Genomic DNA, 56,289 nt, shown 5'->3' with positions numbered 1-56,289 from the left:
AAAGCTGCGATTTGGCTGGACTGTTTGCGCCATATTCTGTCGCTCTCGATCATGCCGCTGCTTTGTGCAGCCTCGCCGAAAAATCGCAAGCGTCTGATATGTCTCATGTTCCGCACGCGATCAAAGCGGAGCCGCAAATTTTGCAGAAAAACTGCAAGGAATACTACGGTGCTCTCGCGCGGCGCGCCAGAGCGTCTCGATTTGAAGCAAAAGCGGCGCTGTTGGACAGTAATAAGTAATACGGTAAGTTCAGCTTGCCAGCAGTGCAGAAGATCTTGCCGCGGCACGCCGCTTCAAGCGGCTGCTTCCGCCTCCTGGCGCCTTCTCGCCAGTTCCGGAACAAGCTCGACCGCCAGCATCGCGACGAAGATGACGGCACAGCCGACGTAACCGATCGGCGTGATGACTTCGTCAAGCAGCAGTACGCCGAAAAGGGCGGCGAACAGGGCTTCGCTCGACAGGAAGATCGCCGCCTGTGGCGCCGTCGTGTAGCGTTGGCCGACAACCTGGCAGATGAAGGCAACGCCGCTCGAAAAAACTCCGGCGTAAAGGATCTGGGGCAGGGCGTTCCTGATCACATCGAGGCTGAGGGGTTCGGAGAAGGCTGCGAACAGGCAACCGAGTGCGGCGCAGACGGCGAATTGCACCATCGACAGCAGCATCGGCCGACCGGTATGGGAGGCGAAGATGCCGACGAGCAGCATCTGGATCGCCCAGAAGACGGCGCAGACGATTGTCAGAAGGTCTCCGCCGGTCAGGCTCGACAGAGCTCCGCCGCTCAACAGGTAGATGCCGAAGCTCGCAAGCAAGGCACCCGGCCAGATGACCCAGTGCGGCTTGCGGCGCAGGAACACGACGGTCAGTATCGGCACGAAGACGACGTAGAGGCCCGTCAGAAAGCCGGAGTTGGTGACGCTGGTGGTCAGCAGCCCGAACTGCTGCGTCACCGCGCCGCCGAAGAGCGCCAGGCCGATGAAAACGAAGTTGCGGATCGACTTTCGCGGAAGCGGAGCCGTGGAGAGCCTCGTTTCGACCAGCGCCAGCGGCAGCGCGACGATCGTCGCGATCGCGAAGCGAAGGCCGATGAACCAGAGCGGACCGATTGCCTCCATCGCCGTCGACTGGGCGACGAAACCGGCGCCCCAGATCGCGCCGGAAAACAGCAGGAAGAGATTGGCCTGGAGGCGAGTCACGGCTGTGCTCCCGGAGCATAACGGTTTTGGATCGAAGCAATCCAAAGCCATGCCGCTCCGGTAATTGCCTTGCCGCTCTATCAGTTGCGTTTTTGCCGGGCAAGCCTCATCCTCGCGCTTTCGTTGTGGCTAAAAAACCGGCGACGCTACGATGACGCTCGACAAATCTGGGCCTGCAGCCACGAAGGAAACGGCAATGAGCCGCGCTGGCTATTCCGGAATGCCGCTGGCAAAAAAGCTCGGCCTGCGCGACGGGCAGGCCGCGCTCCTTCTCGCCGTTCCGGCCGAACTTCCCGAGATCGCAGCCTTCCCCGGTCTTGCCCTCGTCGAGACGTCGCTCATGGATCTCTCGATCGACCGCGTCGCCTCGCGCCGCTATGACTACATCCATGTCTTCGAAACCGAGCGTACCGCGCTCGAAGCCCGGGCCGTGCCGCTCGCAGCGCGGCTGAAGGCCGATGGAATGTTCTGGGTTTCTTGGCCGAAGAGGGCCTCAGGTGTTGCGACGACCCTGACCGAGAATGCCTTGCGCGAGATATTTCTGCCGCTCGATCTCGTCGACGTGAAGGTCTGTGCCGTCGATTCGACCTGGTCGGGGCTCAAGTTCATGTTTCGCAAGGAAGTGCGGGCGTCGCTTCGAACATGATCCGATGCTTCGAACTTCGAAATTCCGGACTGAAAACAACCCCAGTTTCTGGAATTGCTCCAGACGCTGTTATTGCGTCGGGGCCTTGGAGACCCGGAGTACGGCGCCATTCTCTTCGTCGGTCACCATCAGAAGCGCACCGTCCGGCGCGACGATCACGTCCCGAATGCGGCCGAATTCGCCATCGAACAGCCGCTCCTCGGAGGTGATTGCGCCATTTTCGTCCCGCTCCAGGCGGGCGAGCAGCTTGTATTTCAGCGCGGCGATCAGCAGGTCGCCGTCCCATTCCGGAAACATGCTGCCGCGGTAAACCGCAAGCGCTCCCGGGGCGATCGACGGATCCCAATAGTAGAGCGGCTGTTCATAGCCCTCCTTGGCCGTGCCTTCGCCGATCTCCGCGCCGGAGTAATCCTTGCCGTAGGTGACCACGGGCCAGCCGTAGTTCTTGCCCGGCTGTGGATTGTTCACTTCATCGCCGCCGCGCGCGCCATGCTCGACCGTCAAAAGCCTGCCGTCGCCCTGGTCGAAAGTGATGCCTTGCGGATTGCGGTGCCCCTTCGACCAGATCTCCGCCCGACCCTCGGTGCCACCGCGATAGGGGTTGGATGCCGGAATGCTGCCGTCGGGGTTGATGTGCAGAATGGCGCCGGCATGATCCCGCGGGTCCTGGGCTCGGTCCCGCTGACCCCGATCGCCGATACCGAAGAACAGGCTGCCGTCCTTGTCGATGGCGATGCGCGCGCCGAAATGCTGGCCCCTGCCGGTGAACTTGCTCATCCGGAATAGTTCCTTCATATCGGTCAAGCTGCGCTGGTCGTCGGAGAGTTCCGCTCGGACGAGGACCGTACCGTAGCCGCCGTCGCCGCGCGCGGAATAGGTCAGATAAAGTACGCGGTTGGTGGCGAACTTTGGATCCAGGGCGACATCGAGCAATCCGCCCTGGCCGCGTGCGGCCACGTCGGGCACACCCTCGATCGGAGGCGACAGCTTGCCGCCCTGCAGAATTCGCAATCGTCCCGGGCGCTCGGTGACGATGAGCCCGCCGTCCGGCATCACCTCGACTGCCCAGGGATGGCTGAGCCCGGTTGCGAGTGTCTCGACGAGCACGGTGCCGGACTGGGTCGAAAATTCCTGCGCCCGCTGCGCGAAGGCTGGCTGCGGGGCAGCGAGGCAGAGAAACCCGGAAAGCAGAGCGGCCGTGGACCGCGCAAAGCCGGCCTGAATATTGGTCAAACCTGCTCTCAAGAGCCAGCGCTGCATGGCATTCTCCGGATTGCGTTTTCGGCCTCGTATGTGCCCTTAAATCGCAGCCGATTTAAGGGCACATGCGCGCGTCCGATGAGACGCGCGACGCTGTAGCGTAAGCTGGGACGCAGCGGCGTGCCTTTCAAGTCAAATCGGATCAAAACGGCTTTATCGGGCGATCGAGCCGGTGGTGAGCGGAACAGCGCGCTCTTCGCCGGCGAGCTCGGCCTTGGCCTTCATGTAGAAACCCTTGCCGATCAGCAGCAGACCGGCAAGGGCAACGAGAGCGATGATCGCCACGACGATCGTTTCGATTGCCGACAGTCGGGCGAGGAAGCCGGCGCGCTGTTCGGGCAGATCGTCGTCAGCCATGATGGTGAACCTTTGCGACAACGAAGGCCGCGATCTGCTGCCGCCAGAGGGCGAAGGTCGTGCCGGACATCAGCGCCATGGCAAGCAACATCAAGCCGATCAGGATCTGCCGGTCGGCCGCAGTTGCCATCTGCGGCAGGTTCACCTGGCTGATCGCCTCGGCGATCAGGCTTGCGGCATGCGCCGTCGGCGCGTCCGCGATGTGGTCCGCGACCACCATGGCGCGTTCGCTGCGATTCCCGACTGCCGCTTCAAACATGTTCGGTGGCTGTTGCTCGAGAAACGTGACCAGCCGCTGCGGTTCGGCCTCGGCCGTTTGCGCCGAAGCCTGTGCCATCAGACCGAGTATCATCACGATGCAGGCTGCAAGTGCTGCGAGCGCCAGGTAGAAGCCCCAGCGCGCCTCGTTGCGCCGCGTGCGCGCGGCGGCGATTTCGTCATCGAGAAACATTGCATACCCCCACGATGTCAATGCATTCGCGTCAGGGTAGAAAAGACCCGGAAATCGGCTGTTGCTGGACTAAATTGCGGCGCTCTGCGACAGTTGTTGTGACCAAATTAAGGCGTTGCGGAAAAGGGCGAAACGCGCTGATTTTTTTGAGAAAATCCGGACCTAGGGCGGCATCGCCTGGTGCTCTCATTTTCACGATCGTGCGGACCGCCTGGCTGTTTTGAAAACCGGTCTCGTCAGAAGCTGTGGGTGTCGAAGGCGTGGCCTGGCGATCGATCGCCTCGATGGCATTCATGAAACTTTGTCATGGTGACGCATTTTGAGCCGCCTTGGCGGCGTTTTTCCCGCTCGAGTGCTTGCAAGACCGGGCTTCTTTCGACATAGACCTAACCGCTATGGAGCCTGACTTCCCGTTCCGTAGCGCTTCACGCTGTTTCGAAACGATCAGGACCTCACACCATGGCCTTCCTTGCCGATGCCCTTTCCCGTGTAAAGCCTTCCGCCACCATCGCCGTTTCGCAGAAAGCCCGTGAGCTGAAAGCGAAAGGCCGTGACGTCATCGGCCTCGGTGCAGGGGAGCCGGATTTCGATACGCCGGACAACATCAAGAAGGCCGCGATCGATGCGATCAACCGCGGCGAGACGAAGTACACGCCCGTTTCCGGCATCCCGGAACTGCGCGAGGCCATCGCGAAGAAGTTCAAGCGTGAGAACAATCTCGATTACACAGCGGCGCAGACGATCGTCGGCACCGGTGGAAAGCAGATTCTTTTCAACGCCTTCATGGCTACGCTCAACCCGGGAGATGAAGTCGTGATCCCGGCGCCTTACTGGGTCTCCTATCCGGAGATGGTGGCGCTTTGCGGCGGCACCCCGGTCTTTGTCTCGACGGAGCAGGAAAACAATTTCAAGCTTAAGGCCGAGGACCTTGAAAAGGCGATCACGCCGAAGACCAAGTGGTTCGTGTTCAACTCGCCGTCTAACCCTTCGGGCGCTGCCTATTCGCACGACGAACTGAAGGCGCTGACGGACGTGCTGATGAAGCATCCGCATGTCTGGGTTCTGACGGACGACATGTACGAGCACCTGACCTATGGTGACTTCAAGTTCGCAACGCCGGTCGAGGTCGAGCCCGGCCTCTACGACCGTACGCTGACGATGAACGGCGTCTCCAAGGCCTATGCCATGACCGGCTGGCGCATCGGCTATGCCGCAGGCCCGCTGCAGCTCATCAAGGCGATGGACATGATCCAGGGTCAGCAGACCTCGGGCGCGACCTCGATCGCACAGTGGGCCGCTGTCGAGGCGCTGAACGGTCAGCAGGATTTCATCCCGCGCAACAAGGAGATTTTCCAGGGCCGGCGCGATCTTGTCGTCTCGATGTTGAACCAGGCCAAGGGCATTTCCTGCCCGACGCCGGAAGGTGCCTTCTACGTCTATCCGTCTTGCGCCGGCCTCATCGGCAAGACCGCGCCGTCCGGCAAGGTCATCGAGACGGATGAGGACTTCGTGTCGGAGCTTCTGGAGGCGGAAGGCGTGGCGGTTGTCCATGGTTCGGCCTTCGGTCTCGGTCCGAACTTCCGCATCTCCTACGCGACGTCCGAGGCGCTCCTCGAAGAGGCTTGCCGGCGCATTCAGCGCTTCTGCGCCGCCTGCAGGTAACAGCAACGATCCTCGACGACGGAAAGGCCCGCCAGCACTGGCGGGCTTTGTTGTTCAGAAGTCGATTCAACGGCCTGAGAATTCGATTCACGCAAGGGACCTATCGCGTTGAAAGCGGATTCACTTTTGCTTCCGGATCAATTCGACGACGCCAGAGATATCGTCGCCGCCATGACCTCGATCGACCCGAGCGGCGGCGAGTTGTCGCATGGGTTCGATGAAGTCGGGCGAAATGTGCCTCTCCTGGCTCGCTCTGACGATGTTCTCAAGAGCGATCGTCTGCATGGCGAGATTGGAGACGACATTGCGGCTATGCAGGCCGCTGTCGATCTTCTCGGCAAGGTCGGGAAGGGTGCCGCTCATCGCTTCGAGCCAAGGCAGGAGAAGCGACAGGAAATCAGCCACCTTGCCGCCGCTGCTTGCCACCAGCGCGCCGGCATGCAGGAAGCCTGAGAAGAGACCGTACATTGCTGAAAGCAGCGCGAGGTCATAGAGCGCCGCAAGGGCTGGGTCCTCGCCGAGCAGACGGCAGGTAGCGAGCGCGCCGAGCGCTGCCTTATGTTTTTCGAGAAGGGCGCCCGAGCCACTGTAGAGGATCAAGGCGCCGGCCTCGCCGATCATCGGCGGGATCGCCATGATGCCGCCGTCGAGGTAACGCGCGCCCTTTGCCTCCACCCATGCGGCGAGACTCTTCGCATCGTCGGGCGTGCCATTGGTGAGATTGACAACATCGCGGCCACGGAGCGCATCTCCCGCCGGCGCCAGAACCGCACGGGCGGCGGCGTAGTCGAGGACGCACACGATCGCAAGCTCGCTGGCTGCGACTGCCTCGGCGGGGCCAGCCGCAACAGTCGCACCGATGGCGGCAAGCGCCTCGGTCCGTGACAATGTCCGGTTCCAGATCGTGACCTCGTGGCCCTTTCGAATGAGCGTTGCCGCCAGCGCCGAACCCATCGCGCCAAGGCCGAGAATGGAAATCCTGCTCATGATCTTCCTCCGGGCGTCAGGCTGGCGTGGACAGCTTCTGGCCAAGGCCACCGTCGACGGCGAGCTTTGCGCCCGTGGTGAAGGTGGCGTCGAAGGCCAGGAACAGCACGGCGCGCGCCACTTCGTCGGCGGTGCCGTTGCGTTTCATCGGTGTGACCGCGTCGCCGAGCGCCTTGAATTCGGCGCGTTCAGCATCCGTAAGGCCGGCGGCACCCTTGGTCGGTGTGTCGATGAAACCTGGGCTGACCGTATTGACGCGGATGCCGCGCGGCAGAAGCTCAGCAGCGAGTACGGAGGCGATGGAAACGAGCGCCGCCTTGGTGGCGCTGTAGACGCTCATGCCCTGATACCCGCCTTCGTCGGCAACCGATGAGGTGAAGACGATGGAACCGCCGTCGCGGATCAGCGACGCCAGCCGCTGGACAGTGAAGAACGCGCCTTTGGTGTTGATGGCGAACTGACGATCGTAGGAGGCCTCGCTTACCTTGTCGAACGCCTCAAGTTCCGAAATGCCGGCGTTGATGTGGAGAAGGTCGATCGCGCCGAGCTTCTGACCAACAGCCGCACCGAGGACCGCGATGTCGTTGAGATCTGCGATGTCAGAGCGCAGGGCGTGGACGCGCGCACCAAACATCTCTCTGATCGTTGCGATATTGCCTTCGTTGCGTCCGGTCAGCAGCACGTCCGCGCCGCCATCGACCAACCGTGCGACCGTCGCCAGTCCCATGCCGTGGGTGCCGCCGATCACGACGGCCTTCTTTCCTTGATAGATGGTCACGATGTCTTCCTCTTGTTTCGAATGAACGCTGAGGAAGAGATGCATTTGTGGACGAACTTGTGCTAGATGGGCAAGTGTGGACTTATCATCTGTGAATGTGGACGATCTATCGGGCCTATGGCGAACCTCAACGACTTCATGCTTTTCGTCCACGTCGTGGATCACGGGGGCTTCGCTCCGGCGGCTCGCGCGCTCAACGTACCGAAATCGACGCTTAGCAAGCGTGTGGCGGAACTTGAAAAAGCCCTAGGCGTTCGGCTCATCAACCGCACGTCGCGCCGTTTCTCGGTGACCGAAACGGGAGAGGATTTCTATCGTCACGCGGCGGCAATGATCATCGAAGCGGAAGCGGCCGAAAGCGTGGTCAAGGGCAGGCTTGCGGAGCCAAGCGGCACGGTCAGGATCACGGCATCCGTCCCGACGACACAGCTCTCGCTCGCGCCGCTGCTGCCGCAACTAGCGGTCGCCTATCCGAAGATCCGCGTCGTGATGCATGCGACGGACCGGTTCGTCGACCTCATCCATGAAGGGTTCGACATCGCTGTACGCGACCATTTCGCGCCACTTCCGGATTCCGGCCTTGTGCAGCGCCGTGTCGCTTCTGAAACCATTTGGCTGGTGGCGTCGCCGGCCTATCTCGATCGGCGCAGCGCACCCGAAAATCCTGAAGATCTCGAGCATCACGACGGCTTGCTGACATCGCTGGCATCGGCGGGCTGGGTGTTGGAGCATGCGGATGGAAGAATTGTCGGCGTGTCGCCGAAGCCGCGCTTCGTGGCGGATGAATCGCATGTTCTGCGCGAGGCGGCGGTGGTGGGGCTCGGCATTACCGCATCGCCCGGCAAGCTTTGCCGCAACGAGATCGCCAGCGGTGCGCTCGTACGCATGCTGCCCGAGTGGATTGCGGGTCGTGTGACAACGACGATCCTGATGCCGCACCGGCGCGGGCAGTTGCCGTCCGTGCGTGCCGCCGTCGATTTCATCGCGGCGCGGCTCGGCGACATTTGATGCTGCGGCAGACGTCGAAAAAATAAAGGCCCGCGGGAGCGAGCCTTTTAAGAAGCGGATTGTGTTTCTCAGCGTTCGGCAAGCGCCGGTTCGCCCTTCTTCTCGCGCACGAGGTTGAGGAAGCGGCGGAAGAGATAGTGGCTGTCCTGCGGACCCGGCGAGGCTTCCGGATGGTGCTGGACCGAGAAGACGGGCTTGCCGGTCACGCGCAGGCCGCAGTTGCTGCCATCGAAAAGCGAAATGTGAGTCTCTTCAACACCTTTCGGCAGGGACTTCGAATCGACTGCGAAGCCGTGGTTCATCGAGACGATCTCGACCTTGCCGGTGGTGTGATCCTTGACCGGATGGTTGGCGCCGTGGTGCCCCTGATGCATCTTCTCGGTCTTGGCGCCGAGCGCCAGCGCCAGCATCTGGTGACCGAGGCAGATGCCGAAGACCGGAATATCGGTCTTCAGCAGGTCCTGGATCACCGGTACGGCGTATTCGCCGGTCGCGGCCGGGTCGCCTGGGCCGTTCGAGAGGAAGATGCCGTCCGGATTGAGGGCGAGCACTTCCTCGGCGCTTGACTGAGCCGGCAGAACCGTGATCCGGCAGTTGAGGCCGGCAAAGAGCCGGAGGATGTTGCGCTTGACGCCATAGTCGAGGGCCACGACATGATAGGCGGCGTCGGTCTCGCTGAGCGTCGAATAGCCCTCGTTCCAGACCCAGGGCTTTTCGTTCCAGCGGTAGGACTGACCGGAGGTCGCGACCTTGGCGAGGTCGAGGCCTTCAAGGCCGCTCCAGGCCTTGGCCTCGGCCTTCAACGCATCGACGTCGAAGACGCCGGCGGGGTCGTGGGCGATGACTGCGTTCGGCATGCCGTTTTCGCGGATCCAGGCGGTCAGAGCGCGCGTGTCGATGCCGCAGAGGCCGATGATGCCGCGCGCCTTCAGCCAGGCGTCGAGGTGCTTGGCGGCACGGTAGTTCGACGGTTCGGTGATGTCGGCCTTGAAGATGACGCCGACGGCTCCGTGGCGGGCGGCGGGCGTCAGGTCTTCGATATCCTCGTCATTGGTGCCGATGTTGCCGATATGCGGGAAAGTGAAGGTGACGATCTGGCCGAGATAGGAAGGGTCCGTCAGGATCTCCTGGTATCCGGTCAGCGCCGTGTTGAAACAGACCTCGGCCTGAACCTTGCCGGTCGCGCCGATGCCCTTGCCTTCAATCACGGTACCATCGGCCAGAACGAGAAGGGCGGTGGGTTTTTGAGTTGTCCATGCGGGTGTCGCGGTCATCGTTCCTATCCCGTTGCGGCGGAAGGCGCGGCTTGAAAGCCGGTCGGTTCATCGCCATTTCAAGTGCATGCGGCATGGCGCGCGGGAACCCCGCGAAAAAGGTTTCATGCCGATGTCGTGCAGGTGCCGGAAAATAGCCAAAGGCGTCGATCGGGTCAACCGGCCGCCTTGAATTGTGAGGAAATAAAATTCCTTATAATTCAATTGGTTGCGTAATCCGTTTGATTGTACCTGCCGCACTGGTTTAAGACGACGACAACAACGACGTAATCGAGCCGGTTCCGGGCACAAGCACCGCGGGCCGGTTTCGACATGGAGTAAAGACATGCGCGACCAACTCGCGAACGCATTGAAAGACGCACTCAAAGCCAAGGACACGCGGCGCACATCGACCGTCCGGTTGATCCAGGCGGCGATCAAGGATCGTGACATTGCCAATCGCGGCCAGGGCAAGGACCCGGTCGGCGATGACGAGATCATGCAGATCCTCGCCAAGATGATCAAACAGCGCGAAGAGTCCGCCCGCATCTATGACGAGGGCGGACGCCCCGAGCTCGCGGAGCAGGAACGCCAGGAAATTGCTGTCATCAATCAGTTCCTGCCCGAACAGCTTTCCGAGGACAAGGTGAAGCAGGCCTGCGCCGCCGTCGTCCAGGAGACGGGCGCCCACGGCCTTCGGGACATGGGCAAGTGCATGAACGCGCTGAAGGAGCGCTATCCCGGCCAGATGGATTTCGCCAAGGCGTCCGGCCTCGTGAAGGACCTGCTGAAGTAAGCTTTTGCGCCCGCTCGTCGCGGGCGCAACTACCCCTTCCGATCTGTGTCGGAAATCTTGCGACGCCTCAATTGAATGGCGCGCTCTCCCAAAAAGACCAACTGTGCCTTCAGCCTGGAATTCGTGCCTGTGAATTGCGGGCACGGAGCAGGGCGGCTGTGGCTTCTGCGCGCCATGCCGCTTATATGGAAGGTTGATCAGAGGTATTCATGCGCTTTTCACCGTCCTTCCTTGACGAGATACGCGATCGCGTTCCGATTTCGGACGTGATCGGCAAGCGCGTCACCTGGGATCGGCGCAAGACCAACGTCCCGCGCGGCGACTACTGGGCCTGCTGCCCATTCCATGGCGAAAAGTCGCCGAGCTTCCACTGCGAGGACCGCAAGGGCCGGTATCATTGTTTCGGCTGCGGTGTTTCCGGCGACCACTTCCGCTTCCTGACCGACCTCGAAGGATTGAGCTTCCCTGAAGCCGTGCAGCAGATCGCCGACATGGCCGGCGTCGCGATGCCTCAGCCCGACCCGCAGGCCGAGCGGCGCGAGAAGGAACGGACGAGCCTGCTCGACGTCATGGAAATGGCGACACAGTTCTTCCAGGACCAGCTCCAGACGGCGAATGGTGCCAAGGCGCGGGCCTATCTGCGTGAGCGGGGGCTGACCGGCCGTACGATCGAGACGTTTCGATTGGGCTTCGCGCCCGACAGCCGCAATGCGCTGAAAGAGTTTTTGGCCGGCAAGGGCATCGGCAAGGAGCAGATCGAGGCCTGTGGTCTCGTCGTGCATGGGTCGGACGTGCCGGTCTCCTACGACCGCTTCCGCGACCGCATCATGTTTCCCATCCTTTCCTCGCGCGAAAAGGTGATCGCCTTCGGCGGTCGCGCCATGTCGCCTGACGCGCCGGCCAAGTACCTGAACTCGAACGAGACGGAACTCTTCCACAAGGGCAATGTGCTGTTCAATTTCGCGCGGGCCCGGCGGGCTTCGCAGGGTGCGGACGGGGCGGGAACGATCATCGCGGTCGAGGGCTATATGGACGTGATCGCTCTCCATCAGGCAGGCATCGAGAATGCCGTGGCGCCGCTCGGAACCGCACTCACCGAAAACCAGCTCGATCTTCTGTGGAAGATGACACCGCAGCCGGTGCTCTGCTTCGATGGCGACGGCGCCGGCATTCGTGCCGCCAACCGTGCCGTCGATCTGGCGCTCCCCCATCTCAAACCCGGACGATCAGTCCGCTTTGCCATGCTGCCCGACGGCAAGGACCCGGACGACCTCGTCCGCCATGACGGACGCGAACCTTTCGACAAGGTGCTCGCCAATGCCCGCTCGCTCGCCGAAATGGTGTGGCTGCGCGAAGTTCAGGGCGGCGCATTCGACACGCCGGAAAAACGCGCCGAACTCGAAGCGCGGCTGCGGCAGGTGACGTCCGTCATTGCCGACGAAAGCGTGCGTCGCCACTATGGCCAGGACATGCGCGACCGCCTCAATGCCTTTCTGCAGGGCAGTGCGCCGTTCAGGAACGAGCGGCGGCCGTTCGAGCGGGGCGGGCGCCAGAGTGGCGGCCAGAGAGGCGCCGGTGGTGGGCGCACCGCAGCCGGTCCGACGGCCGTTTCCGAGCGGCTCGCGCGCTCCTCCATCGTCAGCGGCCAGCAGGCGGTGCCGCTCCTGCGCGAAAGCGTGCTGGCGCTCACCATCGTCAACCATCCGCAATTGCTCTTCGATGAATATGACGAGATCTCGACCATCGAGTTCGATAACCGCGATCTGCAGCGCTGCTGGGCGGCGGTGCTGAATGCCGCGGCGGAAAACGGGCCGCGGCTGACGCGGGAAGCCCTCATCGAGCAACTGGAGGCGGAGGGTTTCGGCGCACTGATCGGTGCGCTCGATCAGCAGGTCCGCTATGCGCGCCTTTGGACCGCGACGACCGCGGCGGCGCCGGAAGATGCGCGCGAGGGCTATCTCCAGGCGCTTGCGCTGCACAGGCGCAGCAAAGCCCTTCATTGGCAGCGGCGCGAGCTGGAACGTGAACTGGCCCATGCCACAGAGGAGGGGGACCTCGAGGTCGTGCCACAGCTGCTGCGGACGCTCCAGGAGGTCCAGCTCGAAGTGACGCGGCTTGAGAACCAGGAAGCCATCATCGAAGGCTTCGGCGTGCTTTCGGGGAGGGTGAAGGGGCCGGCTGCGCGGTAGCGTCGCTGCGTGGGCTGCCCCTCATCCGCCTGCCGGCACCTTCTCCCCGCCGGCGGGGAGAAGGGAGATTGCAGTGTCGGCCCAATCCGCCGCGCCGTAGCCCTCGCGGTTAGGGTTGGCGATTGAGGTACAGCGCAGGCCGCGAACGTGACCCACCCTCGCCCCGCTTGCGGGGAGAGGGCAGGGTGAGGGGCATTGGTTGCCGATTGAGGCGATCCTTCCCTTGCAAGTCTTCAAGCGGTTTACATCCCACCTACCAAAACCTCATACTCAGCGCCCCGACGAAAGCGATTCCATGCCCCACAACGACAATGCTTCCGCCGCACGCCTCTTCGAAACCGAAGGCGCCGCCAATCCTCTCGACGTTCTGAAACGCGTCTACGGCTACTCCGCTTTCCGGGGAAAGCAGCAGGACGTCGTCGAGCACGTGGCGGCGGGCGGCGACGCAGTGGTGCTCTTTCCGACGGGCGCGGGCAAATCGCTCTGCTTCCAGATCCCGGCACTCTGCCGCCGCGGTGTGGGCATTGTCGTTTCTCCCTTGATCGCCTTGATGCGTGACCAGGTCGAGGCGCTGAAGCAGCTCGGCATTCGCGCCGCGGCGCTCAATTCCGCTCTGACCCGCGACGAGGCAATCGCGGTGCGGCGTGCCGTCTCGGCGGGCGCGCTCGACCTGCTTTACGTTACGCCGGAGCGCGCCGTTACCGATGGCTTCGCCGAAATGATCGGCGACATGGAGATCGCCCTGTTCGCGATCGATGAGGCCCATTGCGTCTCGCAATGGGGACATGACTTCCGGCCGGAATACCGCGGTCTCGACTGCCTCGCCTCGCGCTTTCCCGGCGTACCGCGCATCGCGCTCACGGCCACGGCGGATCCGCATACGCGCGACGACATCATCGAGCGGCTGGCGCTCACCGGAGCGAAGGTCTTCACGACGAGCTTCGACCGGCCGAACATTGCCTACGAGATCGTCGAGCGCGACCAGCCGCGCCAGCAGCTTCTGCGCTTTCTCTCCCGCTTCAAGGGATCGAGCGGCATCGTCTATTGCCTGTCGCGCGCCAAGGTCGACGACACGGCCGAATGGCTGAACGCACAAGGCGTGCGAGCGCTTCCCTATCATGCCGGCATGGACCGCACCCTGCGCGACGCCCATCAGGATGCATTCCTGAAGGAGGAGGATCTCTGCCTTGTGGCGACGGTCGCCTTCGGCATGGGCATCGACAAGCCGGATGTCCGCTATGTCGCCCATCTCGATCTGCCGGGGTCGGTCGAGGCCTATTACCAGGAGACCGGCCGCGCGGGGCGCGATGGGCTGCCCTCGGAGGTCTGGATGGCCTACGGCATGGCCGACGTCATCCAGCGCCGGCGGATGATCGACGAGGGAGCCGCCGCAGAAGAAATCAAGCGCATCGAGCGCGCGAAGCTCAACGCGTTGCTCGCAATCTGCGAGACGGCGGGTTGCCGGCGGCAGGCGATCCTTGCGCATTTCGGCGAGGCCTATCCGGGCCGCTGCGGCCATTGCGACACCTGCCTGAAGCCGGTCGAGACCTGGGACGGCACCGAAGCCGCGATCAAGGCGCTCGCCGCAGTCTATCGGACGGGCGAGCGCTTCGGCGCCGGCCACGTGATCGATGTGCTTATGGGCACGGTCAACGAGAAAACCGAACGCTTTGGCCATGTCGATATGCCGGTCTTTGGTGCCGGCAAGGATCTGCCGGCTCGAACGTGGCAATCGGTGTTCCGGCAGTTGCTCGCCGCTGGCCTCGTCCGGGTTGATCATTCCGCCTTCGGAGCGCTCCAGCTCGAGCCGGAGGCACGCGCCGTTTTCAAACGTGAGCGCCAGGTGTTCTTCCGCAAGGACAGGCCAACCTCGGGCAAGGCCGCCCGAGCGGCGAAGTCCGGTGCGCAGCGCGAGAGAGCCGATCTCGCCGGCTCCGATCTCGAGCTTTTCGAACGCCTGCGCGCCGAGCGGTTCTCGATCGCCAAGGAATTGAACGTGCCGCCCTATGTCGTCTTCCCGGACACGACCTTGATCGCGCTCGCCAAGCAGCGTCCGCGCGACTTCGACGATCTCCTCGATATTCCCGGCATCGGCGAGAGCAAGCGCGAACGCTACGGCGAGGCATTCCTGGCCGTCATCGACGGCTATCTCGACGGATAGGCAGCCTCGGACGATGCCGCCCGCACTGCATGTTGCGAATGAAAATGTCGCCTGAAGCGCCCCTGGGGACAGAAAGTATCCGCAGGCGGCGCATTGCGTGAAAGCCCCTGTCGTTTTCGCCGGTCCGTGCATTCCGGACCTTCGAGGGCGCTGGAAATTGCTGCACGAGGCGTGTTGTCGTGGTAGTCGTCTAACGCTCCACCGAAGTTCGAAAATCGAGTTTCGCAGGGCCTATGCGCAGATCCAAGATGCCAGGGTGTCCGCAGCGTGTGCGAACGGCGCGGTGCCCTGGTTCGAAACATCCTTCTTACAGCGAGAGCGGCCAGCCATGACCCAAGCCTTTCTGTCCCATCTTCGTTCTGAGTTGGAGGGCCTGAAGACCGCCGGTCTCTACAAGTCCGAACGTGTCATCACCTCGAAGCAGGCGGGTGAAATCGAGGTGGCGTCCGGCGACCGGGTGCTGAACTTCTGCGCCAACAACTATCTCGGCCTCGCCGACAACGAAGAGCTTGCCACGGCCGGCAAGCAGGCGCTCGATCGCTACGGCTACGGCATGGCCTCGGTGCGCTTCATCTGCGGCACACAGGAAGAGCACAAGCAACTCGAGGCCCGCATCTCCTCCTTCCTTCGAATGGAGGATACGATCCTTTATTCCTCCTGCTTCGATGCCAATGGCGGCCTGTTCGAGACATTGCTTGGCGAGGAAGACGCGATCATCTCAGATGCGCTGAACCATGCCTCGATCATCGACGGCGTACGCCTCTCCAAGGCGAAGCGCTTTCGTTACGCCAACAACGACATGGCGGCGCTCGAGGAGGAGTTGAAGAAGGCTGAAGGCAGTCGCTTCAAGCTGATCGCCACCGATGGTGTCTTCTCGATGGACGGCATCATCGCCAATCTTCAGGGTGTGTGCGATCTCGCCGAGAAATACGACGCGATGGTCATGGTCGATGACAGCCATGCGGTCGGTTTCGTCGGCAAGCATGGACGCGGCTCCGCCGAGCATTGCGGCGTCGAGGGCAGGATCGACGTCATCACCGGCACGCTCGGCAAGGCGCTCGGCGGTGCCTCGGGCGGCTACACCTCGGCCAAGGCCGAAATCGTCGATTGGCTGCGGCAGCGCTCGCGTCCCTATCTTTTCTCCAACACGCTGGCCCCCGTCATCGCCGCCGCCTCGCTCAAGGTCTTCGATCTGATCGAGAACGGCGATAAGCTGCGCGAGAGGCTTTATGCGAACGCGGCACTTTTCCGCGCGGAAATGTCGAAGCTCGGCTTCACGCTTGCCGGCGAAGGGCATCCGATCATTCCCGTCATGCTGGGTGACGCCACGCTTGCCCAGGAGATGGCCGCCCGGATGCTTCAGAAGGGCGTTTATGTCATCGGCTTCTCCTTCCCGGTGGTGCCGCGGGGCCAGGCGCGGATCCGGACCCAGATGTCGGCCGCCCACAGCGAGCAGGATGTCCGGCGTGCGATCGCCGTCTTCGAAGAGGTCGGTCGCGATCTCGAAGTGATTTGACGAGTTAGGGTGAGGGGCGGAGGATCTTGCGATGACGAACATGATGAAGGCGCTGGTCAAGACGAAGCCGGAAGTCGGGCTCTGGATGGAGCGGGTGCCGGTGCCGGAAGTGGGCCCCAACGATGTGTTGATCCGGGTGAAGAAGTCGGCGATCTGCGGCACCGACGTTCATATCTGGAACTGGGATCAATGGGCGCAGAAGACGATTCCCGTGCCGATGGTCGTCGGCCATGAGTTCATGGGCGAAATCGCGGAGGTCGGCTCCGCCGTCACCAAGCATCATGTGGGCGAACGCGTATCGGGCGAAGGCCACATCGTTTGCGGCAAGTGCCGCAACTGCCGGGCGGGCAGGGGCCATCTCTGCCGCAATACGCTTGGAGTCGGCGTCAATCGTCCGGGCTCGTTCGGCGAGTTCGTCTGCATCCCTGAATATAATGTCGTCTCGATCCCGGACGACGTGCCGGACGAGATCGCCGCGATCTTCGATCCCTTCGGCAATGCCGTGCACACGGCGCTTTCCTTCGATCTCGTCGGCGAGGACGTGCTCGTCACCGGAGCGGGGCCGATCGGCATCATGGGTGCCATGGTTGCCAAGCGGTCTGGCGCACGCAAGGTGGTGATCACCGACATCAACCCGACGCGCCTCGAGCTCGCCCGCAAAGTCGGCATCGACCATGTCGTCGATGCCTCCAAGGAAAACCTCGCCGACGTGATGCGATCGATCGGCATGACCGAGGGTTTCGATGTCGGTCTTGAAATGTCGGGCGCGGCGCCGGCGTTCCGCGACATGATCGACAAGATGAACAACGGCGGCAAGATCGCCATCCTCGGCATCGCACCGGCCGGATTCGAGATCGACTGGAACAAGGTCATCTTCAAGATGCTCAACTTGAAGGGCATCTACGGCCGCGAGATGTTTGAGACCTGGTACAAGATGATCGCCTTCGTCCAAGGCGGGCTGGATCTCTCGCCGGTCATCACCCACCGGATCGGCATCGACGATTTTCGCGAGGGGTTCGAGGCGATGCGCTCCGGAAATTCCGGCAAGGTGGTGATGGACTGGTAGAGAACGCGAACGAGGATTGGTGCGGCGGCTGGTCAGCCTGCTAGCCCGAACTGGGATCTCAATCTCCCGGTAAAGGGGCGCCGTGACCCGTCCAGCGGTAATGGTCTCGCGACTCTCGGAGGAGAATTATGCCGTGACATCGATCTCCTTGACCAGCGAAGCGCCGCGACCCTTGTCTTTTTAAAGGCCGCTCCTACATGTTGAGCGAAAGCTGATAAACAGCGCAGAAACCCGCGAAGAAGCGTTTTTTGCCGATTTACGCGGTTTTTCACCGGAAATGCTTGACGGGATCAAAAATTCTGGGAATCACCATTTCAGCAGAAATGGCGACACGGTACGGCGGATAGGAAAATCATGCCTGAGACGTTTCAGTGGCAGGGCTGTCGAAGCTTGCCGCTCAACCGCGATCGCTGTCGTGGTTAATCAGGAATTAAACATCATCCCGTTACGTCAGGGGAAATGATTCGGTGGCGGGTGCGCGGCGCCCGAACCACGAAGCGGCATTGGCACCAGGCGCACGCTGGTTGCGACAAGGAAAGTGACGAATAAATGGCAACTAAAGTCAAAGAAAACGAAGAAGCAGACGTTGAACGCGAAGGCGCTCCGGACGGCCCGCTTCTCGACCTTTCCGACGACGCTGTCAAGAAGATGATCAAGGCCGCCAAGAAGCGCGGCTACGTGACGATGGACGAACTGAATTCGGTCCTGCCGTCCGAGGAAGTCACCTCCGAGCAGATCGAAGACACGATGGCCATGCTCTCCGACATGGGCATCAATGTCATCGAGGATGAGGAAGCCGAGGAAGCTGCCGGTGGCGGCGACGACGAAGACGGCGGTGACGACGGCGACAGCGAAGGCGGTGAACTGACCACCTCCACCGGTACCGCGCTTGCGACCGGCAAGAAGAAAGAACCCACCGATCGCACCGACGATCCGGTGCGCATGTACCTGCGCGAGATGGGCTCGGTCGAACTTCTCTCCCGTGAAGGCGAAATTGCGATCGCCAAGCGCATCGAGGCCGGTCGCGAAACGATGATCGCGGGTCTCTGTGAGAGCCCGCTTACCTTCCAGGCGCTCATCATCTGGCGCGATGAACTGAACGAAGGCCAGACGCTTCTGCGCGAGATCATCGATCTCGAGACCACCTATTCCGGTCCGGAAGCGAAGGCTGCCCCGCAGTTCCAGAGCCCGGAAAAGATCGAGGCTGACCGCAAGGCGGCCGAAGAGAAGGAAAAGGTGCGCAAGACGCGCGCAGCCGCAGCCAATGACGACGACATCACCAATGTCGGCGGCGATGGCCAGCCACCGGAGGAAGAAGAAGAGGACGATGATGAATCGAACCTCTCGCTCGCCGCGATGGAAGCGGAACTGCGCCCGCAGGTGATGGAAACGCTCGACATCATCGCCGAGACCTACAAGAAGCTCCGCAAGCTGCAGGACCAGCAGGTCGAGGCGCGCCTTGCCGCCACCGGCACCCTGTCGCCGGCGCAGGAGCGCCGCTACAAGGAACTGAAGGACGAGCTGATCAAGGCGGTGAAGTCGCTGTCGCTCAACCAGAACCGCATTGATGCGCTGGTCGAGCAGCTCTACGACATTTCCAAGCGCCTGATGCAGAACGAAGGCCGGCTGCTGCGCCTCGCCGAATCCTACGGTGTCAAGCGCGACTCCTTCCTGGAACAGTATTCGGGCGCCGAGCTCGATCCGAACTGGATGAAGTCGATCAGCAATCTCGCCGGCAAGGGCTGGAAGGAGTTTGCAAGGGCCGAGAACCAGACGATCCGGGATATCCGCCAGGAGATCCAGAATCTTGCGACCGAAACCGGCATTTCCATCGCCGAGTTCCGCCGCATCGTTTCCATGGTCCAGAAGGGCGAGCGCGAAGCGCGCATCGCCAAGAAGGAGATGGTCGAGGCCAACCTGCGTCTCGTCATTTCGATCGCCAAGAAGTACACGAACCGCGGCCTGCAGTTCCTGGATCTCATTCAGGAAGGCAATATCGGCCTGATGAAGGCGGTCGACAAGTTCGAGTACCGCCGCGGATACAAGTTCTCGACCTATGCCACCTGGTGGATCCGGCAGGCGATCACCCGCTCGATCGCCGACCAGGCCCGCACGATCCGCATTCCGGTGCACATGATCGAAACGATCAACAAGATCGTTCGTACCTCGCGCCAGATGCTGCACGAAATCGGCCGCGAGCCGACGCCGGAGGAACTGGCCGAAAAGCTCGCCATGCCGCTCGAGAAGGTGCGCAAGGTGCTGAAGATCGCCAAGGAGCCGATCTCGCTCGAAACACCGGTCGGTGACGAGGAAGATTCACATCTCGGCGATTTCATCGAGGACAAGAACGCGCTGTTGCCGATCGACGCCGCCATCCAGGCGAACCTGCGTGAAACGACGACCCGCGTTCTCGCTTCGCTGACGCCGCGCGAAGAGCGTGTGCTGCGCATGCGCTTCGGCATCGGCATGAACACGGACCACACGCTCGAAGAAGTCGGTCAGCAGTTCTCGGTCACCCGCGAACGTATCCGCCAGATCGAGGCGAAGGCGCTGAGGAAACTCAAGCATCCGAGCCGTTCGCGCAAGCTGCGGTCGTTCCTCGATAGCTAAGCGCTACAGAGACGACAAAAAAGCCGGGCCTCGTGCCCGGCTTTTTTGTGCCGTCTGCTTTTCCAATTTGCCCGAACCCTGCGCCGCCTGCCGCGCTTGTTCGCCCATGACCGCGGGATTATACTTCATGGTTTGCGGCGAGCCCGCGCCGCAGCGACACCGCACCTTGGGCGAATCGAGAGTGCCGCGCGATAAACGCAGAGGCACTCCAGAGCGTTTCACGTTCGTCGATACAGTGAAACGCCCAATTTTTTGAAATGACGCAATTCCGGACGGAAGGCGTTACACACTTTTCCTGGAATTGCTCAAGTCCTCGAATCCAGAGCATTTATCCGCTTTCATCCGAAAGCGGGATGCTCTGCGGGAGGTGTGAGATGACCACTTATGTCGTGCTTCTCAATTGGACCGAGCAGGGTATCAAGAACGTACGTGAGTCCCCGAAGCGGCTGGATGCCGCCAGGAATGTGCTCACCGAAATGGGCGGATCCTTCAAGGACTTCTACCTGACGATGGGTGAATACGACATGGTCGCAATCTGCGAAGCACCCGATGACGCGGTCGCTGCGCGGTTTGCTTTAACGCTCGGCATGAACGGCAATGTGCGCACCCGCACATTGAAGGCATTTCCGGAAGCGGCCTATCGGGAACTCATCGCTACGCTCGGCTAAAGCATGGCCGGTCGACGGCCCGGTGATTTCCATCGCTGAGACTGACTGGCACGCCACCGGCGCGAAGGCTTGGTCTGCGTCAAGGCTCGCCGTTACCTGACAGAACCTGCGCCGTCCCGCGGATCGCATTGCGAAAGGCGTCGTCGAAGCTGACCCCGCGGACCTGCCACCGGTGTGTCTTCCCGGCGCTCGCGAGTTGCCAGTCGGCTATCCAGCCGAGCGCCTTGTCGCTCCAGGAAATCGTGCCCACGAGCTCGACATCGCCGCCGATCTTCTTTGCGAGCCGTTCCAGTTGCGCAGCTTCTTCGGCCGACAGGACGTCGAGGCCGAGCTTTTCCGCGGCAAGCGTTTTGCGGGCCGGCAGCCTTGCTTCAAGTGCGAGAGGCACGGTCGCCGCGGCGAGCGACTCGGCCATATAAGGGCTTTCGTCGCCATCGCTCGTCAACATGAAGCTGCGTTTCTGATCATGGACGGCGAGGAAGACGGCAATCCGTGGCCGCGGCTGAAGCCAGGGCCCTGATCCGAGCGTATCGAGCAGGTGGTCGATCGTTGCCGGCTCGTATCGGCAGGTCAGGTCGTGCGGCCGGTCGTGCGTGCCCTGTTCGTCGTGGATCGGGATACCCTCGAGCCGATCCCGGTAGGCAAAGGATGCAACGAAGCTGCCGGCGCGTTCGATGAGCGGCGAGAGCGCGGGCGAGGCGAGTACACGCTGGTCGCCGGAGACCTTGACGAGGACTTCGCCAAGGCATTCGCGGAAACCGATTTGCCGATTTTGCTCGCCTGTGCCGGTGACGATCGCGTCGCTCGTATAGAGATCCCGCGTGTTGCCGGCCCACGCTCGCTCCGGAGAGAGCACGCCGGTAAGCATGACGAGAAACGGCAGGACGGCTGTCATTCTGGCGGTCATTCAACTTCGCCTCAAAACCGATCCTTAACATTTACGCTTTATCAATCTCTCGCAAACGAGAGGTTCCACGATGCGTTGCGTTTTTGTCGTCGTCCTCCTGTTGCTGGCCGGCTGCGGAACGGTGCCGAGGGACACCCGGAACGCCTGTGCGGTTTTCGAGCAGCGAGATGGTCTTTTCAACAGTTGGCGTCGGGCCGCCTATGCGGCGGAACGCGAATATGGCGTGCCCGTGCCCGTGCTGATGGCGACGATCTACACGGAGTCCGGTTTCCGACACAATGCAAGGCCGCCGCGCACCAAGCTCTTCGGCTTCATTCCCTGGACGCGCGTCTCGACCGCCTATGGATATTCGCAGGCGCTCGATGGCACCTGGGCCCGCTACCAGGCCGAAACCGGGCGCTGGATGGCGCGCCGGACGGATTTCGCCGACGCGATCCGCTTCATCGCCTGGTACCACAATCAAAGCCATCAGAGGAACGGCATCGCGCTCAACGATCCCTACCGGCTCTACATTGCCTACTATCACGGTCACGGCGGTTACACTCGAGGCAACTGGAGCGCAACGGCGCAGGCAGGCGCGAAGCGCGCGGCCAGTGTGGCGGCGATCTATGCGGGGCAACTGCGCGGCTGTGGTTCGTGACCGCAGCACCGCGCGTCTTTTCAGACACAAACCGCTACGCTGGACGAATGGAAGTGGGCGTTCCGAGAACGCAATCGACGCATGCTCTGTTCGCCGATGGACCCAGCGAAAGCGGGCTCGCCTCCCGACGAAGATCACGAAAAATCATCACCCCCTGTCGGAACCTTTCCCCTTCGATCGTCCTTTGCCTGTCCAGCCAAAACAGGAGGAGATACAAATGCCTTATGTCGATGGTTTTCTCATCGCCGTGCCGAAGGCGAAGGTCGAGGAATATAAGGCGCTCGCGCGCCGGGCGGGCGACGTCTGGAAGGAACACGGGGCGCTCAGCTACGTCGAGTGCCTGGCGGACGACGTACCCTATGGCGAATTGACGTCCTTTCCGCGGGCGGTGCAGGCGAAGGACGACGAGACGGTGGTCTTCTCCTGGGTCCTTTACGGGTCGCGCCAGGATCGCGATGCAATCGTCGCCAAGGTTATGGCCGATCCGCGGCTTCAAGGTGACGAGTGGAAGTCCATCTTCGATGGCAAGCGCATGATTTATGGAGGCTTCCAACCGTTTCTGCAGCTATAGCGGGGAGGGGGCCTGCCGTCCGTCTGTGCCGGCGAGGCCTGCCCCCTGACACTCTGCTCGTTCCTCAATGGCGGCGGCGAATTTTGAATTGTCGGATATTCTTCCTAAATTGATTCCTTCAAGGACGTGTTCCTTCGTCGCCGCCAGTGAACGAGAAGAGCCGCAATGCCGCAGACAGCCATCACCATCGCCACCCGTGGCCAGGGACTATACGAGTTCACCGATGCGGCGGCCGATTTCGTGCGGAAGTCAGGCGTCGCGGAGGGACTTCTCACCGTGTTCGTCCGTCATACGTCCGCGTCCCTGCTCATCCAGGAGAATGCCGATCCGGATGTGAAACGCGACCTCGATGAATTCTTCCGCCGTCTGGTGCCGCCGTCCTCCGATCCCTCCATGCGCTGGATCGTCCACACCCAGGAGGGACCTGACGACATGCCGGCGCACATCAAGGCGGCGCTCACACAGGTCTCGATCGTTATCCCGGTAACCGACGCGCGCATGGTGCTCGGCACCTGGCAGGGGCTGTACCTCTTCGAGCATCGTGACCGCCCGCACCAGCGTGAAGTCGTCCTGCATCTTGGCGCGTGAATCTCTGCTCCGGACGGAAATTCAGCGGTACAGTGAGTGACCATTAAGCTTCAGGGGGAGATGATGACAGACGCCCAGACCATCGCCAGCCGTTTCATCGAGGCCGTCAACGATCGCGATTTCGATGCGCTTTCGCGCCTCGTCGATGAGGACATCGCGCTCGATTCGCTTACCGGTCAGCGGACCCTCGGCGTCGATCCGCTAAGGGCCTGGATCATGAATTATCTGCGCCACTTCGACGAAACGTTCAACGACGTCGTGCTGATGCATGATGCCTTTGGGCAGCGGGTCGCCGCCGACATGACCGCCCGCGGCACCTATCGCGAGACCATGTCGGGCTTCCCCGAGGCCTCGGGCCAGAGCTATGCCATTCCGAGCGTTTTCATCTTCGAAATCGAGGATGGCGCCATCACCCGCCTCAGCCACTACCGGAATCTCCGCATCTTCGAACGGGAACTGGCGGGCTGAGCGGTTCTCCGCGCGTAACCTTTTGAACCTCTATGGTAATTTTCTCCGGCATCGGGGCGGCGCGCCAGGAAATGCGAGGGGGCGAAGGCAGCGAATCGTCTTGCTTCTTCGTTTCTCCCACGCGCGATCCATGAACCTGAACAGCACATGAACGGAGGGTTCCGGTACCGTTCAGTTTATCCAGTCTATGGTTGGCTCAATGGTCGAGAGCGGTAATCGCCAATTTCGAACCCTTCGCCACACCGGAGAAAAGCTATGAAAAAGTTCCTCGTCAAAGCCGCCGTTGCCGCCGTCATCGGGTTGACCGGTCTTGTGGGTGCCGCCACCACGGCTTCCGCTGAATCGCTGATATTCGAGTTTGGCTCGCCACGCGGCGTCGATGTCCAGTACCGCGACTACGATCGCGACGACTGGCGCCGGGATCGCCCCCGCTGGGGCCGTGAGCGCCGCGGCCGTTGTGACCCGTGGCTTGCCGTCGAAAAGGCACGTGATCGCGGTCTGCGCCGGGCCCATGTCGCCAATGTTGCGCGGCGCCAGGTCGTCGTCGAGGGTCGCCGCCATGGTTACCGCCAGGCAATCATCTTCGCCAATGTGCGCGGATGCCCGGTAATCGGCCGCTGGTAAACTGCCGGATTTCCGTCTCGTCTCCCCCGGCCGGCGGAAACAAGCCCCTTACGGTCTTCGTGAGGGGCTTCTGATTCGATAAAGCCCCGCGCGAAGCGACTCGCCCGGGGCTTTCAGTTGTCTTCGCGCGAAAGCCCTTTGAAACTACAGCCCCGCACGTTTTGCCAGATGCGCAAAGGACGCTGTAAGATTCTGAATTGCCCTGGCGCTTTCAATCTCGGGCGAACGGGGCCGGCGAGGATTCCTTAGTCCGCGCCGAGCCGGGGTTGCATCACTGATCGATAGCGAAGGTCACGTTGACCGTGACGTTGTAGGTGTTTTCACCGGTCGCAATCGGAACGGCATCGGCGGCGAATTCCTTGGCCATGCTGCGCACCATCGGAACCGGTTCCGGGCGCGAGGCCTGTTCCGAAATCTCGATCAGGCGGCCGAGCGAGACGCCGGCGGCTTCGGCCAGCACCTTCGCCTTCACGATGGCATCGGCCACGGCAGCCTTGCGGGCCTCGGTGATGACATCGTCGGGCTTGTCCCTGGTGAACTCGATGCCACCGCCCTGGTTGACGCCGAGCGTCACGGATTTGTCGAGGACCTCGCCGAGTTCGCTCAGCTCACGCACGCGGACTGTCACACCGTTGACGACCTGATAACCGATCAGTTCCGGCGGGCGGTTGCTGCCATCGTTGTTCTGCGGATAGTGGTACTGCGGGTTGATCGAGAAGCCGCTGGTCTGCAGGTCGCGCTCGGCAATGCCGCCTTGCTTCAGCGCCGCAAGCACCTCCGCCATCGCCTTGTTGTTGGCGTCGAGCGCCTCGCGCGCGGTCTTGGCATCCTTGACGACGCTCAGTTGCACGATCGCCATGTCGGGCGCTGCGGTTGCGCGGCCCTCACCGGAGACCTTGATCAGCGCCTGCCGGCCCCGCACGCCGTCCGGACGCCCATTGCCGCCCCCCTTGTTGCCGTTGCTGTCATCCGCGAGAGCGGTAGCCGCAAAGGCGCCGGCAAGGGCAGCGGCCATGGCAGCGACATGAGCCGTGCGGGCGATGCGTGTAGAAAGCATGGTTATTTCTCTCCGGTTGTTTTATGCCGAACTCTTGCTTATCGATTGTGTAGGCATTGCGGCAATGGGTTGTCGTCAAAAAGGTTTTCCGCTAGAGCCATTGCGACCCGCGAATTACCATTGGTTCGCGGTCACCGGCGGATGACCGGCACGGGCCTGTAGCTCAATGGTTAGAGCCGGCGGCTCATAACCGCTTGGTTGGGGGTTCGAGTCCCTCCGGGCCCACCATTCTCTCTTAAAATCAACGATTCGTTCGGGTGAGCCGATTGGCTCGCCACTCGGGCCCTTTGCCGCGAGCGTGTTCCTCTGGCGCGCCGTGGCATTTCGAGTCGCTGCTGTTCGGCCTCTCGTAACCAAACCCATTCGTCACAAGAAGGAACCTTCACGGGTGCCATGGGTTGAGACCTCGAAAGAAAGGATTTGGAAGATGAGCGATCCCAAATACGATGACCTCACCGACCAGCCGATGCCGTCTCCGACGTGGAAGCCTGACGCCAAGGAGATGCACGTGGATCCCCAACCGCTTCCCGACCAGGCCGCAGAATCCGGCACGGAAGATGCTGATCAGCCACCGGCAAGGAGTGGCCAGACGGAGCGGCGCGAGAAGCCCACGGAAGGAGCCGGAAAAGACAATCCGGTCCACCATACCGGTCGGGTCCCGCCGAAGGTCACCAAAGATCAGATTTGACGTCTCGGCAATTTCGGTTTGCCGCTGGTCGTCGATAATGTGGCCTGTGGCGAACGACGACGAGGGGATGCCGCAGCGCTTGGCGTGCAACGCACGTCGGCATGGATCGTTGAGGCCGACGAGTTCGAGCTTCTGATCTTCGATGTGGATGCGAAAGGGCAGCAGTTTGTGTCTTCGCACGCTGCTGTTTTGGCGAAACGTCTTCCCCAAATGTGTCGGCCCTTTCCTTGTGCTCATGTCGCCGACTGGAGCGAACGACTCCGCATCGTCGCTGCATGAGATCCGTACGGGCTTGACCGACCGTGGCTGTAAGTCGACTTGTTGGAGAGAAAACGCCATTGCGTGCTCGGCACCGCGGGCGATAGCATTGCGGCGGCCATGGATTTGGGAGGAGACCATTAATCTCAGGCAGCTTCGTTATTTCGTGAAGGTGGTCGAGACCGGGAATATTACCCGGGCGTCGGAGAGCATGAATGTCGCACAGACGGCGCTCGGCCAGCAGATCAGGCACCTGGAAGAATCGCTCGGCGTCCGGCTTCTCGTGCGCCATTCGCGTGGCATCTCGCTGACGGAGCCAGGTGAGGTTCTGCACCGGCACGCGCTTGCGATCCTCGGTTCCGTCGAAGAGGCACGTCGGGACGTGATGGCGCGTGGGGCGGCGAGGCGAGAGGTGGTCAATCTCGGCGTCACGCCCAGCACTCAGGCGCTGATCGGGCCGGAGCTCCTTCTTGCCGCCCGTGAGGAGATCCCGGGAATTTCCTTCCGCGTCGTCGAGGAGCTAAGCTTCATCCTGATCGACGCGCTGCTGCGTGGTGAACTCGACATCGCGTTCGCCTACGAATTCCAGAACCGTCCGGGGCTTGCGGCGACCGCGCTCATCGAGGAGGAACTGCTTTTCGTCGCCGGCGCCGGTTCCCGTGTGCTCGGAGATTCGATCCCGTTCGAGGAGGCGATCCGCACCGACCTGGCGCTCGTCAGCGACCGCGATATCGTGTGGCGGCTGATCCACGACGCGGCGGGCCGGCAAGGGCTTCCTGTAAACGTCGCCTTCGAGGTGCAGTCGATGCCGGCGATCAAGACGCTGGTCGCGCGGGGAGCGGCCACCAGCGTCGTGCCCTACGGGGTGGTGGCGGAGGAAATCCAGCAGGGGCTGATCGTCGCCTGTCCGATCCGCCAGCCGTCCCTCAGGCGGACACTCTTCCTGAACCGCATGTCGGATGCGCCGTCTTTCATTCACGAAGCGGCGTTGCTGGCCCTTCTCGACAGGATGATTGGCCGACTTGCCGAGAGGATGGGGCCTTACGGCAACGTGATCGGCAGGGTGCTGCCGCGTCGACGTGAGGAGGCTCAGCCATAAACCTTCGGCAGCTGCGCTATTTCGCGATGGTGGTCAAAACCGGCGGCATCTCGCACGCCGCGTCCCGGCTGAAGCTTGCCCAGACGGCGATCAGCATTCAGATTCGCGACCTCGAAAGCGAGATCGGCGTTAGCCTTTTCGAGCGGCATTCGCGCGGGGTTGTGCCGACGAAGGCGGGCGAGGTGCTCTACGAACGCTACAACGAACTTGAGCGGTTCCTGGAGCGCACGCTTGAGGACGTGCGGTCTGCCGCCGGCAACCCGGCACCGCGGCCTTTCGTCATCGGCTTGACGCCAAGCCACATGCGCCTTGTCGGCGCCGACGTGCTGATCGCGGCGGGTACAAAGCTGCCTGCGACATCGCTGAAACTGGTGGAGGAGCTGAGCTTCGCGCTGATCGCTGCGCTTGAGCGCAAGGAGATCGACCTTGCTTTTGCCTATGACGTCGACGGGCGTCCGGGACTGGTGCGGGAGGCGGTGATCGAGGACGAACTGCTGTTCGTGACCGCGCGCGCCAACGCTGTAGATGACAGCCCGATCAGCTTTGCCGATGCCCTTCAAGAGGAGCTCTTCTTTGCCGGTGAACGTGGCATCGTCACGCTTGTCCGCCGCATGGCCCAGCGCCTGTCGCTCGAACCGCGCATCGTTTCCGACATGCAGTCAGTGCCAGCGATCCGCGCGCGCATCGCCGAGGGTGGCGCCAGCCTTCTGCCCTATGGCAGCGTCGCCGACGGCGTGAGCCGCGGCATCTTCGCCATCCGCAGGATAGAGCGTCCCGTGCCGAGCCGCACGCTTTACATGGTGAGCCGGCGCGAGGAGCGCTCGCTTCTGGAAGACGAAATCATCGGACCGTTCCTCAAGGACGTGGTTCGTTACATTTGCCGCGCCTCGGCGCCTTACGCGATCATCGTCGATCCGCGTTTCGACAGCGCCGGAACGTCTTCCTGACACCCTGCGGCCTCATTCAGCCATAGCGAAAAACTTATAGCTCGCCGCTTTCAACGGTCTTGGACAGGCCGTCTACGCGCCACTAGGCTTGTCCTATATCAAATCCGGCGCGGTCAGGAGAGAGCGCCGGGCGGCCTGGATACCAGGCCGCATGGAGCGCATCAGGGAGGCACCGCATGGGAGGCTATCGCGTGACCGTCGACACCGGCGGGACGTTTTCGGACTTTGTCTATCTCGACGAAACAACGGGAGAGACGTCTATTTCCAAGGTTCCATCGACGCCGGACGACCCGTCGCGGGCAATCCTTTCCGGGATCGATATTCTCCTCGGGCGCGGCGTGCGTCCGGACGAAGTGAGCTATTTCTGCCATGGTACGACGGTCGGGACGAACGCGCTCCTGGAGGGTAAAGGAGCGAAGACCGGACTTCTGGTGACCAAAGGTTTTCGCGGTATCTACGAAGTCGGCGAACAGGCGCGTCCGCATGGGCCGGCGATCTTCGATATCCTCTATGAAAAGCCTGAGCCGATCGTGCTGCCGTCGCTGACCGGCGAAGTCCTGGAGCGGGTGGTCCACGACGGCAGCGTCCTTGCCGAACTCGACGAAGCCGCGCTTCGCGAGACGCTTGCCGAACTCCGCGGTCGGGGCGTCGAATCCGTCGCCGTCTGCCTGCTCTTCTCCTTCCTCTACCCGCGCCACGAGGAGCGGATTCGCGAGATCGTCTGCGAGGAGCTGCCGGACTGCGAGGTATCGCTTTCGTCGGAAATCGTGCCGCAGATCCGCGAATATCACCGCCTGAGCACGACGGTGATCAATGCCTACCTGCAGCCGGTGCTTGCCCGCTACATCGCCCGGCTCGCCGAGCGGCTGGAAGCGGCGGGCGTGAAGACGCCGCAGAAATACATCATGCAGTCGAACGGCGGCATGGCGACATTCGAGGCAACGGCGAAGAAAGGCGTCACCACCGTGCTTTCCGGTCCCGCTGGTGGCGTGACCGCGAGCGTCGCGATGGCACGCTCGACCGGTTACCACGACATCGTCACCTTCGACATGGGCGGCACATCCTGCGACGTGGCGCTGATCAAGAACGGCGCCCCGGTGATCGCCAACCGCGGCAAGGTCGAGGGCCGCGACATCGCAATGCCAATGATGGACATCAATACGGTCAGCGCCGGCGGCGGTACAATCGCCGAAGTCGACCGCTTCAGCGTCCTCCAGGTCGGGCCGGAAAGTGCCGGCGCTATTCCAGGCCCCGCGTGCTACAGCCTCGGCGGCACCAAACCAACGATCACCGACTGCAACCTGCTGCTCGGCTATCTTTCGGAAGAAAACTTCCTCGGCGGCAAGATGCGCCTCGATGCGCAGAAAGCGCGCCTTGCCGTGGAAACCCATGTGGCCGGCCCGCTCGGCATGGATGTGCTGGAAGCGGCCGAGGGCATTGTCCGGATCATCAACGTCAAGATGGAGGAGGCGATCAAGGCCATCTCGACGATGCGCGGCCACGACCTGCGCGATTTCATGCTATTGCCCTTCGGCGGCGCCGGCCCGCTCCATGCCGCCCGCATCGCCCGCGAGCTCGGCATGGCCGGTCTCGTCGTGCCGCTGCATGCCGGCGTCTTCTCGGCCATGGGCCTGGTGATGTCGGATGTCACGCATGACTATGTGCGCTCACGGCTGACACCGCTCGACGGCGCCTCGGCTAGCGAACTCAACGCAATTTTCGCCGGCATGGAAGGGCAGGCGCTTGCCGATCTGGCAGAGGAAGGCTTCCCGGCGGACCGCATCCGCATCGAGCGGGCTCTCGATCTCCGATATGCCGGGCAGGGGTATGAACTGACCGTTCCGATCGGTGCGCTGGCCGATGCCACGGATGTCGATGCCGTGCGCAGCGCCTTCGATGCCGCGCATGAAGTGATGTTCGGCCACAAGGCGTCGGGCGAATTCGTGGAGATCGTCTCCTACCGGGTCAAGGCCGTCGGCCTCGTGCCGCCGGTCGACGCCAAGCGCTACCGCCCAAGCGGCGGAACGCTTGCCGACGCCTTTCTCGGCCGCCGTCCGGTCCGCTTCGACGGCGAGAATCTCGATTGCGCCGTCTACCAGCGCGAGCGTCTCGACGTCGGACTCGTCTTCGCCGGGCCGGCCGTCGTGGAACAGTTCGATTGCACGACCGTCATCCTGCCGGGCCAGCAGGTTCGGGTCGACGAATTCAAGAATCTCATCGTAACGGAGGTCGCGTGATGCTGCAGCGTAGCGCTTCGCTTGGCAGGCCCACTGCCGTCGAACTTGAAGTGATCCGCGCGAGCCTCGGCGGCATCGTGCAGGAAATGCAGAACTCGCTGTTCCGCACCGGCTTTTCAACCATCATCCGGGAATCGCAGGATGCTTCCTGCGCATTGCTCGACGCCAATGCGGCGGTCATCGCCCAGCATGTGGTCCTGCCGCTGCATATCGGTGCTTTCCCGGCGTGCACGCAAGCCGTGCTGCACGCCTTTGCCGGCGACATCGCGCCCGGCGACGCGTTCTTAATCAACGACCCCTACGAGGGCGGCAGCCCGCATGCGCCGGACATGGCGGTGATCACGCCGCTCTTCTTCGAGGACACGTTGGTCGCCTTCTGCGCCAGCATCGCGCACAAGGGCGACATCGGTGGACCGGTGCCAGGCAGTTGCTCCGGCCAGGCGCGTGAAGTCTTCAACGAAGGCCTGCAGCTGCCGCCGGTGCGCTATCAGCGCAATTTCCTGCCCTTCGGCGACGTCGAGCGGATCATTGCCGCCAACAGCCGCACGCCGGAATTGGTGCTCGGCGATATTCGCGGCCAGTTGGGCTCCGCGCGGCTTGGCGAGCGCCGGCTTGCCGCCCTTCTGGAAAAGTTCGGCTTGGCCAAATGCGTTGCGGCCTTCGATGAATTGGGCAGCATCGCCGAGCGGCGGATGAGGGCGATCATCAAGACGTGGAAGGACGGCGTCTTCGAGGCGGAGCGCTATGTCGACGACGACGGCGTCGAGCTGTCGAAGCCGGTGCGTATCCATGTCCGGGTGGAAAAAACAGGCGACGCCATCCGCTTCGACTTCACCGGCTCGGCCGATCAGACGCGAGGGCCGGCGAACATCCGCCCGCCGCTCGTCCAGGCGGCCTGCGCCTATGCGCTGATCTCGCTGGTCGATCCGAATATCTTCATCACCAGCGGCATCTTGCGCGCCTTTACAGTCGAGACGCGGTCGTCAAGTGTGCTGAACCCGCGTTATCCGGCGCCGGTGAACACCTACAATCCGACGGTGCACGCGGTCGTCGACGCGATCTTCGCGGCGCTCGGGCAACTGGTGCCGGAACGTTCACGAGCCGATGGCTGCGGCAGCCGCTCGATCATCCTCGGCGGCCGCGGCACCAACACCGGCAGCAGCTACGTGCAGTACGAGATCGTCGGTGGCGGAGCGGGCGCGCGCTCGACACGCGATGGGGCCTCGGGAACGACGGTCAACCAGAGCAATGCCAAGATCGCGCCGGTGGAGATCATCGAGAGCGAGTTCCCGACCCGGCTGCTTGCCTTTGAATTGATCCGCGACTCGGGTGGAGCGGGCAAGTTTCGCGGCGGCCTCGGTATCCGGCGCAAATATCTGAATCTCGCTGATGCGCGTTTTTCCATCCGCTCGACCAAGCACGTCATTCCCGCCGAAGGCTATGCCGACGGCCTGCCGGGCCGGACCGGCGATATCAGGATCAATCCGGATGAGGATAGCTGGAAGCGCCTGCCTTCGCGCTACGCCGACTATCCGCTTAAGGCCGGTGACGTGTTCGAACTCGAAACGCCGGGCGGTGGCGGTTACGGCGATCCGCTGACGCGCGATCCGGCATCGGTGCTTGCCGACGTCAGGGAAGGGTATGTCTCGGTCGAGGCGGCGGGGCGCGACTATGGCGTGGTGTTGGTGGCGGGGCCGAAGGGTCCGCGCCTCGACGGGGAGGCGACACAGCGACTGCGAGCGGCGCGGTCGAAGGCCGGGGCGGCTTGAAGCGAGATCAGGAGGAAGACAATGGATGGAATTGTAAACACAAAACCGACCGCTGGCGTAATCGGCCTCGGCGCCATGGGCCACCAGATGGCCCGACACCTGAAGGAGAAGGGCTTCAGCGTTGCCGGCTATGACATCTCGGTCGAAGCGACGGCCAAGTCGCAGGCGATCGGCATTCCGACCAGGGCGGATATCGCCGAGGTCGGCAGCGGCGCCGACGTCGTCGTCGTCATGGTCCAGACCGACAAACAAGTCGTCGACGTGATCGGCGAGGGCGGACTTCTCGCATCTCTGGCACCGGGATCGGTCATCTGTATTGCGAGTTCGATCGCGCCAGACACCTGCCGGCAGCTCGAGCGGGAGGCGGCCGAGAAGGGTATCGGCGTTCTCGACACGCCGGTGGTGCTTGGCCAAGAAGCGGCCGACAACGGCACGCTGACGGTCTTCGTCGGCGGCAAGGCGAAATGGCTCGAGAAGGCGCGCCCCGTGCTCTCTGCCTTCGGCGGCAACATCCTGCATATCGGACCGAGCGGCACCGGCCAGATCGCCAAGACAGCCAACAACATGCTGTTGTGGGCGTGCATCTGCGCGAACTTCGAGGCGCTCAGCCTCGCGAAGCAACTCGGTGCCGATGTGCCGACGCTGGTCTCCGCGCTGACGCACTCTTCCGGTGCCAACTGGTCGCTGTCGCGCTGGGGCAAGAGCACCGGCAAATGGGCGGAGAAGGACATGGACGTCGCCCTCGACCTCGCTCAGAGCGTCAAACTGCCCTTGCCGCTTAACGGCCTCGTCGACCAGCTCATGAAGTCGATGAACAGGGAACGAATGCAGAGCCTGCTTAGCTAAGACTGCCGCGTGTTTCGAAACATGCGGTGATTCAAACTGTTGCCCTCAACCCGAAGCTTGGAGGAGAGCCGGGTGAGGGCGAGCCAACTGTGGAGGAGAGCATGAGAAATCTATTGAAAGTTGTTTGTGCAGCGGGGTTGAGCCTGCTTGCCGGCGTCATCTCGCCGGCAGCGGCGGAAGAAACCCTTACAAAGGTGAACGTCGCCTATGACGGCTTCACCATGACGAGCGCGCCGATCCAGTACACGCTTGCCAAGGGCCTCTTCAAGAAGCATGGGCTGGACGTCAACCTCGTTTATGTCGAGGGCGGGTCCGTGCTTACCCAGGCGCTCGTCGGCGGTTCGATCGATATCGCCCAGAACGGCTACACCCCGTCGATTGCCGCCGCCGTTGCCGGTGCCGACGTCGTCATCATCGGCAGCATGGCCAACAAACTGCCGTTCCAGCTCGTCGTCGATGCCTCAATTCAGAATGCCGACCAGCTGCGTGGCAAGAGTATCGCTATCAGCAAGCTCGGTTCGTCGACGGATACCGCCGTCAAGTTCGCGCTGAAATCGCTCGGACTCGAGCCGTCGGACGTCAATATTCTGCAGCTTGGCGGCGAGGGCACGCGGGCGGCTGCCTTTGAAACCCGCCAGGTGCAGGGGTTGATGTCACAATATCCGCGCACGCAGGAGATGGTCGATGCCGGCTCGAAGATGCTCGTGGACGTGACCGAGATCGTCAAGGACTATCCGAACACTGCCTATGTGACCTCACGGAACTACCTTTCCGAGCACCCCGACGTCCTCAAACGTTTCTTCATGGCGATGGGCGAGGGCCTCCACGGCTTCCGCGCCAACCCGCAGGACGCGATGGAGGTGACGGCATCTTTCCTGAAGCTAGAGAAGGGGCCGTCGGTAGAGCAGGCGTTCCGCTTCTATTCGGAGAAGGTGTTCCCGCAGGACCTGCGTCCGTCGATGCCGGGCGTGGCTGCCGTTCTGGCCGAGCTTTCAAAAACGCTGCCGGCTGCCGCCTCCGTGAAGCCGGAAGCGATCGTCGACACAAGCACGCTCGATGCGCTCGACAGCGAAGGCTTCTTCAAAGCGCTCGATTGAAACTGCGAACAAGGCGGGAGGAGAACCCATGTTGCAGGCAACGCCGGTCAAGCTGAAGGCCGACAGCGTCAGGCTGAACTATTATAACGATCGCACCAAGCGCGATCTGAGTGTACTCGACGGCATCGACTTCAGCGTCAACGAGGGTGAACTCGTCAGCATCGTCGGCCCGAGCGGCTGCGGGAAATCGACCTTTCTCGCCGCCGTCGACGGCCTCGTCTCGATCGATGGCGGCAGAATCCTGATCGACGAACGGGAGGTGACGAAACCGGGGCCGGATCGCGGCCTCGTCTTCCAGCAGGATTCGCTCTTTCCCTGGCGTACGGTCCAGCGCAACGTCGCCTACGGCCTGGAGATCCAGAAGATTTTCGGCAAGGAGGAGATTGCCGCACGGGCGCGCAAGTTCGTCGAGCTTGTCGGGCTCGCCGGCTTCGAGGACAGCTATCCGAGCGAACTCTCGGGCGGCATGCGCCAGCGCGTCAACATTGCAAGGGCGCTGGCCGTCGATCCGGAGTTGCTGCTGCTGGACGAGCCCTTCGCGGCGCTCGACGCGCAGACGCGCGAGTTCATGCAGTTCGAATTGCTGCGCATTCTCGACCGGGCCCAGAAAACCGGCGTGTTCATTACCCACCAGATCGACGAGGCGATCTTCCTCTCCAACCGTGTCGTCGTGTTTTCGGCGCGCCCGGCGAAGGTGAAGGAAATCGTCGAGATCGACCTGCCGAAGGAGCGCACGCTCGATCTGAAGCATACGCCGCGCTTCATGGAGATCTTTCGCCATATCTGGCGGCTGATCGAAGAGGAAAGTGCCCGCATGGGCCTTCTGCGCGTTCATTGAGGGAGCGAGAGATGACGTCCGTTACCGAAGAACAAGAAATCCCAAGGCAGCGCAAGTCGGAATTCGCCGTCTACGAGTTCCTGGTGCGCCACGAGAACGCCTTGCTGGGCGGTTTCACCATGATCATGGCGCTCCTGCTTTGGGAGGCGGTCGTCCGCCTCGATATCGTCAATCCGCTCTTCACCAGTTCGCCGAGCCGCATCATCGCAACAGGCTATGCGATGTTCGCCGACGGCAGCATCTATCCGCACCTCGCCATCAGCGGACTGGAACTGCTGGTCGGCTATGGACTGGCGATCGTCGTCGGCGTCCCGCTCGGCATTCTGATGGGCTGGTATCGTCGCTTCAACGCGGCACTCGATCCGATCATCTCGGCGCTCTACGCGACCCCGCGCATTGCGCTCCTGCCGCTGATCATGATTTGGTTCGGCATCGGTCTCGGCTCGAAGTTCGCGATCATCTTTCTGAGCTCCGTGTTCCCGATTCTCATCAACACGACCGCCGGCGTGCAGACCGTCGAGCGCGACTACATCAAGGTGGCCCGTTCCTTCGGTGCGAACGACCGGCAGATGTTCCTGACCGTCGCTTTCCCGGCGGCCGTTCCTTTCCTGCTAACGGGCCTGCGCCTCGGCCTTGGCCACGCGCTGATCGGCATCGTGGTGGGCGAGATGTACTCGGCACAGGCGGGCGTCGGCTATCTCATCTCCGTCGCCGGCGCCACCTTCCAGACCGACCGGGTCATGTTCGGCATCATTCTGATCGCGGCCGCCGGCGTCGCTCTCACCAACATACTCAGGATGATCGAGCGCCGCTTCGACCGCTGGCGGCCGGACAACAAGCTCTAGTCTCCTGGCCGGTCCTCAGCGACCGGCCGGATCACTCCACACCAAAGAACGGTAGGACAGAATGAAACTGATCGATCAAGTAGCCGTCGTCACCGGCGCCGGCCGGAATATCGGCGAGGCTACGGCGAAGCTTTTGGCAAGGGAAGGCGCGAGCATCGCCGTGACCGATATCGACGCCGAGCGCGCCGGACGTGTCGCGGAGGAGATCCGCGTGGCGGGCGGCACGGCTGAGGTGTTTCTCGCCAACGTTGCCGACGAAGAAGGCGTCATTTCGCTCGTCAGAGGCGTGGCCGACCGCTTCGGCAAGGTGGATATCCTCGTCAACAATGTCGCCATCAGCGACAACAAGCACATTCTGGACGTCACGAAGAAGGAATGGGACCGGGTGATTGCGGTGACGCTGACCGGCACATTTCTGATGAGCAAATATTTCGCCCAGCAGATGGTGGTGCAGGGCCATGGCGGCAACATCGTCAATGTCGGCTCGACCTCGGGCTTCTACGGCCGTCCGCGTGCCGTTGCCTACACGGCGGCCAAGGCGGGTGTCACCAATCTCTCGCGCTCTCTGGCGATCCAGCTCGCCAAGCACAAGATCCGGGTTAACTGCGTGGTGCCGAACAAGATCGGCTCGCCGGTCGGCAAGGATACGTTCGATCCGAACCGACCCGTCGTCAACCTGCGAGACCGGCCCGGTGTTCCGGATGATCTCGCCCGCGCCATCCTGTTTCTGGTCTCCGCCGATTCCGACTTCATCGACGGCACGACCCTTTTCGTCGACGGCGGCGTCTCCGCGCTCATGCCTGGCAGCGAATAAGGAAGGCAGTGATGTCAATTCAGTGACCCGCGGCACTGTCTATCGGTCGAGCTCCGGATAGATCCGGTCGAGAAATCCCGGTCGGAGCTTCTCGCCGATCAGGCAATCGGTGCCGGGCGCGGTTGCGGCCAGGTGAAGGGCGGGCGGTGGAGTGAGCCCGCTCACTTCGAGGATCAGCTTCTGGCGGATCGCAATCGCGAAATCCTCCGGTTCATGCACCGGCAGCACGAAAGATCCGGGTCCGCCGATGACGCATTCCGAATAATACTGGTCGAGCGGTCCGGTCGAGACAGACGGGCGGATGAGGATCGCAAGCCCGTTGACGATGATGCCGCGGCCAACCGCCCCATCGCGGGCGGGCGTGACCGGCGGGCCGGTATTGTTCGGGCCGTCACCGGAAATATCGATTACCCGGCGTGCGCCGGAAAAGGCGTTGGAATCGATCAGGCTCGTGCCGAACAGGATGGCATTGGAAATCGACGTGCCGCGGCGCGTGCCGATCGGGCGGGCCTCGACCTTCGCCGCGAAAGCTTCGGCGTCGCCTGCATCGTCGATCACTTGCCAGGTGACCACCGACTGCTCGTTCACAAGTCCCGCCCACTCGAAGTAGCCGATCGCGATACGCCCGAGCAGGCCGCCCTTGACCGCGTTGATGAAGTCCGGATGCCGCAGCGCCTGCAGATAGCCGGACCGCTGCACCCGAGCCTCTTCCATGTCCATCGATCCGGACATGTCGACGGCCAGTACCAGTTCCACATCGACGTCCGCCGGCATGGCGGCCGATTGAATCGGGCTCCCACTGAGGGCCAGGATCAATGCCAACGTGCTCAACATCGCATCAACCTATTGCGTGGTCACTTCGTGGCTGGATGCGGAAAAATGTAAGGTGGTCTGCCCGCACCCTGCACTTCAAAAAAATTGATCACATCAGTGATGCTTGGATTGCATCACGCCAAAATCAAGGCATCTCGGAGAATGTAGCACAGGATTGCGGCTGTGCGACCGTTGCGAACGATCCGCTCTACAATATTCGGTGATCGCCGATGTCCTTGCCTGCAGGTCGAAAGCCGAACATCGCCCGATTTTGCCCTTGAACGGGTATTATTCGCGGGTGCATGTACGGGGCTTCAGAGCGTTAGATATCGCTGACGCAGTCGGCGCGAACACGTTGAGCGATCTCCGCGAGAAAGCGCGTCAGACGGGACTTGGGATGCTTCAATTCACCTTCGAAACGGACAATACGCGGATCGACCGGCTGCAACGCGCTGGCTTTGGTTATTTTCTTCGATATTCCGATGCCGGGACGGGTCTCGTCGCGGACACGTCGCGCGCAGGATCGCCGTCAAGCATCGCCGCGACAGGCTTCGCCCTCGCCTGTTACCCTGTCGCGGTTGAACGCGGCTGGATCGCCCACGCTGAGGCCGCCCGTCGCGTGCTGACGGTCTTGCGTTTTCTCGCGATCAGCAGGCAGGCAAGCGATACACGCGCCACCGGATATCGCGGCCTCTACTATCATTTCCTGGATATGCGCACCGGCGAGCGCACCTGGAGCAGCGAGCTTTCGACCATCGACAGCGCTCTGTTTTTTGCCGGCATGCTGACGGCAGCCGCCTATTTCTCGGAGCGCGGGCGGGACGAGATGGAGATCCGCAGCCTTTCCGAACGGCTCTTTGAGCGAGCGGACTGGGCATGGGCACTCAATCGCGGCGACACGCTGACGATGGGTTGGCGTCCGCCCGGTCGTTTCCTGCGGCACCGCTGGCGCGGATATAGCGAAGCACTGTTGCTCTACGTGCTGGCGCTCGCCGCACCGCGCCACGCAATTGCGCCCGAAAACTACGACGCTTTCACCGCTGCTCATGAATGGCTACCAATCGATGGCGGCCGGCATCTTCACGCGGGTGCGCTCTTCATCCACCTTTTTCCCCATGCATGGATCGATTTTCGAGCCCTTCGCGATGCCGAGATGCGCAAGACCGCGAGCGATTATTTTGAGAACACCCGTCGGGCGATCGCGCTCCAGCGGGCGCATGCAGAGGAAAACCCCGGCGCCTTCGCCGGCTATTGCCGCGATCTCTGGGGTTTCAGCGCCTGCCACGCGCCGAAGGGCCGGTTGCGGCTTCGTGACGGCCGTTGGCAGCGGATGCTCGGCTACGCGGCGCGCGGCGCGCCTTTCGGAGCCGACGACGGGACGCTCGTTCCCTGGGCGCCGCTCGCTTGCCTGCCCTTCGAACCGGAGGCAGGCCTTGGCGGCATCAGCCATCTGCTTTCCCGTTATCCGGCGCTGCTCAGCGAAGACCGCCTTCCCGGCGGCTTCAATCCAAGCCTGCCGGGCGCGGGCGCCGAGGGTTGGGTCGATGACAGGGTCGTGGGACTTGACCAGGGCCTGTCCGTCATGATGATCGAGAACTGGAGAAGCGGATTGCTCTGGGATATCACACGCGGCATCCCGGCCTTCGGCCGCGGACTGCGCCGGGCCGGCTTCGAGGGTGGCTGGCTGTCGGCGGGTGGCCCGCGAATCTGATCGCGACGGAGACGGGATGGAGAATGCGCGGAAGCGGGAGATGGGAGACGCCGCCGGCGAGGGGAAGGCGAGGGCCGCCATCGCGTGGCTCGAGGCCGCGTTTCCCGAGGTTGCCTGCTCGCTCACGCCGGACGAGGACATGCGGCTGCCGTCGGCGTTCTGGGCCGAGGGATCGCCCGATGTGGAGACCTGTCTCGCCTATCAGGAGCGCTTCGCCACCGGCATGGACAACAAGGTGCGGGCGGCGCATCTCATCGCCTTCTATAGTCATCAACTCAGCCTCGCGGCTGCAGCCATCTATCTCTGCAGCGGTCTCGTTCCGGACGTGAAGCATTTGCGCTTCGAACATTATGCGCGTCCGCTCGAGGCGGGTGCCGTCGAGGCTGGGCGTTTTCGTTTTTGTATGGCATTGAAGGAAGTCGCCGGCTGCGCGCCCGACGATGCCAACGAGCTTTTTCACGATCTCTTTGTCGCTCATCTGAAGCCGATCATCGCACTCGTGAAGCGGCGCTGCGGCTTGTCGGCGCGCGCGCAATGGCGGCTTGCTGCCGACAGTATGGCAGGTGCCTTTCTCGAAGCCGGACGACGGCGCGGAATGGAGGCGGAGGTGATCGCGCAGGCGCTGGCGATCGTCAAGCGCGTCGGGTCCCCGCTCAACTCCGAGGCGCTTTGCTACGAGAAGATCGAAGTCGCAGCGGCGTGCGGGAACGATCTGTCGCGGACCTACAGGATGCGCGGCGGGTGCTGCCTTTACTACCGCACCGACGGCGGCAGCTATTGCGACAGTTGCGTGTTGCTCGAGCCCGAGGCCCGACGCGAGCGACTGCGGGCGCATTTGCTGGAGACTGCTCGCGGTGAAATAGGGTGAGTTTCTAAGCCCCTCATCCGCCTGCCGGCACCTTCTCCCCGCGGGCGGGGAGAAGGGATTCGCGGCCGCGTCTTTCTGACTCACGACGTTGCTGCAAGTGGAGACTGATATATGGTCGTCCCCTCTCCCCGCGAGCGGGGAGAGGGCCAGGGTGAGGGGCAGCAAGATCAGAACGTGACCTAACGCGCCTTGACGAACCGATCGTTGATGAAGCCGGAAACCACCCCGAGCACGAGCCAGAAGGCAAGCGTGGTCGCGAGCGCGGCGACCGCGAACTCCGCGCCGAGGACGGCAGGCACGTTGCTGGAGATGTCGAGCGGCTGCGGCGCGCCGTAGAACTGGGGTGCCGCGATGAGCGCGAGACCGGCGATCTTGGCGACCAGTTCGCGGCGCAGCGCCAGCAGATAGAGGCCGACGGCCGAAAGCAGCACGGTTGCGGCCCACCAGACCTGCCGGTCGCCGAGTTCGGCTGCCGGGAAGCCCGGCAGTTCCGGCGGCAGGCCGATCGCGGGCAGCAAGTGGATGGCCAGCCAGCCGAAAGCGCCCCAGAGGGCGCCGTTCGCGAGTGTGATCGGATAGCCGATCACGAGGCTAACGCCGGCAAGCAGCAGCGAAAAACCGGCGCCGGTCACGAGATTGGCGAGAAGCGTGCCGGAGAAGCGGCTCATGCCGAACATGATGCCGCCTTCCTCATGCTCGCCCGCATGCTCATGCGCATAGGCCGGTGTGACTGGCGAGAACGTGGAAAGCAGCGCACCGACTGCCGAAGTGTCGCTCAGCGACGAATGCTGGTCGTGGTCAACGGCTGCCGGCTCCTGCGTTGCCGGATGATCCGCCGACGGCGCTTCGCCCTCGTATTTCTCGGCGTGCAGGATCAGCGGCACGACGCGCATCTCCTGCGCGGCGGTCATGAAGACGCCGGCGATCAGCCCGGCCACGATCGCGGCCAGAAGTGTCTTGACGATCATTGTCGATATTCCTCAATCGGGCGCGCGGCCGCTCCGAAGCGCAGCGCGTCATTCAGGATGCGCGAACGCCGTGCAGACGCCACAGCCGGCACCATTTCCGGTTTCCGTGGATGCAAAACGCCAGCGGAGCACGCCGGAGCGCATGCCCAATGGCAAATACGCCCGCGTGCTATACGCCGGAGAGGCGATCCGCTCTTGTTCGAGATGGAACGCCAGGCGCGTTCCATGGCATCGATCAGTGGCAGGGGAAGCCGTAGGAATGGCGGGTGTCGTGCGCCGTATCGTGCAGAACGGCCGAATTCGCGAGGCCCGCACCGAATACGAGGAAGGCGCCGATCAACAGGGCAGAGACGCCCGCGACCAGACGATCGTTAAGGGAAAGGGTAATGCTCGAAACTGTAGACGTAGCCATGACAACCTCCGTGATGGCGTTGGGACGTTTCCCGGGTTGGGCACAATGCCCGCATCAACTGGCAGGTTTCCTGGCTCACGGCGTCAGGTGCCAAGATCCTTGCGCGTTCATCTGAACACACGTGTTCTGGTCACCAGGGATTTGCCTCGCCTTCCCAGGATCGAACCCTCTCGCGGTCTTTCCCAGTGGCTTCTTCCGGATCGCTCCGGAATGGCAAATTCACGCCGCTCTACAGTCGCGGGGTCGGCCGTGATTGAGATGCCCAGTTTGGGTCCATCCGTCACGTTCCCGTTTACTCCCGAAAGGCGTTCGCTTTCCGGGAACCAATCGATCCCCGATGATTAGGATCGGTCGGGGGCGATGTCAATTGAACTTGCGGCTTCTCAAGTTGCATCTGCGACAAATTCCCGAAGGATCATCTGCTCGTAGGCCTTGACGATGCGATCGCCTTCGGGTCTGCCGACCGAGACCGCGAGCCTCATCGTACATTCCCCGAGATGCATGATGAGAAAGGCGTCGTTCTCGATTTTTTCGCGCGGCGTTTCCGGAGCGACCCTCGCCCAGGTGTCGGCGAGCAATTTTCCATTCGCCCGGCTTTCCACGAGTTCGATTTCGCGCAGGGTCTTGTCCGCCTGCATCGCCGACCAGATGTCTCGCATCACCGGCTCGGCGAGAAACATGTCGTAATACGTGTCGAAGAGCACCGAAAAGGCGCTGCGCAGTTCCGCGAGCGTGGTGACTTTGGCGAACTCGCTCGCGATACAGTCCCGGCTGGCGGCATTGTAGCGTTCGGCAAGGGTGCGCACGATCGCCGCCTTGTCGGGAAAATACTGGTAGAGCGAGCCGATTGAGATACCGGCCATCTCCGCGACCTCGCTCATGCGCATGGCGTCGCTTCCCTTTTTCTCGATCAGCCTAGTGGCGCACGAGAGAATGTGCTCGACGCGCTCGCGGCTGCGCTTCTGGCTCGGCGTGCGGCGAAGGGTTGGTTCCTCTTCGAGCGGTCTGGTCGCCGGATTTGATTTCATGAGTCGTCCTCACATTTGCTTGACACTCAAAATACGAGGGTTTATCACATTTGCAAATGTGAGGACTACTCATGTACTTTGAAGGATGATGTGATGGCTGCTCTAATCCCCGCACTGGCTTTTGCCGCCGTCGTCGGTTCCGGCCTCATGGCCGGCCTGTTCTTCATCTTCTCGGTCTGCATCATGCAGGCCTTGTCGCGGTTGCCGCCCGAACAAGGGATCGCCGCAATGAATGCCATCAACGTGGTGATCCAGAACCCGCTGTTTCTCACCGCCTTCATGGGAACGGCGCTCCTCGGGCTGATCCTCATTGCCGCGGCCTTCTTTTCGGGCGGGCAGGGCAGTTGGCTGCTTGCGGCGGGCGGGCTTGCCTATGTCGTCGGCACGCTGCTGGTGACGATCGTCTTCAATGTGCCGTTGAATGATGCGCTTGCGGCCGCGGCCCCTGGAGAGACAGCCAACGAGCTCTGGCAGAAACGATACCTGACCGATTGGGTCTGGTGGAACCATGTGCGGACATTCGCGTCGATCGGAGCGCTGGCCCTCTTCGCACTTGGCTTCGCCCGCAGCTAGACGCGATTTAAGCGTCTGGTTCAGCGTCCGGCGTAGTGCGGCTCGCGCCGTTCCTTCCAAGCCGCGAGTCCCTCGCCGAGATCATGGCTCGGCACCATGCGCGCGAACTGTTCGCTCTCGTTCAGCAGGCCTTCGCCGATCGTCATGTTGAGGCCCCGGGTGACAGCAGTAATGATCGCGGCGGTCGCGAGGGGCGAGTGGCGCATGATGCGGGCAGCCAGTTCGCGGGCGGCCGTGATGAGATCGCCATGCGGCACGATCTTATTGACGAGCCCCATCTCGAGCGCCTGGCTCGCGGGAAATTCGTCTCCGGTCAGAAGCAGTTCGAGCGCGCGCTTGCGACCGGCGAGGCGCGGTAGGCGCTGGGTGCCACCGAAGGTCGGCGGCATGGCCAGCCTGACCTCGGGCTTGGCAAAGCGTGCTCGCTCGCTGGCGATGGCGAGATGCACGGCTTCGGTGATCTCGCAGCCGCCGCCATAGGCAAGGCCGTTGACGGCGGCAATGATCGGTTTCGGAAAGGCTTCGAGGCGGGCGGTAAGCCTTTGTCCCCGCCGCACGAAATCACGGACGGCCGCATTTACGCCTTCCGCTACGCTTCTGGAAAACTCATGAATGTCGCCGCCGGCTGAAAAGGCCCGCTCGCCGGCGCCGGTGAGGATGACCGCCTGGACCGTGTCGTCCACTTCGATCAGGTCGAGCAGGACAAGCAGCCGGTCTATCAGTTCATAGTTCAACGCGTTCAGCTTTTCCGGCCGGTTGAAGGTGAGCAGCGCGACGCCTTCGGAGACGTCGAAAAGCACTGTGTCGGACATGGCGATCTCCCGTGGTGTTGACGGGAGCAGGCTAAGGGAGCGATAAGCGACTGTATATTCACTAGTCGGTATACATATCAATCATGGCAGCCAGTTCCTCCACTCGCGACCGCATCGTCTCCGCGGCAGCCAAGCTCTTCTATGCGGAAGGCATCCGCGCAGTCAGCGTCGACGCCGTGGCGGCCGCAGCCGGCGTCACGAAGCGCACGCTCTACTACCATTTCGACAGCAAGGACGATCTGATCGCCGCCTATCTGGATGGCCGCGACCAGCCGAACCTCAAGCTCTTCCAGAAATGGTTTGCCGAGACCGAAGGCGAGGTGGCAGCCAAGGTCGAAGGTATCTTCCGCAATCTGGCGCGTGCCGCCCGGCACCCGAAATGGAAGGGGTGCGGCTTCCTGCGCACGTCGGCCGAGCTCGCCAGCATGCCCGGCCATCCGGCAATCCGCGTCGGTGCCGCTCATAAAAAGAGGTTCGAGGCCTGGCTGCAGCAGGTGTTTGAAGCGGAAAGGGTCGAACAGCCACTGATGCTGGCGCGGCAGGTGCTGCTGCTCCTCGACGGCAGTTTTGCCGTGGTGCTGCTTCACCGCGACCCGACCTATATGGAAACGGCGGGCGCGGCGGCGGCGTTGCTGGTGAAGAGCGCGCCAGCGGGGCGGTGATCGCGTGCCGTGTTTTGTTGAGGGGCGCGGGAGCATGATGGCCACGGCCCCCCGGTAATGCGTCAGGCAACGGTGAGCGCGTTTGCGAGATCGGCCACGAGATCGTCCGGATGCTCGATGCCGATCGACAGGCGGATCGTCGATTCAAGCACGCCGATCCGGTGGCGCACCTCGATCGGCACGCCCGAATGGGTCATGGCGGCCGGGTGGCTCGCAAGAGATTCCGTGCCGCCGAGGCTGACGGCCAGCTTGAAGATCTGCAGCGCGTTGAGGAAACGGAAGGCGGCGTCCTGGCCGCCGGCGATGTCGAAGGAGAAGGTCGAACCGGCGCCGGTCGACTGGGCGGCAAAGGTGCGCCCGACCGGCGAGACCTCGTCGTGGAAGGGCAGATAATGGATCCGCTCGACCTTTGGATGGTCACGCAGGAACTCGGCGACGATGCGGGCATTGTCATTCGCCTTGTGCATACGGACCGACAGCGTTTCCAGCGAGCGTCCGAGCATCCAGCAGGAGTGCGGATCGAGCTGCGTGCCGATCGCGCCGCGCAGCGCCTTGATCTGCTTTATGATTGCCTTGGAGCCAAGCACTGCGCCTGCGATGAGATCCGAGTGGCCGCCGACATATTTGGTTAGCGAATAAAGGGAAATGTCAGCGCCATGGTCGATCGGGTGCTGGAAGACCGGACCAAGCAGCGTGTTGTCGCAGACAAGGATGGGCCGGTGCCCCTGTCTTTCGCCGATCGTGTCGGCAACGCGGCGGATCATGGCGATATCGACGAGGCTGTTCGTCGGGTTGGCGGGCGTCTCGATGAGGATGACGGTGACGCGCCCGTTTTTCATCGCCTCCTCGGCTGCGAGATTGACGGCCGCCTCGTCGACGCCATCGGCGAAACCGACTGCCGAGACGTTGAGATTGAGGAAGGTCTTGGCGAGCAGTGTTTCGGTGCCGCCGTAAAGCGGCTGCGAGTGCAGGATGGCGTCACCCGGGCGCACGAAGGCGAGCAGGGTCGTTGCGATTGCCGCCATGCCGGAGGAAAAGACGGCGCCGCTTTCCGCGCGCTCGAAAACGGCCAGCCGGTCCTCGACGATTTCGCTATTCGGATGGTTGAAACGGGAATAGACGAGCCCCGCGCCGACACCCGCCGGCGGCTCGCGTCGGCCCGAAACGAAATCGAAGAAATCGCGGCCTTCCTCGGCGGAGCGGAAAACGAAAGTGGACGTCAGAAAGACCGGCGGCTTGACCGCGCCCTCCGAGAGTTCCGGGTCGTAACCATAGTTCAGCATGAGGGTTTCAGGATGCAGCTTGTGGTTGCCGATGTGGGTCTTGGAAGGATGCGGCGCGGTCATGGCTTTTCTCCTCGAACGAAACGGACTCGACTACAGCGCCGCGCGTCTGTCAGACGCGCAAAGGACGCTGTAGCACTTTGAACTGCTGCATGTTTTTGTCCTAAATCGACTACGATTTAGGAAACATGCAGTAGCCGCCAAATTATATCAGACGCTTGGACGGGTCCTTGCTATTTGCGATCACTTCGCTTTGATAAGCGCAAATAATTGCCGGAAACGAAGAGATATGGCGCAGAAAATTGCCGATGAAATGGATCGCCGGATTTTGAAGGAATTGCTGGCCGACGCCAGGATCACAAACAACGAGCTCGCCGATCGGGTGGGGCTCTCGGCCTCGCCCTGCCTCAGGCGTCTGCGGCGACTGGAGGAAAGCGGTGTCATCCGCGGCTATACCGCGCTCGTCGATCCGGCGATCGAAGGCTGGACGATGACGGCGATTGCGACCGTCCGGTTGAGCCGGCAGCACGAAGACGAGATCGTGATGTTCGAAGACGCGATCCGCGGCTGGGACGAAGTGCTCGAATGCCACCTCGTCACCGGCTCGCGCGACTACGTCCTGAAAGTGATGAGCGCCGGGCTCGAACAGTACGAGCGCTTCATCAAGGAAAAGATCGCCCGCCTCAAATGCGTGGCTTCAATCGAGACGAGTTTCGTGATGAACACGATCAAGGAACGACGGATCTAGGCTGCCCCCGCCCTCGTGCCACGACAATTGACTGTGGGAGGGCGCAAGGCGACATTGCTGAATGCGCGTGTCGCTCGCGCCGGACATCCCGTTGACAATGCCTGTGCAATGGAGGGTCGCCGTGGAACACCTTCAACAGACGGACATGTCGAGGCCGCGGCCCTCAAGCCAGCCTGCAAGGCTCTGGGGGGCGCTTTCCACGACCGGGCTGCTTATCGGCGTGCTGTTCTTCGCGGTTTCGCTGACGCCGAGTCTCATTCCACGGCCCTACCTGGTCCAGGGAGCGATATCCGGTCTTTCGCTCGCGGCGGGTTACGCGATTGGCGTGTTCCTGCGCTGGCTCTGGTCGTTTTTCGAACTTCCCGATGCATCCCCACGGCGCGCGCGCACTTTGAAGATCGTGGCGGGGCTCGTCTGTGGCGCGGCAGTCGCGGTATTCCTATGGCAGACGGCAGGATGGCAGAACACTGTTCGAAACATCATGGGTCTTGAACCGATCGAAACGGTGGCCCCCCTGAAGCTCGGTCTCCTCGCCGCCTTGGTCTTCTTCGTGCTCGTCTTTCTGGCGCGGCTGTTCCTGCTGACATTTCATTTTCTGTCGCGCATGCTGGAACGCCTCGTGACGCGCCCCATCGCGAGGGCTATCGGCGGGCTCGCAGCCATTGCGCTTTTCTGGTCGGTTGCCGACGGCTTGATCTTCAAGCTCGCACTGCGCGCCGCCGACAGCTCGTTCCAGCAGCTCGACGCGCTTATCGACGCGGATGTCGCACCACCGTCGGATCCGGCCAAGACGGGCAGCGCCGCATCGCTCGTCAATTGGGACGAACTGGGGCGGCAGGGGCGCCAGTTCATCGCCTCCGGTCCGACGGGTGCCGAGATCGGCGCCTTCTTCGGCGATGAGGCGCGAGACCCCGTACGGGTCTATGTCGGGCTGAATTCTGCCGAGACCGCCCGGGAGCGGGCAAAACTGGCTCTGGAGGAACTGAAACGCGCCGGCGGTTTCGAGCGCAAGTCGCTGCTCGTCGTCGTTCCGACCGGCACCGGCTGGATCGATCCGGCGGCACTCAATCCGGTCGAATATCTGCTGCACGGCGACGTCGCGAGCGTCGCGGTGCAATATTCCTATCTCACGAGCTGGTTGTCGTTGCTGGTCGAGCCGGGCTACGGCGCCGACGCCGCTAATGCGCTCTTCGATGAAGTCTACAGCTACTGGACGAAGCTGCCGAAGGATCGGCGCCCGAAGCTCTATCTCCACGGCTTGAGTCTTGGCGCGATGAACTCGCAAGGCTCGGTCGATCTCTTCGACGTCATAAGCGATCCTTTTCAGGGCGCGCTCTGGAGCGGGCCGCCTTTTCCGAGCGGGATGTGGCAATCGGTAACCGCGGACCGCGATCCTTCCTCGCCGGCATGGCTGCCGCGCTACCGCGACAGTTCGGTCATCCGCTTCACGAGCCAGGAGAATGCGCTCGACATGGAAGGCGCGCGCTGGGGCGCGATGAGGATCGTCTATCTGCAATATGCGAGCGATCCGGTGACCTTCTTCGACCCCCATGCCTTCTATCGCGAGCCGCAATGGATGAAGGCCCCGCGGGGTCCCGATGTCTCGCCGGCGCTGCGTTGGTTCCCGGTCGTGACCGGGCTGCAGCTTCTGGCCGACATGGCTTTGGCGACGACATCGCCGATCGGCTACGGCCATGTCTATGCGCCGGAGCATTATATCGATGCCTGGATGGCGGTCACCGATCCGCCGACGGTCACGCCCGAAGACGTGACGCGGTTGAAAACGCATTTCAAGGGCAAGTTCTGACGACATGCCTTCGTATTGCCTATACCTGCGCCTGCATTGACGAGAGTAGCAGCTCCATCGCCCCGATGATCTTGCGGTGCTGGTGCGCGTGGCGCGTGCGGAGGCTCGTCGCGGCATAGACGGCCTGTGGGATGACCGGCGCATCGGCGACCGCGGTCGCGATGCCGCTGTCGGAGAGCCGCTCGGCGGTGGCACTCGTCACGTAAGCCGCTCCGCCGAGCGAACGCAGGAGGCCGGCGATCGCCATGTTCTGCCCCGCGGAGAGCGAAGCGGCCGAGAGATGCGGCAGAGCCAGCCGATGGGCACGGTCGAAGGCCGGCGAATAGCTGGAGCGGATATAGCTCTCGGGGTTGACGGCGGTCATGTCGCGGGCCTCAGTGCTGACCAGTATGTAATGCAGTTCGCCGATCCGTTCATAGTGGAGATCGGGTAGGTAGTGGGGCGTATAGAGAATCGCCAGGTCAAGCTCCCCGGCCGCGAGATCGCGGTTCATCTGGTTGGAATAATCCGCCTCCATGTAGATCTCGGTCTGCGGCAACTCGCGGCGGACGGCGGCGAGCCAGTCACCGGCAAAGGTCTCGGCCAGATCGTGCTGGATACCCAGCCGCATTGAACGCTCGAAAGCGCCGGCGCTGGCGACCGCTCTCGTCGCTTCATGCCATTGATTTTGAAGCGCTTTCGCGTAATCGAGAAAGCGCAGACCCGAAGCGGTCGGAACCGTGCCGCCCTTGCTGCGGGTGAAGAGCTTACGGTTGAACTGCGCCTCCAGCGCCTTCACGCGATGAGAAACGGTCGACTGGGTGATGTTCAACCGCTCGGCCGTGCGGTTGAAGCTTCGCGTTTCCATGAGGTCCAGAAACGTCTCGATCAGTTCAACTTGCATCTTTGCGACACGCCGCCTCCAAAACGCGGTAAGCCTAATCGAAATCTTCGATCAATAAAACCTCATTTCGCTGCTTGATGGTCTTTCGCTCGTCGTCAAATATCCCCTTAAAAGAGGGAACTACGCATGTCGAATTTGCCGTCTCACGCACGCGTCGTGATCATCGGCGGGGGAGCTGTTGGCGCCTCCTCGCTCTATCATCTTGCCAAGGCCGGCTGGACGGATTGCGTGCTTCTGGAAAAGAACGAGCTGACCGCGGGTTCGACCTGGCACGCGGCCGGCAATGTGCCGACCTTCTCCTCTTCCTGGTCGATCATGAACATGCAGCGCTATTCGGCCTCGCTCTATCGCGAGCTGGGAACGCTGGTCGACTACCCGATGAACTATCACGTCACCGGATCGATCCGCCTCGGGCATTCGAAGGAGCGGCTGCAGGAGTTCAAGCGCGTCGTCGGCATGGGGCGCTACCAGGGCATGGACCTCGACATCCTGACGCCGGACGAGATGCGCAGCCGCTATCCCTTCTTGGAAACCCACGAGCTGACAGGCGCGCTCTACGACCCCTATGACGGCGATATCGACCCGGCGCAGCTCACCCAGGCGCTGGCCAAAGGCGCGCGTGACTTGGGCGCGAAGATCATCCGCTTCTGTCCGGTCACCGGGGCACGCCGCGAAAACGATGAATGGGTGATCTCGACGCCGCAGGGCGAAATCCGCTGCGAATATGTCGTCAACGCCGCCGGCTACTATGCACGCGAAGTGGGCAAGATGTTCGGCCGCGACGTGCCGATGATGGTGATGAGCCACCAATATATTCTCTTCGACGAAATCCCGGAGCTTGCCGCCTGGTCGAAGGAAGCAGGGCACAAGCTGCCGCTGCTGCGCGACGTCGACTCCTCCTATTATCTCCGGCAGGAGAAATACGGGATGAACCTCGGGCCCTACGAGCGGAACTGCCGCGCTCATTGGGTAACGCCTGATGATCCGATGCCCGAGGACTTCTCTTTCCAGCTCTTTCCCGACGATCTGGAAAGATTGGAATGGTATCTGAACGACGCGGTCGAGCGCGTACCGATCCTCGGCACCGCCGGTCTTTCGCGCGTGATCAACGGACCGATCCCCTATGCGCCCGACGGCAATCCGCTGATCGGGCCGATGCCCGGCGTGCCGAATGCCTTCGAAGCCTGTGTCTTCACCTTCGGCATCTGCCAGGCTGGCGGGGCCGGCAAGGTGCTCGCCGAATGGGTAACCGAGGGCCAGACGGAATGGGACATGTGGTCCTGCGATCCGCGCCGCTACACCGACTATACCGATCAGGACTATTGCATCGCCAAGGGCATGGAAATCTACGGCCACGAATATGCGATGCATTTTCCGAAACATTACTGGCCCGCAGGCCGCGGCAAGAAGCTCTCGCCGATCCACGACCGGATCGCTGCGCTCGGCGCCCAGTTCAAGCCCTATAACGGCTGGGAGCGTGCCATGTGGTATGCGAAACCCGGCGACGACACGTCCGAGCAAGCGACGCAGACCTGGGGTCGCGAAGGGCCGTGGGCAAGACGCATCGAGGAGGAATGCCTGGCGGTCCGCGATGCCGCCGGCATTCTCGACCTGCCGGGCTTCTCGCGCTTTCGCATAAAGGGCGAGGGGGCGCGGGAGTGGCTGACAGGGCTCATTACCGGTCGTGTGCCGAAGCCCGGACGTATCGGCCTTGCCTATTTCTCCGACGACAAGGGCCGCATCGTCACGGAAATGTCGGTGATGGCGATCGAGGAGGATTTCTTTTTCCTGATTACCGCGGCGACGGCGCAATGGCATGATTTCGAATGGCTGCAGAAGCACCGCCCGGCCGACGCGGCTTTCACGCTTGACGACGTGACCGCGAATTTCTCCTGCCAGATCCTCACCGGGCCGAAATCGCGCGACATCCTGGCGGAAGTTTCGGACGCCGACCTTACGAAAGGCTGGCTCACGCATCAGACTGCACAGATCGCCGGGGGTTACTGCCAGCTCGTTCGCGTTTCCTTCGCCGGCGAACTCGGATGGGAAATCCACACGAAGATCGACGACACGGCGGCGATCTCTGACACGGTTTGGGCGGCGGGCCAGAAACACGGCCTCAAACCGTTCGGCATGGAGGCGCTCGACAGCCTGCGCATCGAAAAAGGTTACCGCGCCTGGAAGGGTGATTTGTCAACCGACTACACGGTCCTGCAGGGCGGGCTCGAGCGCTTCGTGGATTGGTCGAAGCCGGCCTTCAAGGGCAAGGCCGCGCTGGAGCGCGAGAAGCAACAGGGTGTCAGCAAGCGCTTCGTCACCCTGACGGTCGAGGCTGGCGAATGCGACGCGCCCTATATGTCGACGCTGTGGTCGGGCGGCGAGGTCGTCGGCGAGACGACCTCCGGAAACTGGGGCTATCGTGTCGGCAAGTCGATCGCGCTGGGGATGTTGCGCGCGGATCTCGCTGTACCGGGCCAGGAGATCGAGGTCGAGATTTTCGGTGAACGCTTCAAGGCGATCGTTCAGCTGGACCAGCCGCTCTGGGATCCCTCGAATGAAAGACTGAGAGCATGACGAAGCCCATTCCTGCAAAAGCCCGTGCCGTCATCATCGGCGGCGGCGTTTCCGGTTGCTCGGTCGCCTATCACCTGTCGAAGCTTGGCTGGACGGACGTGGTTCTGCTCGAACGCAAGCAACTGACGTCCGGCACGACCTGGCATGCGGCCGGGCTGATCGGCCAGCTTCGCGCCTCGCAGAACATGACGCGGCTCGCGAAATATTCGGCCGACCTTTACGTCAAACTCGAAGCTGAAACCGGCATCGCCACGGGAATGCGCCAGAACGGTTCGATCACCGTCGCGCTGACGGAAGAGCGCAAGGAAGAAATCTACCGTCAGGCCTCGCTCGCCCGCGCCTTCAACGTCGATGTCCGCGAGATCACGCCGGATGAGGTGAAGGCGATGTATCCGCACCTCAACACCTCCGACGTCAAGGCGGCGGTGCATCTGCCGCTCGATGGTCAGTGCGACCCCGCCAACATCGCGATGGCGCTTGCCAAAGGCGCGCGCCAGAATGGCGCGACCATTATCGAGGGCGTGAAAGTCACTTCCGTTCTCAAGAAAGACGGCCGCGTGACCGGCGTCACTTGCGAGCAGAACGGCGAGAGCTTCACGATCGAGACGGAAAATGTCGTCAACTGCGCCGGCATGTGGGGTAGGGAGTTCGCGCGCCAGTCGGGCGTCACCGTGCCGCTGCACGCCTGCGAGCATTTCTACATCGTCACCGAGGCAATCCCGGGCCTCACCCGTCTGCCGGTGCTGCGCGTGCCGGACGAGTGCACCTATTACAAGGAAGATGCCGGCAAGATGCTGGTCGGCGCCTTCGAGCTTAAGGCCAAGCCCTGGGGCATGGACGGCATCCGCGAGGACTTCTGCTTCGACCAGCTGCCGGAGGACTTCGACCACTTCGCGCCGATCCTCGAAATGGCGGTCAACCGCATGCCGATGCTGGAAACGGCGGGCATCCACACTTTCTTCAACGGACCGGAAAGCTTTACGCCCGACGACCGCTACTATCTCGGCGAGGCGCCGGAGGTGAAAGGTTATTGGGTTGCCGCCGGCTACAATTCGATCGGCATCGTTTCCTCCGGCGGCGCCGGGATGGCGCTGGCGCAATGGATGAACGACGGCGAGCCGCCCTTCGATTTGTGGGAGGTCGATATCCGCCGGGCGCAGCCGTTCCAGAAGAACCGCAGCTATCTCAAGGAGCGCGTGTCGGAGACGCTCGGCCTGCTCTATGCCGATCACTTCCCCTATCGCCAGATGGCGACGGCGCGCGGCGTCCGCCGCTCACCGCTGCATGAGCATCTAAAGGCCCGCGGCGCCGTCTTCGGAGAAGTGGCGGGCTGGGAGCGTGCCAACTGGTTCGCCAACGAGGAACAGGAACGCGAATACCGTTACTCGTGGAAGCGTCAGAACTGGTTCGAGAACCAGAGGGCGGAGCATCTCTCTGTTCGCAATGGCGTCGGTCTCTTCGACATGACGTCATTCGGCAAGATCCGCGTCGAGGGCCGCGATGCGCTTTCGTTCCTGCAGCGGCTCTGCGCCAATGAGATGAACGTGGAGCCGGGCCGGATCGTCTACACCCAGATGCTGAACGCGCGCGGCGGCATCGAGAGCGACCTGACCGTCACCCGCCTTTCGGAAACCGCCTTCTTCCTCGTGGTGCCCGGCGCGACGCTGCAGCGCGATCTCGCCTGGTTGCGCAAGCATGTTCGCGATGAATTCGTGGTGATTACCGATGTCACCGCCGCCGAAAGTGTACTTTGCGTGATGGGACCGAAGGCGCGCGAGCTGATGCAGAAGGTGAGCCCCAACGACTTCTCCAATCAGGCGCATCCTTTCGCTACGGCGCGCGAAATCGAAATCGGCATGGGGCTCGCCCGCGCCCACCGCGTCACCTATGTCGGCGAGCTCGGCTGGGAACTCTACGTCTCTACCGACCAGGCGGCGCATGTGTTCGAAACGCTGGAAGCGGCAGGTGGCGACATGGGGCTCAAGCTCTGCGGTCTTCACACGCTCGACAGCTGCCGGATCGAGAAGGCGTTCCGCCATTTCGGCCACGACATCACCGACGAGGATCATGTGCTCGAAGCCGGCCTTGGCTTTGCGGTGAAGCAGGACAAGGGCGATTTCATCGGCCGCGAGGGTGTGCTTGCAAAGCGCGACAGGGGCCTGTCACGCCGGCTGGTGCAGTTCCGGCTTGCGGATCCGGAGCCGCTGCTCTTCCACAACGAAGCGATTGTCCGCGATGGCGAGATCGTCGGCACGATCACGTCCGGCAATTACGGCCACTATCTCGGTGGCGCGGTCGGTCTTGGTTACGTGTCCTGCGAGGGAGAGAGCGAGGCGGATGTGCTCGGGTCGAGTTACGAGATCGAAATCGCCGGAACGCGGGTCAAGGCCGAGGCTTCGCTGAAGGCCATGTATGATCCGAAGGCGGAGCGGGTCCGGGCCTGAAAATGGACCGCCCCTCATCCGCGTGCCGGCACCTTCTCCCCGTTTCGACGGGGAGAAGGGAGATGCCGCGCCGTCCAGCCCCTTCTCCCTCGCGTGCGGGGAGAGGGTTAGTCCTCGGGTTAGAACCCGAGGAGAGGGGCAAATCCGCCGGCAAGTGCGAGCGGCAAAGAGCTATGGCGCCATTGGGAGATGAATGATGGCTGACGAATGCGCAGTTGCGGTTTCGAGACGGTCAGGCGGACGGGCAGCGCGCGTGGCGCTTCGCTCCGCACCGCTTGCCGAGAACATCCGGCCGGTGCGGCCGGGCCTTCCCGGCGGCCAGTACAAGCCTCTGAGCGAGGCGAATGTCCAGCGCATCCATGAAGCGGCGCTCGATGCGCTGGAGCAGATCGGGCTTGCCAATGCGCCGAAATCCGGCATTGCGATCATGACCGGCGCCGGCGCTGTTCTCGGCGATGATGGGCGCATCCGCTTTCCCCGCGCGCTGGTCGAGGACATGCTGGCCATTGCCGCCCGCGACATCACGCTTCATGCCCGCGATCCGAAGCAGGATCTGGAGCTCAGCGGCACGCGGGTCTATTACGGCACCGCCGGTGCGGCGGTTCACGTCGTCGATGTCGAGAAGCGGGAATACCGCGAGTCGACTGCCAAGGACCTGCTGAACGCCGCCCAGCTCGTTCACCATCTCGACAATGTCCACTTCTTCCAACGGGCAATGGTGTGCCGGGACATTCCCGATAACTTCCTGATGGACATCAACACGCTCTATGCCTGTTGCGCCGGAACGACGAAACATGTCGGCACCAGTTTTTCCGATCCGTCGCATGTCGAGGGCTGTTTCGACCTGATCCATATGATCGCCGGCGGCGAGGACAAGTGGCGGGCGCGGCCCTTCGTTTCCAATTCCAACTGCTTCGTCGTGCCGCCGATGAAGTTCGCCGAGGAAAGCTGCATCACCATGGAGGCCTGCATCCGCGGCGGCATGCCGGTGCTCCTGCTTTCGGCAGGGCAGGCGGGCGCGACTGCGCCGGCGCCGCTTGCGACCGCGATCGTGCAGGCGGTCGCCGAATGCCTGGCGGGTGTCGTCTACGTCAATGCCATGTCGCCCGGCCATCCGGCGATCTTCGGCACTTGGCCCTTCGTTTCGGATTTGAGGACCGGCGCGATGTCGGGTGGTTCCGGCGAGCAGGCGCTGCTGACGGCGGGCTGCGCGCAGATGCACCAGTTCTATCGCCTGCCGGGCGGGGCCGCCGCCGGCATCGCTGACGCGAAGCTGCCGGACATGCAGGCCGGCTGGGAGCAGGCGATCTCCAACGTCATGGCGGGACTTTCCGGCCTCAACATGGTCTACGAAGCCGTCGGCATGCATGCCTCGCTTCTCGGCTTCTGTCTGGAATCGCTGGTGCTCGGCGACGACCTGCTCGGTCAGGTACAGCGCTGTATCCGCGGCATCGACGTGACTGAGGATTCGGTTTCGCTCGAAACCATGCGCTCCGTCTGCCTCGACGGTCCCGGTCACTATCTCGGTCACCCGCAGACGCTCGGGCTGATGCAGACCGAGTATATCTATCCGGCGGTCGCTGATCGCACGAGCCCGAAGGAGTGGGTCGAGATCGGCCGTCCGGACCTTGTCGCCCGCGCGATTGAGAGAAAGAACCGCATTCTGTCGGAAGCGGCACCTTCGGTGATCGCGCCGGAGATCGATCGGGCGATCCGCGAAAAGTTCAGGATCTATTGCTGACGACACCGATGCAGCGCGGTTCCGTTTTTGAGTGGAAGGCGGAACCGCTGGGACGTTCGAGATCAGCC

Annotated in this window: 53 protein-coding genes, 1 tRNA gene and 1 riboswitch (1 of these 55 cut by a window edge); of the genes, 37 read left to right on the top strand and 17 right to left on the bottom strand. The window is 62.6% G+C overall.

Features of this window, described 5'->3' with window-relative positions; translation table 11 throughout:
- Positions 1-239, top strand: the 3' portion of a protein-coding gene (locus QN224_RS17310) for a hypothetical protein (RefSeq protein ID WP_173509615.1). 37 nt of this gene lie to the left of the window's left edge; only the last 239 of its 276 coding nucleotides appear in the window; its start codon lies off the left edge, out of view; its stop codon occupies positions 237-239.
- A 54-nt stretch (positions 240-293) separates the two neighbouring features.
- On the opposite strand, the gene QN224_RS17305 is transcribed toward QN224_RS17310, so the two are convergent.
- The gene (locus QN224_RS17305) at positions 294-1,193 is read right to left on the bottom strand and encodes a DMT family transporter (RefSeq protein ID WP_173509616.1); all 900 of its coding nucleotides are present in this window, start codon (positions 1,191-1,193) and stop codon (positions 294-296) included.
- A gap of 196 nt (positions 1,194-1,389) precedes the next feature.
- Between QN224_RS17305 and QN224_RS17300 the strand changes: the two genes are divergently transcribed.
- Positions 1,390-1,839: a hypothetical protein gene (locus QN224_RS17300; RefSeq protein WP_283977695.1), complete on the top strand. Its 450-nt coding sequence runs from the start codon at positions 1,390-1,392 to the stop codon at positions 1,837-1,839.
- 69 nt (positions 1,840-1,908) lie between these two features.
- Here the strand turns inward: QN224_RS17300 and QN224_RS17295 are convergent, their stop codons facing one another.
- The 4 genes from QN224_RS17295 to QN224_RS17280 form a co-directional block, all read right to left on the bottom strand.
- Positions 1,909-3,099 carry a PQQ-dependent sugar dehydrogenase gene (locus tag QN224_RS17295; protein ID WP_283977694.1) on the bottom strand — a complete coding sequence of 397 codons (1,191 nt, stop codon included), beginning with the start codon at positions 3,097-3,099 and terminating at the stop codon, positions 1,909-1,911.
- Positions 3,100-3,252: 153 nt separating this feature from the next.
- Positions 3,253-3,456, bottom strand: a complete 204-nt coding sequence (locus QN224_RS17290) for a hypothetical protein (protein WP_283977693.1) — start codon at positions 3,454-3,456, stop codon at positions 3,253-3,255.
- Entirely contained in the window at positions 3,449-3,907 is a 459-nt protein-coding gene (locus QN224_RS17285) for a hypothetical protein (RefSeq protein ID WP_283977692.1), read from the bottom strand. The genes QN224_RS17290 and QN224_RS17285 overlap by 8 nt, the downstream gene beginning before the upstream one ends.
- Positions 3,908-3,938: 31 nt before the next feature.
- Positions 3,939-4,202 (bottom strand): hypothetical protein, encoded by a 264-nt coding sequence (locus QN224_RS17280; RefSeq protein ID WP_283977691.1) that lies wholly within the window; start codon positions 4,200-4,202, stop codon positions 3,939-3,941.
- A gap of 164 nt (positions 4,203-4,366) precedes the next feature.
- Between QN224_RS17280 and QN224_RS17275 the strand changes: the two genes are divergently transcribed.
- Positions 4,367-5,569, top strand: a complete 1,203-nt coding sequence (locus QN224_RS17275) for a pyridoxal phosphate-dependent aminotransferase (RefSeq protein WP_173509621.1) — start codon at positions 4,367-4,369, stop codon at positions 5,567-5,569.
- A gap of 120 nt (positions 5,570-5,689) precedes the next feature.
- Here the strand turns inward: QN224_RS17275 and QN224_RS17270 are convergent, their stop codons facing one another.
- Together QN224_RS17270 and QN224_RS17265 are read right to left on the bottom strand one after the other, a co-directional pair.
- On the bottom strand, positions 5,690-6,556 hold the full coding sequence (locus tag QN224_RS17270; protein WP_283977690.1) for an NAD(P)-binding domain-containing protein: 867 nt from the start codon (positions 6,554-6,556) through the stop codon (positions 5,690-5,692).
- A gap of 16 nt (positions 6,557-6,572) precedes the next feature.
- Positions 6,573-7,334 carry an SDR family oxidoreductase gene (locus tag QN224_RS17265; RefSeq protein ID WP_283977689.1) on the bottom strand — a complete coding sequence of 254 codons (762 nt, stop codon included), beginning with the start codon at positions 7,332-7,334 and terminating at the stop codon, positions 6,573-6,575.
- 117 nt (positions 7,335-7,451) lie between these two features.
- Between QN224_RS17265 and QN224_RS17260 the strand changes: the two genes are divergently transcribed.
- A complete protein-coding gene (locus tag QN224_RS17260) occupies positions 7,452-8,342 on the top strand; it encodes a LysR substrate-binding domain-containing protein (protein ID WP_283977688.1) in 891 nt (296 codons plus the stop codon).
- A gap of 68 nt (positions 8,343-8,410) precedes the next feature.
- Here the strand turns inward: QN224_RS17260 and carA are convergent, their stop codons facing one another.
- Positions 8,411-9,616, bottom strand: a complete 1,206-nt coding sequence (gene carA, locus QN224_RS17255; protein ID WP_283977687.1) for a glutamine-hydrolyzing carbamoyl-phosphate synthase small subunit — start codon at positions 9,614-9,616, stop codon at positions 8,411-8,413.
- A 325-nt stretch (positions 9,617-9,941) separates the two neighbouring features.
- Between carA and QN224_RS17250 the strand changes: the two genes are divergently transcribed.
- From QN224_RS17250 to QN224_RS17220, 7 genes are all read left to right on the top strand, one after another.
- Positions 9,942-10,391 carry a GatB/YqeY domain-containing protein gene (locus QN224_RS17250; protein WP_269282104.1) on the top strand — a complete coding sequence of 150 codons (450 nt, stop codon included), beginning with the start codon at positions 9,942-9,944 and terminating at the stop codon, positions 10,389-10,391.
- A gap of 209 nt (positions 10,392-10,600) precedes the next feature.
- Positions 10,601-12,580 (top strand): DNA primase, encoded by a 1,980-nt coding sequence (gene dnaG / locus QN224_RS17245; protein WP_283977686.1) that lies wholly within the window; start codon positions 10,601-10,603, stop codon positions 12,578-12,580.
- A gap of 295 nt (positions 12,581-12,875) precedes the next feature.
- Positions 12,876-14,741 carry a DNA helicase RecQ gene (gene recQ / locus QN224_RS17240; RefSeq protein WP_283977685.1) on the top strand — a complete coding sequence of 622 codons (1,866 nt, stop codon included), beginning with the start codon at positions 12,876-12,878 and terminating at the stop codon, positions 14,739-14,741.
- Between the two features lie 328 nt (positions 14,742-15,069).
- Positions 15,070-16,257 carry a glycine C-acetyltransferase gene (locus QN224_RS17235; RefSeq protein WP_283977684.1) on the top strand — a complete coding sequence of 396 codons (1,188 nt, stop codon included), beginning with the start codon at positions 15,070-15,072 and terminating at the stop codon, positions 16,255-16,257.
- A gap of 31 nt (positions 16,258-16,288) precedes the next feature.
- Positions 16,289-17,323, top strand: coding sequence for an L-threonine 3-dehydrogenase (tdh, locus tag QN224_RS17230; protein WP_283977683.1), 1,035 nt, complete (start codon positions 16,289-16,291; stop codon positions 17,321-17,323).
- A 549-nt stretch (positions 17,324-17,872) separates the two neighbouring features.
- Positions 17,873-19,933, top strand: coding sequence for an RNA polymerase sigma factor RpoD (rpoD, locus tag QN224_RS17225; protein WP_173509631.1), 2,061 nt, complete (start codon positions 17,873-17,875; stop codon positions 19,931-19,933).
- A 374-nt stretch (positions 19,934-20,307) separates the two neighbouring features.
- Positions 20,308-20,601, top strand: a complete 294-nt coding sequence (locus QN224_RS17220) for a GYD domain-containing protein (protein ID WP_173509632.1) — start codon at positions 20,308-20,310, stop codon at positions 20,599-20,601.
- A gap of 79 nt (positions 20,602-20,680) precedes the next feature.
- Here the strand turns inward: QN224_RS17220 and QN224_RS17215 are convergent, their stop codons facing one another.
- Positions 20,681-21,508 (bottom strand): DUF2066 domain-containing protein, encoded by an 828-nt coding sequence (locus tag QN224_RS17215; RefSeq protein ID WP_283977682.1) that lies wholly within the window; start codon positions 21,506-21,508, stop codon positions 20,681-20,683.
- A gap of 70 nt (positions 21,509-21,578) precedes the next feature.
- Here QN224_RS17215 and QN224_RS17210 point away from each other — a divergent pair, with 70 nt between their 5' ends.
- The 5 genes from QN224_RS17210 (at position 21,579) to QN224_RS17190 (ending at position 24,399) form a co-directional block, all read left to right on the top strand.
- A complete protein-coding gene (locus QN224_RS17210) occupies positions 21,579-22,148 on the top strand; it encodes a transglycosylase SLT domain-containing protein (RefSeq protein WP_283977681.1) in 570 nt (189 codons plus the stop codon).
- Between the two features lie 217 nt (positions 22,149-22,365).
- Positions 22,366-22,719, top strand: a complete 354-nt coding sequence (locus QN224_RS17205; protein ID WP_173509635.1) for a DUF1428 domain-containing protein — start codon at positions 22,366-22,368, stop codon at positions 22,717-22,719.
- 165 nt (positions 22,720-22,884) lie between these two features.
- Positions 22,885-23,307: a secondary thiamine-phosphate synthase enzyme YjbQ gene (locus tag QN224_RS17200; protein ID WP_283977680.1), complete on the top strand. Its 423-nt coding sequence runs from the start codon at positions 22,885-22,887 to the stop codon at positions 23,305-23,307.
- Between the two features lie 63 nt (positions 23,308-23,370).
- Complete coding sequence (locus tag QN224_RS17195) at positions 23,371-23,775, top strand: ketosteroid isomerase-related protein (protein ID WP_283977679.1); 405 nt, start codon at positions 23,371-23,373, stop codon at positions 23,773-23,775.
- Between the two features lie 255 nt (positions 23,776-24,030).
- Positions 24,031-24,399 (top strand): hypothetical protein, encoded by a 369-nt coding sequence (locus tag QN224_RS17190; RefSeq protein ID WP_283977678.1) that lies wholly within the window; start codon positions 24,031-24,033, stop codon positions 24,397-24,399.
- A gap of 271 nt (positions 24,400-24,670) precedes the next feature.
- Here QN224_RS17190 and QN224_RS17185 read toward each other — a convergent pair whose 3' ends face one another.
- Positions 24,671-25,456, bottom strand: a complete 786-nt coding sequence (locus tag QN224_RS17185) for an SIMPL domain-containing protein (protein WP_283977677.1) — start codon at positions 25,454-25,456, stop codon at positions 24,671-24,673.
- A gap of 152 nt (positions 25,457-25,608) precedes the next feature.
- Here QN224_RS17185 and QN224_RS17180 point away from each other — a divergent pair.
- The 12 genes from QN224_RS17180 (at position 25,609) to QN224_RS17125 (ending at position 36,894) form a co-directional block, all read left to right on the top strand.
- Positions 25,609-25,684, top strand: a tRNA-Ile gene (locus tag QN224_RS17180).
- 199 nt (positions 25,685-25,883) lie between these two features.
- Positions 25,884-26,144: a hypothetical protein gene (locus tag QN224_RS17175; protein ID WP_269282112.1), complete on the top strand. Its 261-nt coding sequence runs from the start codon at positions 25,884-25,886 to the stop codon at positions 26,142-26,144.
- A gap of 18 nt (positions 26,145-26,162) precedes the next feature.
- Positions 26,163-26,423: a hypothetical protein gene (locus QN224_RS17170; protein WP_283977808.1), complete on the top strand. Its 261-nt coding sequence runs from the start codon at positions 26,163-26,165 to the stop codon at positions 26,421-26,423.
- Positions 26,380-27,501 (top strand): LysR substrate-binding domain-containing protein, encoded by a 1,122-nt coding sequence (locus QN224_RS17165; RefSeq protein ID WP_283977676.1) that lies wholly within the window; start codon positions 26,380-26,382, stop codon positions 27,499-27,501. The genes QN224_RS17170 and QN224_RS17165 overlap by 44 nt, the downstream gene beginning before the upstream one ends.
- On the top strand, positions 27,498-28,448 hold the full coding sequence (locus tag QN224_RS17160) for a LysR family transcriptional regulator (protein WP_336621118.1): 951 nt from the start codon (positions 27,498-27,500) through the stop codon (positions 28,446-28,448). The genes QN224_RS17165 and QN224_RS17160 overlap by 4 nt, the downstream gene beginning before the upstream one ends.
- 176 nt (positions 28,449-28,624) lie before the next feature.
- Complete coding sequence (locus tag QN224_RS17155; RefSeq protein ID WP_283977675.1) at positions 28,625-30,685, top strand: hydantoinase/oxoprolinase family protein; 2,061 nt, start codon at positions 28,625-28,627, stop codon at positions 30,683-30,685.
- Positions 30,685-32,454: a hydantoinase B/oxoprolinase family protein gene (locus tag QN224_RS17150; protein WP_283977674.1), complete on the top strand. Its 1,770-nt coding sequence runs from the start codon at positions 30,685-30,687 to the stop codon at positions 32,452-32,454. Before QN224_RS17155 ends, QN224_RS17150 begins: the two co-directional genes overlap by 1 nt.
- Before the next feature lie 21 nt (positions 32,455-32,475).
- Positions 32,476-33,300, top strand: a complete 825-nt coding sequence (locus QN224_RS17145) for an NAD(P)-dependent oxidoreductase (RefSeq protein WP_283977673.1) — start codon at positions 32,476-32,478, stop codon at positions 33,298-33,300.
- Between the two features lie 101 nt (positions 33,301-33,401).
- Positions 33,402-34,397 carry an ABC transporter substrate-binding protein gene (locus tag QN224_RS17140; RefSeq protein ID WP_283977672.1) on the top strand — a complete coding sequence of 332 codons (996 nt, stop codon included), beginning with the start codon at positions 33,402-33,404 and terminating at the stop codon, positions 34,395-34,397.
- A gap of 28 nt (positions 34,398-34,425) precedes the next feature.
- Complete coding sequence (locus tag QN224_RS17135) at positions 34,426-35,235, top strand: ABC transporter ATP-binding protein (RefSeq protein WP_283977671.1); 810 nt, start codon at positions 34,426-34,428, stop codon at positions 35,233-35,235.
- 11 nt (positions 35,236-35,246) lie between these two features.
- Positions 35,247-36,080, top strand: coding sequence for an ABC transporter permease (locus QN224_RS17130; protein ID WP_283977670.1), 834 nt, complete (start codon positions 35,247-35,249; stop codon positions 36,078-36,080).
- A gap of 61 nt (positions 36,081-36,141) precedes the next feature.
- A complete protein-coding gene (locus QN224_RS17125) occupies positions 36,142-36,894 on the top strand; it encodes an SDR family NAD(P)-dependent oxidoreductase (protein WP_283977669.1) in 753 nt (250 codons plus the stop codon).
- A 39-nt stretch (positions 36,895-36,933) separates the two neighbouring features.
- Here QN224_RS17125 and QN224_RS17120 read toward each other — a convergent pair whose 3' ends face one another.
- On the bottom strand, positions 36,934-37,728 hold the full coding sequence (locus tag QN224_RS17120) for a DUF1194 domain-containing protein (protein ID WP_173509650.1): 795 nt from the start codon (positions 37,726-37,728) through the stop codon (positions 36,934-36,936).
- A gap of 376 nt (positions 37,729-38,104) precedes the next feature.
- Between QN224_RS17120 and QN224_RS17115 the strand changes: the two genes are divergently transcribed.
- Together QN224_RS17115 and QN224_RS17110 are read left to right on the top strand one after the other, a co-directional pair.
- Positions 38,105-39,418 carry a glucoamylase family protein gene (locus QN224_RS17115; protein WP_283977668.1) on the top strand — a complete coding sequence of 438 codons (1,314 nt, stop codon included), beginning with the start codon at positions 38,105-38,107 and terminating at the stop codon, positions 39,416-39,418.
- A gap of 16 nt (positions 39,419-39,434) precedes the next feature.
- Positions 39,435-40,286, top strand: coding sequence for a ferric iron reductase (locus QN224_RS17110; protein WP_283977667.1), 852 nt, complete (start codon positions 39,435-39,437; stop codon positions 40,284-40,286).
- A 179-nt stretch (positions 40,287-40,465) separates the two neighbouring features.
- Here the strand turns inward: QN224_RS17110 and QN224_RS17105 are convergent, their stop codons facing one another.
- From QN224_RS17105 to QN224_RS17095, 3 genes are all read right to left on the bottom strand, one after another.
- Positions 40,466-41,254: a CbtA family protein gene (locus QN224_RS17105; RefSeq protein WP_283977666.1), complete on the bottom strand. Its 789-nt coding sequence runs from the start codon at positions 41,252-41,254 to the stop codon at positions 40,466-40,468.
- 235 nt (positions 41,255-41,489) lie between these two features.
- Positions 41,490-41,666, bottom strand: coding sequence for a CbtB-domain containing protein (locus QN224_RS17100; protein WP_283977665.1), 177 nt, complete (start codon positions 41,664-41,666; stop codon positions 41,490-41,492).
- 42 nt (positions 41,667-41,708) lie between these two features.
- A riboswitch (cobalamin riboswitch) is annotated at positions 41,709-42,009 on the bottom strand.
- A gap of 40 nt (positions 42,010-42,049) precedes the next feature.
- Positions 42,050-42,694, bottom strand: a complete 645-nt coding sequence (locus QN224_RS17095; protein WP_283977664.1) for a TetR/AcrR family transcriptional regulator — start codon at positions 42,692-42,694, stop codon at positions 42,050-42,052.
- Positions 42,695-42,787: 93 nt separating this feature from the next.
- Here QN224_RS17095 and QN224_RS17090 point away from each other — a divergent pair, with 93 nt between their 5' ends.
- Positions 42,788-43,267: an anthrone oxygenase family protein gene (locus tag QN224_RS17090; protein WP_283977663.1), complete on the top strand. Its 480-nt coding sequence runs from the start codon at positions 42,788-42,790 to the stop codon at positions 43,265-43,267.
- A gap of 20 nt (positions 43,268-43,287) precedes the next feature.
- Here QN224_RS17090 and QN224_RS17085 read toward each other — a convergent pair whose 3' ends face one another.
- Positions 43,288-44,079, bottom strand: a complete 792-nt coding sequence (locus tag QN224_RS17085; protein ID WP_283977662.1) for a crotonase/enoyl-CoA hydratase family protein — start codon at positions 44,077-44,079, stop codon at positions 43,288-43,290.
- An 83-nt stretch (positions 44,080-44,162) separates the two neighbouring features.
- Between QN224_RS17085 and QN224_RS17080 the strand changes: the two genes are divergently transcribed.
- Positions 44,163-44,741 carry a TetR/AcrR family transcriptional regulator gene (locus QN224_RS17080; protein ID WP_283977661.1) on the top strand — a complete coding sequence of 193 codons (579 nt, stop codon included), beginning with the start codon at positions 44,163-44,165 and terminating at the stop codon, positions 44,739-44,741.
- A gap of 62 nt (positions 44,742-44,803) precedes the next feature.
- Here the strand turns inward: QN224_RS17080 and QN224_RS17075 are convergent, their stop codons facing one another.
- Positions 44,804-46,087, bottom strand: a complete 1,284-nt coding sequence (locus QN224_RS17075; RefSeq protein WP_269282126.1) for a cystathionine gamma-synthase family protein — start codon at positions 46,085-46,087, stop codon at positions 44,804-44,806.
- Positions 46,088-46,313: 226 nt separating this feature from the next.
- Between QN224_RS17075 and QN224_RS17070 the strand changes: the two genes are divergently transcribed.
- Together QN224_RS17070 and QN224_RS17065 are read left to right on the top strand one after the other, a co-directional pair.
- On the top strand, positions 46,314-46,772 hold the full coding sequence (locus QN224_RS17070; RefSeq protein ID WP_173509659.1) for an Lrp/AsnC family transcriptional regulator: 459 nt from the start codon (positions 46,314-46,316) through the stop codon (positions 46,770-46,772).
- Positions 46,773-46,893: 121 nt separating this feature from the next.
- Entirely contained in the window at positions 46,894-48,579 is a 1,686-nt protein-coding gene (locus QN224_RS17065; protein ID WP_283977660.1) for an alpha/beta-hydrolase family protein, read from the top strand.
- A 19-nt stretch (positions 48,580-48,598) separates the two neighbouring features.
- Here the strand turns inward: QN224_RS17065 and QN224_RS17060 are convergent, their stop codons facing one another.
- Entirely contained in the window at positions 48,599-49,462 is an 864-nt protein-coding gene (locus QN224_RS17060) for a LysR family transcriptional regulator (protein ID WP_283977659.1), read from the bottom strand.
- A gap of 126 nt (positions 49,463-49,588) precedes the next feature.
- Here QN224_RS17060 and QN224_RS17055 point away from each other — a divergent pair, with 126 nt between their 5' ends.
- From QN224_RS17055 to QN224_RS17045, 3 genes are all read left to right on the top strand, one after another.
- Entirely contained in the window at positions 49,589-52,036 is a 2,448-nt protein-coding gene (locus QN224_RS17055; protein ID WP_283977658.1) for an FAD-dependent oxidoreductase, read from the top strand.
- Positions 52,033-54,480, top strand: a complete 2,448-nt coding sequence (locus QN224_RS17050; RefSeq protein ID WP_283977657.1) for an FAD-dependent oxidoreductase — start codon at positions 52,033-52,035, stop codon at positions 54,478-54,480. The genes QN224_RS17055 and QN224_RS17050 overlap by 4 nt, the downstream gene beginning before the upstream one ends.
- A gap of 196 nt (positions 54,481-54,676) precedes the next feature.
- On the top strand, positions 54,677-56,221 hold the full coding sequence (locus QN224_RS17045; protein ID WP_283977656.1) for a trimethylamine methyltransferase family protein: 1,545 nt from the start codon (positions 54,677-54,679) through the stop codon (positions 56,219-56,221).
- Positions 56,222-56,289: the final 68 nt, after the last annotated feature.

It is taken from the genome of Sinorhizobium sp. 7-81 (genome assembly GCF_030124405.1).
Classification (GTDB): Bacteria; Pseudomonadota; Alphaproteobacteria; order Rhizobiales; family Rhizobiaceae; genus Sinorhizobium; species Sinorhizobium psoraleae.
The sequence above is the reverse complement of the archived record's forward strand: the minus strand, read 5'-3'. Positions and strand labels throughout refer to the sequence as shown.

Coding starts and splice junctions, on each gene's coding strand:
- QN224_RS17175 (WP_269282112.1), top strand. CDS start 25,884: ATGAGCGATCCCAAATACGATGACCTCACCGACCAGCCGATGCCGTCT.
- QN224_RS17205 (WP_173509635.1), top strand. CDS start 22,366: ATGCCTTATGTCGATGGTTTTCTCATCGCCGTGCCGAAGGCGAAGGTC.
- QN224_RS17095 (WP_283977664.1), bottom strand. CDS start 42,694: ATGAAATCAAATCCGGCGACCAGACCGCTCGAAGAGGAACCAACCCTT.
- QN224_RS17075 (WP_269282126.1), bottom strand. CDS start 46,087: ATGACCGCGCCGCATCCTTCCAAGACCCACATCGGCAACCACAAGCTG.
- QN224_RS17085 (WP_283977662.1), bottom strand. CDS start 44,079: ATGTCCGACACAGTGCTTTTCGACGTCTCCGAAGGCGTCGCGCTGCTC.
- QN224_RS17250 (WP_269282104.1), top strand. CDS start 9,942: ATGCGCGACCAACTCGCGAACGCATTGAAAGACGCACTCAAAGCCAAG.
- QN224_RS17060 (WP_283977659.1), bottom strand. CDS start 49,462: ATGCAAGTTGAACTGATCGAGACGTTTCTGGACCTCATGGAAACGCGA.
- QN224_RS17045 (WP_283977656.1), top strand. CDS start 54,677: ATGGCTGACGAATGCGCAGTTGCGGTTTCGAGACGGTCAGGCGGACGG.
- QN224_RS17155 (WP_283977675.1), top strand. CDS start 28,625: ATGGGAGGCTATCGCGTGACCGTCGACACCGGCGGGACGTTTTCGGAC.
- QN224_RS17275 (WP_173509621.1), top strand. CDS start 4,367: ATGGCCTTCCTTGCCGATGCCCTTTCCCGTGTAAAGCCTTCCGCCACC.
- rpoD (WP_173509631.1), top strand. CDS start 17,873: ATGGCAACTAAAGTCAAAGAAAACGAAGAAGCAGACGTTGAACGCGAA.
- QN224_RS17285 (WP_283977692.1), bottom strand. CDS start 3,907: ATGTTTCTCGATGACGAAATCGCCGCCGCGCGCACGCGGCGCAACGAG.
- QN224_RS17135 (WP_283977671.1), top strand. CDS start 34,426: ATGTTGCAGGCAACGCCGGTCAAGCTGAAGGCCGACAGCGTCAGGCTG.
- carA (WP_283977687.1), bottom strand. CDS start 9,616: ATGACCGCGACACCCGCATGGACAACTCAAAAACCCACCGCCCTTCTC.
- QN224_RS17090 (WP_283977663.1), top strand. CDS start 42,788: ATGGCTGCTCTAATCCCCGCACTGGCTTTTGCCGCCGTCGTCGGTTCC.
- QN224_RS17150 (WP_283977674.1), top strand. CDS start 30,685: ATGCTGCAGCGTAGCGCTTCGCTTGGCAGGCCCACTGCCGTCGAACTT.
- QN224_RS17055 (WP_283977658.1), top strand. CDS start 49,589: ATGTCGAATTTGCCGTCTCACGCACGCGTCGTGATCATCGGCGGGGGA.
- QN224_RS17130 (WP_283977670.1), top strand. CDS start 35,247: ATGACGTCCGTTACCGAAGAACAAGAAATCCCAAGGCAGCGCAAGTCG.
- QN224_RS17080 (WP_283977661.1), top strand. CDS start 44,163: ATGGCAGCCAGTTCCTCCACTCGCGACCGCATCGTCTCCGCGGCAGCC.
- QN224_RS17145 (WP_283977673.1), top strand. CDS start 32,476: ATGGATGGAATTGTAAACACAAAACCGACCGCTGGCGTAATCGGCCTC.
- QN224_RS17210 (WP_283977681.1), top strand. CDS start 21,579: ATGCGTTGCGTTTTTGTCGTCGTCCTCCTGTTGCTGGCCGGCTGCGGA.
- QN224_RS17235 (WP_283977684.1), top strand. CDS start 15,070: ATGACCCAAGCCTTTCTGTCCCATCTTCGTTCTGAGTTGGAGGGCCTG.
- QN224_RS17070 (WP_173509659.1), top strand. CDS start 46,314: ATGGCGCAGAAAATTGCCGATGAAATGGATCGCCGGATTTTGAAGGAA.
- QN224_RS17165 (WP_283977676.1), top strand. CDS start 26,380: ATGTCGCCGACTGGAGCGAACGACTCCGCATCGTCGCTGCATGAGATC.
- QN224_RS17120 (WP_173509650.1), bottom strand. CDS start 37,728: ATGTTGAGCACGTTGGCATTGATCCTGGCCCTCAGTGGGAGCCCGATT.
- QN224_RS17220 (WP_173509632.1), top strand. CDS start 20,308: ATGACCACTTATGTCGTGCTTCTCAATTGGACCGAGCAGGGTATCAAG.
- QN224_RS17295 (WP_283977694.1), bottom strand. CDS start 3,099: ATGCAGCGCTGGCTCTTGAGAGCAGGTTTGACCAATATTCAGGCCGGC.
- QN224_RS17260 (WP_283977688.1), top strand. CDS start 7,452: ATGGCGAACCTCAACGACTTCATGCTTTTCGTCCACGTCGTGGATCAC.
- tdh (WP_283977683.1), top strand. CDS start 16,289: ATGACGAACATGATGAAGGCGCTGGTCAAGACGAAGCCGGAAGTCGGG.
- QN224_RS17110 (WP_283977667.1), top strand. CDS start 39,435: ATGGAGAATGCGCGGAAGCGGGAGATGGGAGACGCCGCCGGCGAGGGG.
- QN224_RS17280 (WP_283977691.1), bottom strand. CDS start 4,202: ATGAATGCCATCGAGGCGATCGATCGCCAGGCCACGCCTTCGACACCC.
- QN224_RS17270 (WP_283977690.1), bottom strand. CDS start 6,556: ATGAGCAGGATTTCCATTCTCGGCCTTGGCGCGATGGGTTCGGCGCTG.
- QN224_RS17290 (WP_283977693.1), bottom strand. CDS start 3,456: ATGGCTGACGACGATCTGCCCGAACAGCGCGCCGGCTTCCTCGCCCGA.
- QN224_RS17050 (WP_283977657.1), top strand. CDS start 52,033: ATGACGAAGCCCATTCCTGCAAAAGCCCGTGCCGTCATCATCGGCGGC.
- QN224_RS17140 (WP_283977672.1), top strand. CDS start 33,402: ATGAGAAATCTATTGAAAGTTGTTTGTGCAGCGGGGTTGAGCCTGCTT.
- QN224_RS17300 (WP_283977695.1), top strand. CDS start 1,390: ATGAGCCGCGCTGGCTATTCCGGAATGCCGCTGGCAAAAAAGCTCGGC.
- QN224_RS17100 (WP_283977665.1), bottom strand. CDS start 41,666: ATGGCTACGTCTACAGTTTCGAGCATTACCCTTTCCCTTAACGATCGT.
- QN224_RS17115 (WP_283977668.1), top strand. CDS start 38,105: ATGCTTCAATTCACCTTCGAAACGGACAATACGCGGATCGACCGGCTG.
- QN224_RS17200 (WP_283977680.1), top strand. CDS start 22,885: ATGCCGCAGACAGCCATCACCATCGCCACCCGTGGCCAGGGACTATAC.
- QN224_RS17185 (WP_283977677.1), bottom strand. CDS start 25,456: ATGCTTTCTACACGCATCGCCCGCACGGCTCATGTCGCTGCCATGGCC.
- QN224_RS17125 (WP_283977669.1), top strand. CDS start 36,142: ATGAAACTGATCGATCAAGTAGCCGTCGTCACCGGCGCCGGCCGGAAT.
- QN224_RS17195 (WP_283977679.1), top strand. CDS start 23,371: ATGACAGACGCCCAGACCATCGCCAGCCGTTTCATCGAGGCCGTCAAC.
- QN224_RS17190 (WP_283977678.1), top strand. CDS start 24,031: ATGAAAAAGTTCCTCGTCAAAGCCGCCGTTGCCGCCGTCATCGGGTTG.
- QN224_RS17215 (WP_283977682.1), bottom strand. CDS start 21,508: ATGACCGCCAGAATGACAGCCGTCCTGCCGTTTCTCGTCATGCTTACC.
- QN224_RS17105 (WP_283977666.1), bottom strand. CDS start 41,254: ATGATCGTCAAGACACTTCTGGCCGCGATCGTGGCCGGGCTGATCGCC.
- recQ (WP_283977685.1), top strand. CDS start 12,876: ATGCCCCACAACGACAATGCTTCCGCCGCACGCCTCTTCGAAACCGAA.
- dnaG (WP_283977686.1), top strand. CDS start 10,601: ATGCGCTTTTCACCGTCCTTCCTTGACGAGATACGCGATCGCGTTCCG.